The following is a 56,783-nucleotide window of genomic DNA, read 5'->3' as shown; positions in this document are numbered from 1 at the left end:
GTGCCGGAAAACCGCTGACGTTCCAGCCCCATGACTTTCGCAGAATCTTCATCACGGACTCCATCCTTAACGGCCTGCCGCCGCACATCGCCCAGGTGATTGCTGGGCATGAGCACATCGGAACCACGATGGGATACGCCGCCATCTACCCCGCGGATGCCATCGAGGCTCACCGGGCATTCATCGCCCGTCGCCGGGCCTTGAGGCCAGTTGAGGAATACCGAACGGTCACACCGGAGGAGTGGGACGAGTTCCTCGGCCACTTCGAACGACGCAAGTTGGCCTTGGGCGAGTGCTGTCGCGCCTACGGTACCGACTGTGCTCATGAGCACGCTTGTGTCCGCTGCCCAGTTCTGATCGTGCACGCGACGGAAAGGCCGCGACTGGTCGAGATTCGCGAAAACCTGCAAGCCCGGATCCAGGAAGCCGAACGCGAAGGCTGGCTCGGCGAAATTGAGGGGCTGCAGAGCAGTCTCACTCACGCTGAGGAGAAGCTCGCCCAACTTGATGCGCAGATTGCTAGGAAGCAGGAGGCTGTCGATCTGGGGATCCCTGCCTTCCGGGAAATCGTTGCTCGCACTACTACGGTAGACACGCCGCAGGGGCTCTCGTGACCGAGAATATGCGTCCTTAAGGTTACCTGCTACAGCTCTTTCAGGATCTCTCCTGGCAGTGAGCCCCCCGTGCGCCGTTTTCGGCGTCTACTCGACCGGCGCCGCGACCGCATCCGCAACGATCAGCGTCGCCTCGATGGAGAACGGCGCCAATAGGTTTTGGTGCGGCCTCGCCTGACCGTCCTGGGCATCCTGCTCTGGATACGCGGCATCCTGTTGAGGGCGTCGGCCATTAACCCCGCGCGAGAACCCCAGAAAATTTGGGCAAGTCGTGTGAGTAATCGACTCGACCATCGGCTCGATACTTCAACGTCACTTCGCTGCGTGAAGGACATGACGGAATATCGGTCGAGGAATCCTCCTTCAATCGCGCCATGCCGATCGTAGCGCTTTGTAGGATCAGTTCACCCGTGCAGGCCGGATCATAGAAGTACTCACCCACAGTTGCCCCTGGGGCGTCCGACATGGAAATCGTGATGACGACTCGCATCTTGCCTTGCCGCTGAACACCTTCGGAATCAGCGTAACTGGCGGTGGCCAATCCGCTCCACCGACCAACGTAGCGATCCGGCAACAGACCGGAAGGCGCGCCCTCATCGCCACCAATTGTCGTTCCGCCCCCTCCAGTGCTGGTGGAGGTTCCTCCCGCATCACTTCCTCCACTCGTGGACGCGGAGGAAGTTCCTCCATCACTCCCTCCACCGGAAGCGGAGGCAACTCCTCCATCGCTCCCTCCGCCCGAAGTGGAGGACGAACCTCCCCCACCACCACTTGTGGAAGGCTCATCATCACCCCCCACGGGGAAGAGCCAGGCCAAAACACCGACCACCAAGGCGAGGATTCCGAGCACCCCCCCGCCCGCTGCTACTTGCCGCCCTCCGGAAGTCATGGCTCAAAGCATGACACAAGTCCGAGTGTCACTAGTGAACTATCTTAATGATGTTTGACATGTTACTGGTGAGGCGCATGCGTCTTGCTCTCTGCCCAGTCTCGCGCAATTTCGAGTGCTGAAGCGTTTCGTCAGCGATCCATACTCACCGACCACTCGACTGTTTGGTCCAGGCGCTCCAATCAGCGGGGTCTTTTTCATCTTTGGAGATTCTTACCATGGCAACTCCCCTGACCGCCGAACGACTGCTCGCCGCGTTCCGAGGCGAGCATCTCGCCGTAAAGAAGAATGGCGTCTCTGCCTTTAGGTTCATGCCTACGATAGGCATGATGCCGACGTGGCGCAGAGTTGATTGGTAGCGAACCTCGCGAACGAAGCGTCTCCGGTCCGGCTGCCCCTTCGGACATGTCCAAAGAATCAAGTGGGTACTTAATGACGAAGGTCTCGTTAGTGTCAAGCCGCTTAGCCCGCCAGACCGTTCCTTGCCCACCGCCCCGGAGCTGTTCGTGCTTGGTTACGCGAACTCTTCCCATCCCAGTGCCCCTGTCCCCGTACTGAGCCCTGCGCTGGAGTGTAGGAGCTTGCGCGGTGACGGGGGCAACTCCTGAGTCTCTAGTTCGGAGAAGACGTGGAGCACACGTTCCGAATGATCAAACAGACCCTCGGCTGGACCCGGCCGAAACTCCGGACCCCCGAGGCCGGCGACCGCTGGACATGGCTGATCATCGCCGCCCACACCCAGCTGAGGCTCCTCCGCCGGGCCGCCGCCGACATCCGGCGCCCCTGGGAGAAGCCGACCGAGCCCGGTCGGCTCACTCCCGCCCGGGTCCGCCGCGGGTTCCGGAACCTCCGCCCGCATCTCGCCTGCCCGGCCCAAGCACCCAAACCCTCACGACCCGGGCCCGGACGGCCGCTCGGCTCGAAGAACCGGCGGCCAGCCACCCGCGACGACGTGGGCAAGACCGTGAAACGGCCCGAGAGCATCACCGAACGCGACCGACCCAGACCTTAAAAGACAAGCTGACCGTATGCCACGCTCTCGCGCGGATCGGCGGGCGGCGCGAGGACCGGTGCCCCCTGGGGCGGTGGAGGCGGTGAGTACCGGGCGCAGAGGGAGGCCGCCAGCTGTCAGCTCGGGCCAGTCCCTGGAGCGGCGGGCGCTGTTGTGGAGGGTGTGGCGACCCGCTACTCGTCTTGTCGGGCTTCGGCGTACGCGATCCTGAGAGCCGCGATGGGCATGTGCGGGTCGGCGTCCGCTGAGGGGGCAGGCTGACGCGGTGCGCCGCCGCGGGGTCCCACCCGGTCGACGGCGATGCGCATGCGGCGGGCCGTGTCGGCTGCGACCGCCTCACTGAACGGTGCCGGAACCTCGCGGCGGTCCACGACACCCACCATCGTCCCGTGGACGGTCCCCGCCATGGCGTAGGTCTCGGTCTTCCAGCCCAGTTGACGTGCTGCTGCGCGAAGCGTGGCTCGGAGCAGGTCAGCACCACCGAGGTCGTCGGCCTCCGCGTCGGGCATCCGGAGTTCGACGCTGCCGCCGTAGCCGCCGCCGTTCGGAGAGCAGCTGGCGCGAAGAAGTGGGACAAGCACGTCCGTCAGGGCAGAACGTCGAGGGTCCGGGACTGGTGCTGGTGCTGGTGCGGGCATTAGGGGGTTCCTGGGGTGGGGATTAGCCGGGTAGAGGAGACAGAGGCGTCGTCGGGTCTGCGCGCCGTACGGCGATGATGTCGGTCAGTGCCATACCTGCTTGCAGGATCTCGTCCGCCGCCACCCGCAGCCAGGGCTCGCGACGCCGATTCACTCGATCTCGGCAACCGCACGTCCGGTCTGCTGCGCACGATCGCCCGGCGCGTCATCGCCGACCACTTCCGGTTGGCCCGGAACACCCGCGAGAACGCGACTGACTTCGGCGACTGGTTCGAGGCCCGCCGACTGCCCGCCGCGCCCGCTGCTGAGGACCACGCCGTCGAGCGCATCACCGCCCTCGCGATGCTGGCCGACTCCCCGGCCCCGCTGGGGGTGGCGGCGTGACGACTCCCCCCGCCTTCGACCGCGCCTTGGTCCTCCTGGCCCGGCTCCGCTTCGTCCTCACGGTCGCCGGGGTGGCGGTCGTACGCTCACGGCGGGGGTATCGGTCATCGTTCCTCCATCAGGTCAGGCTTCGGCGTGCACGGTGGCGCAGGGTCACAGGCTGGCGGTCACCAGGCGGCGGATCATCTCGGCGCGAGAGGTGCCCTCAGCCTTGGCTCGCTCGTCCAGGGCAGCCAGCACGTCGTCCGGGAGCCGGGTCTCGACCTTGGTGCCCACGGCCGGGCGCCCGCCGAGGTTCGGCCCCGACTCCTCCTCCAGCTCTCCGAACCACTGCTCGACCGCGTCGTCCTCATCGTTGCGGAGCAGCCAGTCCTTCGCGGTGGCGTCGTCCACGAACTCGTACCGGTCCTCCGAGCCCTGCCACTGGGACCAGGTGTTGAGGACCCACCGGCCGCCCTTGGTGCGGTACAGGGCCTGGTGCCCGTACTGGCCGACGGGGTTGACGGACACGTTGTTGTTCCCGTCCCAGCGGGTGCCTTCGTCGTACTTAGTGGCGGAGTTGGGGTCGAACCAGCCAGCGAGCTGGGGACCGTCCTCGTCGTATTCGCTGGTCGGGTAAGCGAAGACGTTGACGCGCGGCATGCTTCCTCCTTCTTCACTGCGGACTTTCCGCATGCGCCAACTATCCCATCAGTTCTAGCATGCGTCAACTAAAATCAAGGTTTTCGCATGCGCCTTCAGGATGGGTGGCGAGTGTCAGCAAACCCGGCGAGCTCCAGCGCGACCTTCAACGCGAGCTGACGTACGACGGGCTGCGGGCCGCCGAGGCGAAGGGCAACAAGGGCGCCGTCGACGAGGAGTTCGCCGTGCATGACGATCACGGTTGTCACGGTGAGTGACCTCTCTGGGAGTTGGAACGAATGGCGCCGGGGTGACTCGGGACCCGCGCGTTCGCCGGGGATTCCGGCGGCGATGTCGCGGTCGGTGTAGGCGATGTTCTGGCAGGTGGTTGGACGGCAGTCGTCCTGATCGGGGGTGCGGGTGGAGTCGTCCTGGCTGCGACGCAGCTGGCAGGGGGCTTTCGCGGCGTCGAAGACGCAGGTCATCGCTCTGCCGGGATAGATCTGCAACTCGGTGTTGGCCAGCAGATCGTGGGCCTGCCCGACGGGTGGTCAGGACACGGCCGGCGAAGCGGGCGTTCGCCCCGTGGACGCGGTGCCGGTAGGTGTAGGCGGCCGGGCCGCTGACGTGCTCGCCCTTGGCCAGTCGTTCTTCGTCCTCGGCGAGTTGTTCCAGGCTGGACAGCCACTGCTCGTAGGCATGATCGTCGGGGAAGCCGGATTCGTAGGTGCCGTAACCGAGTGTGATGGCGACGTTGACGTGCGAGTACTGGATCGCGCAGGCGACCAAGCCCCGCGGGCGGCGGACGATATGCCAGGCCAGGGTCCTTCGAAAGCGGGACGGAGAGATCACGCCGGCCGGATCGTCAGGGATCCGCTCCTGATTCCACCCACGGCTGTCGCAGTAGGCGTTGACCCATGCGATGAACTGGGTGATGTCCTCGCCCATCGCGCTGCCAGTCAGCGCCTGTCCCGGACGGCGGCGGGCCGCCGAACCGCCGACGTTGCGGCGCTCGTCCAGCAGCACCGGGAAGAGGAGGCGACGGTCGTGCAGCCGTTCCAGGACGCTGACCGCTCGGGCGACGAGTTCGATCACGGTCCAGGGGTCGTGCCGTTCTTCGCCTTCGGGGATCTTCGTCCCGTCCTCGTCGGTGGCGCCCTTCCAGCGGCGGCCGTTCATCAACCACAGCCGGGCGGCCTCGTCGTAGGTGATGCAGCCGCGTTCGAGGTTGAGGACTACTGGCGGGAGGGCGCCCGAGAGGTAGGACACCACGATGAAGCAGGCCATGGTCAGCAGCCGGCAGAGGTGTTGGACCTCGTCGTAGGCGATCCGTTCGGTTCTCCAGGGCTGCTGGCCGACGCGGCCCGTGATCGGGGTGTCGAGGAGGATCCGCTCGCAGATCGGCAGGCCCGATTCCTGGACGATCCGGCGGGACGGCCTGCCGATGCCGAAGTAGTTGGCACTGGTGTCCAGCAGGCGGGTGAGATGGCTCCAATTCACCTCCAGGGTTCCGTCGTCGGTGCGGCGGCCGGGCAGTGATCCGCCTTCGTCGGACAGACGGGCGAGGAAGTCCCGCAGTGCCAGTTGGGCCTCGCCCATCTCGTGGCCGGCGCGGGCCGTGCCGGACTTGCCGCGGCTGGTGCCGCCGCTGGCCCAGAGCCGTCATTCCTCGATGGCAGCGGCGATGATGTCGTCGGCGAAGTCCTGGACGAACCGCAGTGCCCACAAAAGCAGCACTTCCATGACCTGCGGGGCGATCCGGGGAGTCTTGTTTCCCGCGTGCCGGCGGTGGGCGCCGAGCAAGTCGATCATGTCGTCCCCGCCCCAGGGCGGCGACGCGGGCAGGCGGGCGTCGGCCGGGATCCGGGTGCGGTAGCTCCAGAGCCGGCGGATCTCGTGCAGCAGGTCTTCCTTGCTGTCGCGGGAGTTCTCGGCGTCGTCGACGAAGTCGAGGTAGCGCTCCAGGTCCTCGCCGGTGACCTCGTCGGGGGAGACGATGCCGTCGGCCAGCAGCCACTTCACGAAGAAGACGATCTTGGGGAAGGCTGCGTTGACGGTCCTGATCGAAGGGCGGGGGCCCTGGCTGTTGCGGAGAAGGACCGGGGTGTCGTGGTTGATCAGCTGCCAGAAGTAGTACTTCAACGGCTGGCGGAACGGGTCGGGGACGGCCAGCCAGTTCAGCGAGATCGCGGTGGCGTGGGCCTCGAAGACCGCGGGGGTCAGGTTTCACCGGTCATCGGCGAACACGGACACCGCGACGGCGCCCGGGGCCAGGTCCCGGCCGGCCAGCACCAGCGTGCCGGCCTCGGGGGCCTCCGGGACGAAGTCTTCCGGGTCGGTGTCGTGAGCGTGCAGGGGGGGAGGTCACCGCAGGTCCATCTCTCGGTTGAGGAAGCGCTGGACGATCTTCTTCTGGTCCTCGGTCGCCGTGTGCCGGGCGTGCTCCACCGGTGCCTGCCCGGCGCGGTCCAGCAGGTCAGCGAGCTGGGTGGACGGCAGAGCGAATCGGTCGGACCACGTCAGCGGGGTCATCAAGCGTCGGCGTTCGTCGAGCGCGTCGTGGACCAGGACCTGGAAGGGCAGGTGGTGCGGGGCGGCTCTCGCGCAGGGGCAGGACAGGCAGAGCATGAACGAGGCCCGGCAGGGCTGGCCGGCTGGAGCGTGCGGGCCGCCGGTGTGGTCGGTGCAGGTCATCGTGTTTCCCCGAGTCTGGGTCGCGTCTGCAGGGATGGCCATGTGTGCGGTGCTGTTCGGGATCGAGGCATGGGTGACCGTCTGGCCTTCACCTGCCCGCGTGGACGGGACCCCTCTGCGGACGCCATTTCGTATCCGGGCTGATGTCGGGGCTGGTTCTGGGCCTTGTGTACGGGTTCGGGGTTGGGATCGCCGGTGGGATCGTGGTCGGACTGACGGTCGGATTGATGGTGGGGCTCTCCGGCAGCGGGATGGTGGGGAGCGGTAGCCCCCGGCGCGTCGTGCGCAACGACCTGGTGTCCGGGGTCCTGTTTGTGCTCGTGTTGGGGCTGGTCATCGGGTTGGTATACGGGTTTGGGGTGGGGCTTGCGGGTGGGATCGTGGCCGGTCTGATGGTCGGGTTGGTGGTGGGACTCTCAGGCAGCTGGATGGGAGGGAGTATTACTGTGCTGGGCTCCCGGCTTGCGTTTGTGGTCGTGACAGGGCTCGCTGGCGGGCTCATTAACGGGCCGGTGTACGGCTTTGGAACTGCGAGCGGATGCGTGGTCGGGCTCATGGTCAACTTTGCGGGCGGACTCGCGGGTCTGCGGTATGTGGCACTGCTGCTGTGCGTGCGCCGACGTTCAACGGTGTGGTTGCCCTGGCGGTTGGGGCGGTTTTTAGACTGGTCTGCGAGGCGGGGCTCGTACGGGTAGCTGGAACGGCTTACCAGTTCCGTCACCGGGAGCTGCAGGAATTTCTTGCCCGAACCACTCCATGATGGAGGGGCCCGGAGGCGCCCGCTGCGGCTACCCTCGCGGGTGATGACCTGATCATGACCCTGTGATCACCCGGTGTTCCCCTCGCCTCACGCCTTAATGAGAGGCCTCGCGATTCATGGCCGCACGGCGCTCATGAATATCCAATCCGCTTTACCAGCGCTGGCTGACCGAACGGCTCGCCACCATCGAGGACCCCGAACGACCCTGCTTCTCCGGCACGTGGGGCAGGGGCCAGCCCGGGCGGGTTCGGGAAGGGCTGACCGCTGCGTAGGGTGTCCGCGAGGGACTGCCGGTCGTGCTCCTCGTCGGAGTTGGCGGCCAGGATGGGCGCGGCGACACGCGCCATGTCGCGGAGCCCGGGCCGGGTGGCGGCTTGCCCGAGGGCGAACAGAGCGGCCCGGGCGATCTCCCGTTCGCCGCGGTGGTAGTCGCCGTCTACCCACGCCGACAGAGCGTCCCCGGCGGCCTTCTCTCGGGCTTCGACGTCCCGGTAGGCGGCCGTCTTGTCGTCCGCGTACCAGCGTTCCTCACCAGCTTTCTGGAGGGCCTCTGACAGGCCCCCGGCGACCCCCGGCCGCTGCACCGCTAGCCAGGGACGTGCCCGATGTCCCCGCTGCCCTATGAGCTGTTTGTAGTCAGCTGAGCTTCGCCTCTGCCCGTAGTCGGCGCCCGGCCGCGCAAACGCCGGGCTCCCGATTCCATCGGGGGTTCCCGGCGTCACGTCTTCTGGGCCCCAGAGGACCCAGCGCGTCCAGTATGCGCCTGCGGCCACCCCATCAACTCTGTCGATCGGCTGGATGGCCGACGCCGAACAGCGCCAGCGGGCGCTGACCGGATGGAACGACCGCAGGGGTGAGCCCAAGGAGCCGGTCGTCGTCGAACCCAGCGACGAGCACGGCGCCCAGATCGGTCTCGGTGGCCTGGAGGTAGATGTTCTGGCTGGCGTGCCCGGCCTCCAGCCACACGTACCGCCGCCCACGACACCCCTGCGGCGGCTGATCGGCGAAATGTTGCGTGGCCGCGTCCATGTCGCCGCTGAGCAGCAGCAGTACCGCCGCCTGTCGCAGCCAGTCGTGGTCAGCCAAGGTGGTCCCGGCGACCCGGTCGCGGTGATCGCCGTCGGCGACCGGAGCCAGCACATGCCGCTCGGCGTCGTACCGGTAAGTCCCTGCAGCCAGACCGTCGACGTTACCCGCCACCATGGTGAGCGTCAGCGGATACAGTGCGTGCGCCGACGGGCACGAGCGGCGCCCACCAGCAGTTCGTCCCTGTGCTGCCCACATCACCACGGCGACCTGGTCGATGCTCAGCGGCCGGGATGCGAAGCTGCGCGTGCTGCGACGCCGTATCAGCAAGGATCCCAGGCTTCCGATCGCAGTCGGAGGTCGAACGGGCTCCAGAGGCACTTCCTGCTGTGTCACCCGACCAGACAAGCACACCCCCAGGACGACAAGGTCTTACCCGAGCTCACACGGTTGCCCGGCGGCCAACTGCGGATGGGGGCCTACCCCAGTTTTCCCCGGTAGTAGCGAGGGATGCGTCCGAGCATCTGGTCAGCTGCGAGCAGGTAGCGGGGGTCTGGCCGGATCATGTATTCGCGCATGCAGGCTTCGGTGTACTTCATTGCGTGCTCGTCGCCGTGCTCGACCGCTCGTTCCGTCAGGTCCTGCACGGTGGGGACGGCGTCGACCAGGCGCAGGCCGGCTTGCTTCTCCCAGCCTGTCGGCCGTTCATGATCTGGCTCGAAGTGGTCCGAGACGACGCACCCGGGCCCCAGGATTCGCCCTGTGACCCGCGCGAGGCGCTTGGCGTCGTACTGGCCGGGCTCGGTGAGGTGCCAGCGGCCAAACTCGCCGGGCTGCCACACCAGTTGCATGGGGCGGTCCAGCTGGACGCCGGTCTGGCCGAGGGTGACGACGAACCCGTCGATGGGGCACAGGTACCGGGCCGCGACTACGGCCGGCCGCAACGCCCTGCAGAGGGACGTCGCAGGTCGGGCAGGTGTGATTGCTGATCTTGTCGCCACGGCGGATCCGGACGTGATGCGTCTCCTCACATCGCGGGCAGCGTCCGTTCACTCCTGTCCCTCCTCTGGGCGCCATACGGCGGGAGCCGATAACGGGCACGCGATCACCGGGAACGGCAGGATCACCCCGCGTCCGGTGAAGGCGATCCCCACGCCGGTGCCACCCCAGAACGGGGAGACATCGACAGGGAGTTCGGAGAACTCTCGTCCTCTCACTGGATTCGCCACGCGGTCGGGAGCTCCACCGTGCGTGAGCCGCGAGCACGCCGTCCGATCTCCGCTACTTTTCGATGCCGTATTGCCAGACGTTTCTGAAGCGCTCGAGCAGCGACTCGTCCAGCTCTCCGTCCCAGACCCCTTCAAGCCACCGCGGGCTGGTGTCGATGCGCTCGCAGAGCACGACGCTCTCGGGCTGCTGGGCCAGGCCGCTGCGGTCGAGTTCGGTGAGTTCTCCGCCCGGGCCGTACTTGCGGTACAGCGCCGTCAGCCGGTCGCGGTTCTGTGCGGCGAAGGCCTCCAGCTGCTGCGGATATCCGGCCTGGTCTTCCGCGCTGACCGACAGGAGGGCGACGGACAGGATCTCGCGTGACATCTCGCGGCTGTAGCCGGTGTAGCCGGTCAGGTTGCGGAAGATGTGTTCGGCCACCGCCAGGACCCAGCTCACCTGTGCCTCGTCCACGCTCTCGACGGCCGTGGGCAAGGTGGTGCCGGCCGGGCGCGGTGGATCCGGCGTGGCGGCCGGCGCCTGGCGGAGGGTTCGGTCGGCGATGTGGGCGAGTCTGCTCGCGACGGCTTGTACCGCGGCGAGCCAGCCTTCCTCGAACTGGTCGCCACGCCCGCGTGGCCCGGGAGTGTCCAGCTCGATGGCCTCGCACTGGGCGGCTTCCACGGCCCCGGCCTGAATCGCCGCGACCATGTGCTGCGCCTCGCCAGCGCTCACTCCCGCAGAGGTGAGCAGCGAGGCCAGACGGAGCTGGGCGTTCGACGCGGTCTCGGTGTGCACGGCGATCGGCGGTAACTTCGGCTGTTCTATGCGGTGGCTCATCAGGTTCTCCTTGCTTCGGATACCCCCGGCTTCAGCCGGGGGAGGAGAAGCATCCTTAGCTGCGCGGCGCGGAGCGCCGCAGTGTCGCCTCGGAATGCTCTCCCTCGGGTTGGGTGGTGTAGGCGTATCCGCCTGCTCGCTGGAGCACGCGGAAGTGTTTGTGTCGTATGCCTTGGACGAGACCGTGGCGGGTGCGGATGTTGAAGCTTCCGGTGGCGCGTACGGCGATACGTCCGGTGTGGGTGCCGGCCTTCTTCCCGGTGGGGACGACGGCGCGGGCGAAGTCTCCGGTCTGGAAGCCGAAGAACGTCTTCTGACGCGGAAGGCGGAGGCGGGGGAAGCCGTGCTTATCGGTGCGGGTGCGGGTGTAGGTGCCGCGCCCGGTGCACGTGACAGCGAGCACCGTGCTCGGGTGCTGGGTAATGGTGTCGAGCATGCCGACGCACAGGGCGTCCAACGTGTGGGTTTTCGGCAGGCCCGTTCGGGTGCGGTTCCACTTCGTCCGCCCACCCGAGGCCGTACGAACGGCGGGGAACACGGCTTCGAGGGCCCGCCAGAGCGCCCACCGGGTGGCGTTAACGGCGGCGGCGTCCCGCAGCGGCGCCTTCGCCTGGGCGAGGATCTTCGCGAGCTGCTTCGGCTTACGCTTGAGGAACTCTTCCGCTGGCCGATTGCTCTTGGCTTCGTTGCATGGCACGCAGGCGAGGGTGAGATTCGAGATGCGGTCGGATCCGCCCCTGCTGCGGGGGTGGATGTGGTCGATGTTCAACGGCACGTTCGTGATGCCGCAGTACGCGCAGGCCCGCCGCCACTTCGCGAGCAGGTATTCGCGGACCTCAGTCCCTGCGAGGGTGCCGTGCTGGTACTCGGCGCCCTCCAGCGGGCGGCCAGCGGCCATGGCGTGCACGTCGAACGCGATCCGCTCGACATGCACCGCCTGAACAGGAGCCCAGCTGGCCAGCCGGAGCGTCCAGGACATGGTGGTCTCCACCCGGTGCCGCAGGCTGGGTGCCAACCAGCCATCAGGCCGACGCCGGTTGAGAAACCGCGGCTTGCGATAGCGCAGGTTCCGGGTGCGCCGGCCCCGCCGGTAGGCGGCCCGCTGCGTGAGCTTGTCCCGTATCTGCCCGCCTCGGTGCTCCACGTCGATCACATACAGGCCACGGCGTTCCCCCTCCTTCGACTCGGCGAACACAGCGATTCCGGTGTGCTTCGAGCCGGGATCGATGCCCAGCTGCACACCGTCCACCTCGCTGCCGTCGATGGTGCGGTCCTTGATGCGGATGACGAACGGGGTGTGCCGGGCAACCACGGCCCGGCCCTTACGGAGCAGCCGCCTTGCCCTCGCGGGCGTGGTGGGCTGCAGCGGCCGGCCGTGCTTGTCGAGCACGAACACGACCGGATGGGTGGTGCGGGCCTCACAGCCCGCAGACTCCCGACCCTTGCGGGCCGGGGTGACGTCGGCAGCGCCAGGTGAAGCGCTACCGGTCTCCCCTCGCACATGTCCCGCGCCGGGTACCGCAGAGCGGTCTTCGAGCCCCGTTTCGTCCCCGATCCGAGGGTTGTCTGCTGACTCGAATTCCAGAGCAAGCTGCTGAGGAAGCACAGCTTGGTGGGTCTCCTGCCCTACGCGGAACGTAGCCAACTTCGGTCACCTCCTTACTGCGAGTTGGCTGGTGCTGGTAACACGCGGCCATCAGCCAGTGCGGCTGAAAGCCCCCTCGTTCATGAGGGGGATCCGGTTACATGCGGGCTCCTTGCGGCTACGGCAGCTGTGGACGGACCGCGCCTCCAACGGGGGCACTTGGGTGGTCTGTCCGGCGGGAGTCGGTTGCGCGCACGCGCCGGACAGGACGCGCCGGGCGCTGGCGGCTAGACGGTGACGGTGTACGAGGTGCCGGGGAAATCCCAGCCCTCGGTGCCCTCACCGATGTCCTCGATAATGACGTATTCGATGAAGGCGTCCTCGAACGATTCGTCGTCGAGTTCGCCCGCGGCCCATTTACGCTCGATCTCCACCCAGTTGCCGCTACGGCCGTCGATCCGCAGCGGCGCGGTAATTCTGCCGGTGTCGTTGAGACCGCCACGGAAACGCTCGTCGTCGCCCGTCTTGACCCATCCAGTGATCTCGAACTGGCCGTCCTTGAAGGACTGAGGAATGGGGTCGGCGGGAATGACAGCCGCGTTTTCGTAGGAGGCGTGGATGATCTCGCGATAGCTGCGCCGGACGTTGTATTCCGGATCGGACAGCCACTTGATCAGGGTTTCAGGCCGGACGGTCAGCCCGGCGCGTTCGAGGGCCTCGTAGCCTCGCCGGGTGTGGGTGAGCTGGCTGAGCTGGGCGTGCCAGTGCTTGGCGTGGTAGGTGGACAGGCGTCGCAGGGGCTGGACGCCTTGGTCGCGGAGCAGCTGGTTGAGGGCTGCGCCGAGGGAGTCTCCCGTGGCCATCAGCGCTCACCTTCCGGGGAGGCGGTCTTGACCTTGACCTCGCCGAATCCGGTCCCGACCTTGTAGGTGTCGGGGGCCTGGCCGTCGGGGGTGAAGAAGACGGCCTCGTCGACGTTGCGCAGGGCGACGAGGGTGTGTCCGGCCTGGACGGCGCGGTGGGCGACGCTCCAGTGCCGTACGGAGGCCTCGGCGACCAGGGCCATGCGCCAGTCGGGGCGCCAGAACGGCGAGTTGACCTTCTCGCCCTTGGGCCACAGCAGGCGCAGCGCGATGGACAGGCGGCGCTTGTACTCGGTATACGGCTCGCCGCCGGCCTGGACGAGTTCGGCGCGGGCGGCGCGGGCCTTTTCGTAGAAGGGCTTGAAGAGGGACTCGTTGGCCTTGCCGGTCCAGGAGTCGTGCACAATGAGCGGCTCGGTGATGAACCCGTTCTTGATGAGGTTCTGCAGCTGGCGCACGTGGGGGGTAGTCACCCAGGCGCGACCCTGTTCGTCGGTCCGCTCGGCGAGGCGGCCCAGCGGGTGCGGCATGTCCGGGTGGTTCCAGGCGGGGACAGTGATGAGGAACGCCCCGGCGCGGTCCTTGCCGACCTCATTCAGGGGCCCGGTGTGCAGGAGCTTGTTCGGCGCGAGCGGTACTGCGGAACAGGCCGAGGGGTAGGAGCCGTTGCGGTCGATGGTGCACAGACGGCCGGTGCGGAACGCCGCCGGAACGATGAGCCGGTCGCGCTTGCCCGCCTTCGTCTTCTCGGTCGTGATGTCGGGGTGGACCCATCGCGGTTCGCCGTCCATGACCTCACGGAAGATCGTCCACGGTTCGCCGTCCCGGTCCTCTTTCCGGATCACCGAGATGGGGTGGTACGTCGACCGCCTCATGCAGTCCTTGAGGATGTTGAGCGCGGGGAAGACCGTGTTGGGCGGTTCTTCTTCGTCGCCCGGCTGTACCCACGCGTCGTCCTCGCCCCCGTCGTCCGGGGTCTGCTCGGTGCCCGCGGTCGGCTGCGCAGCGGCGGCGGCCGGGGGGTGTTCGGTGGTTGCCTGCTGCTCGGTGATGCCGGCGGCCCCGGTCTCGGTGTCGGCGTTCAGCGCAGGGCAGTAGGCGCGCAGCGCGGGGTCGTAGGCGAGCAGCGCGTTGGCCAGGCGGCGGCCCTCGGCGTTGTCCGGCAGCTGCGTCACCGTCGAAAAAGCCTGGACGAGAGACGGCCCGAGGTTCTCCACGGCTGCGTCGTCGCCGTTGCCCACCGCGGTGCGCAGTGCGGCCAGCGCGTGAGTGGCGGAGGCGGGGAGTCCCTGCTGGGCGCCGGACGTGTAGGGAAGCGCCGCTTCCGCAAGTTCCACCGCACGGCCCTCGGGGGCATCGGTGAAGCGGGCGTGGAGCAGGTCGGGCTGCAGATAAGCCGAGCCGATGGTACCGAAGTCCCGCTCGGATACCGTCACCTGGACCTTGGCAGGGTTAGTGGTCGGGTTGAGCGTCATCAGGACGTCGGTGTCCAGGAGACCCAGGAGCGCGGGGTCGTCGCTGTCGACGATGGCCAGAACCGGGACGTTCAGGGTACGCGCGAGGGCTGCCAGGCTCTGGGAAGCGTCCGGCAGGCGGTCGCCGGACAGGGGAAGACGGGCGTTGTGGACGGCCTGGAGCCGGTCCACCACCACGAGAGCCAGGTCCGGGACGTACGGGGCGGTCTCCGCGATGGCCTCGGCGGTCAGATCGCTGCCGTCGTCGATCATCAACGGCGCATGGACCAACTGCTGGGCAACCTGCTCCTCCTGCGGAGTGAGTCGGCCCTGCTTCAGGCGCGGGTAGTCGCCACCGGTCTCCGCAGAGATGATCCGGCGCATGATGTCGGCCTGGTTCAGTCCCGACGCCGCGTACAGCACGCGGTGGTTGTCGACGAGCGCGGTCTGCCGTGCGGCGGCCAGCCCCAGCAGGCTTCCGCCCACGTCAGGACGAGCCGCCACGAGCGTCAGCCGGCCTGGCTGCAGACCACCTGTCGCCGTGTCCAGCCCGGGCAGCCCGAACGTGGGGCCGCCGGCCGGGCCGGAGGCGAGCACGGCGCCGATGGCGTCGCCCAGCGTGGCGAGCCTGCGCCGCGGAGCGTCGCGGGCCGGAGTGTTCTGGCTGTTCACCGCACCTCCCGGGGCGCCGCACCAGTTGCCGCGGCCGTATCGGATGAGAAGGCCTCGGCGGCGGCGCGGTACTTCTCGTGCGCCGACTGCTTGGTCGTGCATAGGGCGCGGGCGATCTCCTCCCAGGAGTAGTCCGCCTTGGCGGCGCGGACGGCCGTCTCTTGCCAGCGCTCGGCGTGATCTCGAAGCAGGGTGGCGGCGTAGACGGCAGCAAGGGGCCGGGTGTCGTCGAGCTCGGCCGGCTCCCGCGGCGGTGAAGCGAGGCCGAGGACCGCTTCCTCCAACTCGTCGAACAGCCTCTGGACGCGAGAGGGGAGAGTCCGCGCCATGCTGACTTCGGCGTGGTGGTACCACTGTCGGCGCAGCGCTTCCTCTGCGGTCTCCAGGGTCGCGAAGTCGGCCTTCTGGCGGGGCCCCCGCCAGCCGCAGAGGCAGATGGCCCGGACGCCCGCGGCGCGAGGCCGACCGTCAGCGCCGTCGTACTTGATGCTCCAAGCCCAGTTCCGGTCCTGGGCGTTAGCTTTCTCCGTGTCCTCCCACGTATCCCGGGGTGCATCTGCCCCGTCCGGCAGGACAGCGACTACGAATCCTTCGTGATCCGATTCGTCGTCCTGATGGATCCAGCCCATGCGCGCCTCCAGGTTCGATGACCGCCTCCCGCGAAGCCGTCAGGGTTCCCTGACTCTAACATGGGTCGTCAGGAAACCCTGACGACATTAACCGGGCGGCGAAACGGCGCAACCCAGGCAAGTATCAAACTGGCGGAAAGCCGGTATTCGGACCCTGCGCTATTCCCCTGTTGGTGCGGTGGTGCGAGCTCCGAAGCAGGGCCCGCCAGTCCATCCGGTTCATAGCGAACAAGGTCGCCCCACTGCCCAACTTTTTGCCCGGTAAGTCACAATCTGGGAAGTGGAGGCGAGAGCAGTCATGGGCTGGATCAACGCGATTAAGGAAGAGACGGCCGTCAAGGAGGCGCAGCACGCCTGGGACGCGGGACGCAACATCCTGGTGTTCAAGTTCATCGAGGCGCACACCAACAGCCTGGTGAGCGGTGCCATTACCGGCATGAATGAGCAGATGGAAGCCATCGAGGAGGTCGGCTGGAAGCTGGATCACATGTCGGTCGCCGAAGGCAACGTCATCGGGGCCATGGGCAGCAAGCGAGGCGAGCGCATGGTCATCATCTGCCTGTACCGGAGGCCCTCACCAGCAGCGTGACCGACCAGACATGCCCCGGCCTGCTGCCCCTACCCCAGGGTGGAAGGTAGTGGCCGGGCCAGTACGAGGCGTGCCGATCCCGGCGCTTCACCACTCACGGCGGCGTTGTATCAGCTGCAGCATTGTGAGTCGACTCCCGCACTGCTGATCCGTGCGGGAGCCCCCACTCCACCTCATCCGGCGCTAGGTCACTGACCAGCGAAAACGGTCATGGCAGCCGCCTGTCGAAAGTTGCATCAGATGCAATTGGTCCTATTCGGCGTCGACTTGTCGCCGACGTACCCGAGCCGGGCGTCGCCCCGGGGCTCCGCCTCCTTCTGGCGGACGCGGTGCGGCTGGTCAGCCGCCCATCCGTTGACGGTGCGGCACTGCTCACCCGATCCGGCCTCGCAGCGCTCGCAGTCGATCAGCAAGACCTTCTCGGCCACCGCGGCGTTCCGCTCGCGGCGGCGCCGCTCGTACGCGGCCTTGGACTCCCACGACAGCAGGATCGAGCGCGGAACCCCCCTTCATCGCCTCGGGGTACGTCGTGGTCTCCTCCTCCCCCAGGTCCGTTCCGTCCTGGACGACAAGGGCATCCAACTGGTTCAGCGAAGGGATGATGGCGGGACCGCCGAAGTCCTCGCGGTCCGTGTCGACCGCGGCCGCGCCCCACGGATCGCCCCGGAACGGAAGCAAGTGCGCAGCACAACCTCACCGCGACGATCCGGGACAGCGTCTGGAGCCGTTCACCGATCCCGCGGGTGCGCTCGGAGAGCTGGCGCAGCTCCTCGATGACGTGGGCAAGTTCGACGGGTGTGGCGGGCCGCTCAGCGGCGCGGGAGAGCTTGCGCATCCTGGCTTCCTCCCCCTCCTGAAGGAAGGAGGGAGATTCAAGGTACCCGCACACCGGATCGTCGCCCTATCCGGCGACCGGCACCGGCGCCGCCCCAGCGAGTTCCCCGTCCACGAGCCGTACGAAGACGACACCACCGTCGGAATCGGACAGCTGGCTCCGCCGTCGCCGCAGCCGGCGCAGCTCGTCGGCTCGTTCCCCGCTGGAGAGGATCACATCCTTCGGTGTTGCACTGCGGCAATCTCATCTAACTTGCGGTAACGCAGGTCAGACACCTCTGCTGCGCAACAAGAGCCGCCCGGACGCATCTCAGCTGCCGTCCCGGCGAAGGTAGACCGGTTACCGCAAGAGAGGCCCGAAGGTGGTGGAGCGCGGCGGGGCTGCTGGTGTTGCCCTTGTTTCGGGTCCTGGTTTCGCGTGAGATGCAAACTGCGTGGCGGTTTCCAGTCGCTTTGTCAACTGGCGGGAGGAGTTGTCAGCGCGCTGCTCTAGGCTCCCTCCATGGCAGTTCACTACACCACGTTCGTCCTCCAGGCCTCGGTATCACTCCCGGACGACACTCCGGTTCTGGTCCTCGGCGCCGACACCGCTGAGGAGATCCCCGGTATTCCGCTCGTCACGTCGTTGCACCGCATCGACAACGCCGTCATGCCGTTCTCGCACGCGGCCATGGTGCTCGGCGAGTTTCCTGTGTCCGATGCCTGGATTGAGGCTGTTCAGGGCTACGACAGCGCGGCGAAGGTCGTCATCATCCGTGAGCCGGTTCCCGCGGGTGCCTCGACCGAGGACGTATTTGTGGCGGAGGGGGTACGCGGGGAGAGCCTGCCACCGTGGGTTGGACCGCTCGTTGCCCAGAAGCTGCACGCTGCCATGCGCGATGTACCGGTCACCTACGGGGAGGATCCGCTGAGCATCGGGATCGTACCGAGCGCTCCTACGAGTTTCCCTGCGTGGGCGCACCGGATCATCACCCCCGCCGCCTAGAACAGCGGTCTCTTCAGCACGGTGAAGAAGGGGCCGCCGGGTCGCGCTGCACAGCGCGTTCGTCTCACACCTGTCTACCGGCCGCACCGGGGCCATCGAATCGCTGGTGCTGCACATGCTGCTGGGTCTCGGCCGCGGCCTGCGGTGGGTGACGAGCGCGTCTGGATCGACTGCCGAACACCGCGCCGTCGTCCGGGACCGGTGCCCGTTTTGCCCGCGCATCGCGCCAGAAGTCATCGATCAGCCGGGCCAGGCGCTCGGTGGCACGTACGGTCCTCGTACGCCATGCCGTACCCCCTGCCGTTGATCGTGACGGCGGACGGTCTCACGTTGCCGGACAGGGCGCGGGCCGACAGGGCGCCGCCGGTCAGTGCTGCGGCGGGAAGTTCGAGCAGGCGTTCCTTCTGGCGGGGTGCCAAGGCCTGGACGCGGCGGCGCTCAGAGATGCCGAGGCCGGCCGGGAGCTGGCTGGCGCGGACCTTGCCGATGCCGGGCAGCGACTCCAGCAGGCGTCGCCCGTGCGTCTTGCCGACAACCGCATCCTCGCGCTGCAGCGTCTCCTTCAGCGAGACCTTCCCGTCCTTCGGTTTGGCCAGGACCTCGCCGCGCTCGCGGCGGACCGCCGCCGCCTTCTTCAGCGCCTCTTCTCAGCCTGCAACTACGGCGACGGCACATGGCTTTTGAGGTTGTAGGTGCCACAGTTCAGCGGCCTCTTGGACGTCGTCGGTCCCTCAGGGCTTCGGCGACAGCCTCAAGCCATTCGACGAGCCGGGCCACTTCTGGGCCGTGCAGGATTACTCCGGCCTCGGCGTGGGCATCGGTGCCGCCCCAGGTCAGGTTTGCTGATCCGATGTAGGCGCTGGTCCGGTCGGCGGCAACGCACTTGAAGTGCATTCCCAGCCCCTCTTCCTCCCAAGAGCATACGCTGAGCGTGCCGCCCGCATCCGCAAGGCGGTCCCGCAGGAGAGCGATGGCGGCGGTGTTGGCGGCGGCGGGGCCTGCAATGGTGGACAGTGCGCGGGTGATGACCACCGTCGTGCCGCCGCGTCGGGCGAGTGCCTCGATCGCCGGTGCAAGCGTCTCAATGAAGCCGGGGTGGAGGTACGGCGCGGCGATGAACAGCCGGTGTTGCGCCGACTGGGCGATTGCCCGCAACACGGGTGCTGTCTCGGTGAACCGGCCGACGGGAATGTCGGCACGTAGGTAGGCGGGTACTGTCACGGCGAGGGCAGCGGTTGTCGCGGCGGCCCGCTCGGCGAGCAGCACCTGGGTCTGCGCGAGCCGCACCACCGCGTCAGGGGTCGGCTTTCCTCCGCTGTCGACCACACCGGCGTGCTCTAGGACCTCGTTGGCGAATTCTGCAGCTGGCGGAGCGCAAGCCGCGAGCGCGGCGATGAGGTCGCCGCCATCGGTGGCTCGGGCCGAGAGGTCATGGCAGGCACCACTCGGGTTCTGTGCTCGTTGCAGTGCGTCGACGAGCGGGTTCAGTGCGGCCAAAATGGGATCCACAGCACCTCCGGCAGGTCTCCTACAACCGCCGTGCTGTCTGTGGCTGGCGGGACTTTGATATCCGGTGGGTTTGAGTCGTCGTCGGCGCCGGGGCCGGTGGCGTCGTGGTCCGGGGCCTGCAGTCGGCCAAAAAGGTAGTTGCGTGAGAGCGTGTTGTTGAATCGGGCGCAGGCGATCTCGGCGACGTGCAGGCAGGCGGCGCACGCGCCTTCGTAGCTGGTGCGGCACGGCGGGTCGAAGATGCAGCGGGTCTCGGCGGTGAGCTCGTCGAGCGCGTCGGCGAGGTCGTAGCGGAAGGTGTGCTCAAGGCCGCCGAGGGTGAACTCACTACGGGTGTTGGCGTAGATGAGGAATGCTCCGTTGGCCGGGAACAGGTATTCGGCCAGGCTGTCGATGTTGAGGCCAGCCCGGACGGCGAGGGCCTTCATCATCCGGTGACTGGCCGAGTGGATGAGACCGAGCACCGCCCGGCTGATCATTTGGGTGGGGGCGGTGAAGACGCCGACGGCGGGTTCCATGGCTGAGATGAGCCAGCGGCGGGCGTCGGTGCGCGGCCTCGGGTCGGGGATGACGTTGCTGGCGACGAGCCAGTCGACGATCGCATCCGGATCGAGGGTGAACAGCAGTCCCTCGGTCGTCGTTCGCTGGCCGTACATCGGATGCTTGCCGCCAGCAGCGGGAAAGAAGTGGAATCGGGTGCCGTTGCCAGCCTGGCTTTCGACACGGGTGTAGCCGGCGACGATGAACGCCATGGGCAGCGCCCGCAGCAGCGTGACATCGGCGAATTTGTACTGGGCCAGCAGCGTGTCATAGCGGGTGTAGCGGGCGGCGAGCGCTGTACCGTCCGCCTCAGCCTTGAGATCGTTGAGGCTCAGCGGCTCGGCCTCTCGTGCCAGGGTCAGTTGCAGGCACTCGTCGCCGAACAGCTCGATCTGATCGTCGGTGAGGTGCAGGCTGTCAATCTCGCCTTCCCAGTTCGCCGTGCCTGCGGCGTTCTCCCCTGCCTTGTCCATGAGTACTTGGAAGAGCGGGTCGTTCTCGGTGATGCCCAGCGCGGCGATCGTGGCGCGGGCTGCATCGGTTGGGCCGGCGGGACTGGCGGCAGCCGTGCGAAGGCCTTCCATGCCCGAGTTGACGATACGGAGGGACTGCCCGATCGCGGCCTTGTGCGTCGCGTCGCTGGTCAGGATCGGGTAGTCGTCGCGATGTGGCGGGTTGAGGACGGTGATGTGCTGCGGGTAGAAATTCGCCTTCTGCGTTGCCCGGACGATTTTCGCGTGTTCCCTTCGGCAGGTGGTGCACTGCCGGTACACGCGGCTGCTGTGGTAGCCGCACTTGAGGCACTTCCACGCCCAGGTGGAGACCTTCAAGCTGGAGGTGCCAAGGAGCGCCATGTCGCCACCGCAGTTGTTGCGGCAACGGGCAGGCCGCAGTTCGGTGAAGTGGCCGCAGTTGTGTGCCTCGACAAACGTGAACTGGACGGTATTCCGCTTGCATTTGCGGCATTGCGGCACCGGCGCGGTGGGGCCGACGACGGTGTAGAAGCCGCAGCCGGGGCAGCGGAAGGAGTTCGGCCACCGTTCGGCACGCAGGTCGCTCGGCGTCTTGAGTGCGTAGAGCGTTCTCTCGATCGTTTCGATCTCAGGGCCGACACCGGTTCCACCGTGTAGCGACTCGGCGAACGGCCGCACCAGCCGGCGCATCTGCAGTTTGATCCATGCGGGTGGTACGTCCAGGTCGGTCGACGCGTACGGGTCGCGGCCGATGACCGTGCCTTTGTCCTTCCACACGAAAGCTTGGCCGGGCAGGTGGCGGAACAACGCCTGGTTGACCTGGCGTGTCATCACGTCGCTGGGCATCTCGGTCCTTCCCGGTCTGGTCAGAGTTCGGCGCGCAGCTCGATGGTGGTACCGATGTCGCGCAGGCTCGTCGGCGGCCGCTGGTCGAGCAGGTCGGGCATGTTTCGGTCCGGGTCAGCGTTGAGTCGCGCTTTCCGGACGGTATCGGTGACAAACTTCTCGATTTCCTCGGCGTGCCTGCGGTGGCGGAGGTTATCCGGCTCGATGCCGAAGCCTGCTTGGAGTTCATCGATCAGGGTCGGTTCGTCGATAACGCCTGCGTTGAGTGCCTCGACAACTGCGTGTGTTTTGCGCAGTTTCTTGCGACGGCGGCCACCGGCGAGCCATTCGCTTTCGTGCTTTTGGTAAAGCCATGCCATCAGTCCCCCAGGCAGGACACGCTGCAGAACCGGGAGGCTTTCCCGGTTGACTGGGACCTTGTGGACGAGCCGGTCGAGATATGAGGCCCACTTCTCGAACCAGCGGAAGACGCTGGTGTCCCGGTCGCGCATCGGATTGATGAGGCAGAGCACGAGGCCGGGCTCGTTGCGGCCCACACGGGCGGAGGCCTGGATGAGCTCTGCCGCCTGGGTGGGCATGCCCATCACTGTCATGATGCCGAGGCGGCTGACGTCGACACCATGGCTGATGGCGCGTGTCGCGGCGAGGACCCGGATCCGCTCATCCGGATCGGCGGGCGGCTCTATCAGGCGCTCAAGATCTTTACGGATGTTGAGGAAGCCGACATCAGATGTGATCCGGCTGGTATTCGCCTCGGTGGCAATAAGATCCGTCTTCTCCGAGATGTCGCGCAGATAGTTGTCTAGTTCATCAATACGCAGCCCGTAGACGGTGTGCACCTCGTACCACTGGGCGGCGGCGTGGGCAACACGTGATGCGTCGGAGGGCGGCAATCCGCATTCGGCGGCGACGGCGGCGGGATCGCTGGCGATGTCCGCCCGGAAGCGGGCGTGCGCGAGGGTGATCTCGCGTGCCGCTGTGACCATGGTGATGCGGCGCGGCAGGATGCCGACGTAGCGGCGCAGGGGTCGGCCTTTCCGCACAGACGCCCAGAACGTCTCCACGGTGGTGGGACCGGCGGCCGGGAACCGGCGCGGATCTTTGCGCCGGTACAGGTGGTCTGCCTGTTCGCGGTAGCCCTCGATGGTGGCGGTCGCTCCGACGATCTGCATGGGTGGGCGACCTAGGCGTTCGGAGATGGCTTCGAACAGCGTCTCGTAATTGCCGTCGAGTGCTCCGAGGCTTTCATCCAGCAGGTGCATCTCATCAGCGATCTCCAGGCGCACGGAGCCGAACCCTGGCGGCACCGGCGCGCGGATGGCCTGACAGCCGAAGATGGCACAGTAGTTCGGGTCTGCGCCGTATCCGTGTTGCGGGCAGCGGGCTGCAGCTTCACCGAGCAGGACCCGGAACTCGGAGTTCTGTCCGAGCTGGGCGAGCTTGTCGACGGTGCCGACCAGCACGCTCGGGGCGGTCCGGTAGATGTTCCTGTCGACCGACCAGACCGGCAGTGTCCCCGCCAGCGGGCAGGCGGGGTTGATGCAGCGGTGCTCCATGAGCTGGGCGGCGTCGTTCCAGGTGACCTCGACCCTGTCCGGTCCACTACAGGCAGGGCAGGTCTCCAGGACGCGGCAAGCATCTGCCGTTTCCTTCCGGCGGGGGTCCGGGCCGCTGTAGTACCGGTCGCCGGGGTGGGGGATCCGCAGGTCGTTTGGAGTGTTGCCGCCGCCGACGAAGTAGCCGACCGCGAACGGGGCGCCGTGTGCTGTCGAGGGGTCGGCGCGACGGACGATCTCGGCGGCGAACACCGCTTGGGCGAATCGCTCGGTCTGCTGCAGGCTCAGCAGCCGGAGCGGGAAGCGGGCCCACACCTGCGCGCCGGCGGTGGTACCAGTCAGCCGGCCATAGAACAGCACTATGGCCATCAGTCCCAGGTACGCCTCGGTTTTGCCGCCGCCGGTCGGGAACCACAGGATGCCGACCTCGCTGCGGTGCGCGGCCAGGTCGGCAACCCCAGGCAGACAGCCCACGATCCAGGCAAGCTGGAACGGCCGCCACTGGCTGTAGCCCTTGGCTGCCGCCACCTGGCCCATGCTGGTGTTCGCGAGTTGGAACGCCTTCAGAAGGTTGTCATCAGCACGCAGTGCCGAGATACCGGCGCGGATCCAGTCGATCTCCTCGTGTGCGGCTACGGCATCAGCGTCAGCCTTCTCTCTGGTCGCCCAGTCCCAGTGCGCTTCGCGGGCCAGCGCGTCGAGGGCTGTGGCGGACCAGTGCTCCTCGACCCAGGACTCGGCAGCGTCGGCAAGTGCGTCCAGAGCGGGTAGCGGGTCGGCGGCCAGGGTTGCGAAGCTGCTGTCGATCGGCGTCCCATCGTCGGTGGCAGTGCGCGGCTCCACCCGATCGGTTGTGGCGACGGCCAGGTGAGCGGTCGTCAGTCTCGTCAGCCCGTCTCCAGCATCGGCGGCGGCCAACGCGCTGTTGTGGCCGAAGCCGGGCACGTGGCGGTTGTAGCGGTAGGAGTCGGAGATCTGCTCGAGTGTGTGCGGGATGATCGGAACGCTTGGAACGGCCGACAGACGCACTTCGTACAGCGCCGGATCGACGTAATCACGGCGGTAGGCCACGGCGTTTGTCGGGTCGGTGTACTGGTGGTCGGACAGCGGGCCGGTGTTGACGACCGTGAGCAGCAGCGTGGTCGTGCCGTCGTCGTGGGGGGTCAGTTCGATGTCGAGCGCCGCCCGCCACTCAGGTAGCGCCACATCGCGAGTCGGAGCGAGGTTGTCACGGCAGTAGGCGGTCCAGGTCGCCTCGTCACTCAGATCAGTCGCCCGCGGGTTGTGTGCGCGGGGGAGGCCGGTGCGCAGAGGACGGTGTGGCTCGGCGCCGGGCGGCAGGTGTGTGACCGCGGTACGGATTGCGGCGGCCAGGACGTCGCTGCCGTGCCGAGTGGCTGCTGCCGCGGTGTCGTCGAGGGAGACGGTTAGTGCGACGGGGCCGACGTCGATCTTTGTCCAGGCGGCCGCGAGCTTGAACCCGGTGTCTCCAGCCCGGTCGCTGCCAGTCACCGTAGGGCCAGCGCTCATCGCATCGGCAGGCCCAGGGTTCTCCTCGTCGGTGGGAGCGTCGCCGTCCGCGCTCGGTGCGGTGGCGGTCTGGTGGGCTCTTTCTCGCTGCTCGTCGAGGGTGGGGTGCAGCGCCAGCCAGACGGCCAAGTTCACCTCGACGTCGAGCTGCGCCGGCAGGTGTGCAAGCCGGACGGCGAATCCTTGCGCTGACGGCGTGAACCGAGCAGCGAGATCGCCGCGACCGCTGCTAAGGGCCTCGATGATCTCGGCCTCTGGGTGGAGCATGCCCAGCCAGAATCGGGACCGGCGCTCGTCGCCGTACCACCGCGTGCGGGCGGAGATGGCAGCGCCGGTGGCAGCGTCGCTGACCCGGCGGGTCAGCGCCTCGAGCATGGCATCGTGCACCAGCTCGTCCGGCAGGCGGGGGGCGTGGGCGGCAGCAGCGGAATTGACGGGCTCGGTCGTCATAGCCTCTCCAGGCTTGGGATGGGACTGGATGGCTCGGGGCCGGCGCTGTCGATGAGCGCGCGTGCACTGTTCCGGGCGAGGAGCATGCCGGTACGGCTGTACGGAACCTGGACGAGGCCGGGGAGGACGTCCGTGATCCGGTGGATGCTGACTGCGTCCAGGACGTCGGTGACGTGCAGGCCGATTTCGGAGTCGAGCAGGCCTTCGCGATCTTCGAGCCGGTCATCGTCGACAAGGGCTCCCAGGCTCCGGCCGACCTTCCGATGGATGACACGCATCGTGTTCAGTGCCGTGCCGATGGCGTCGGCGCGCTGGGCCAGGTCGCTGTCGCCGACCGCGCGGGCGAACCGCGCGATGTCTGCTGCCTCGGCTGGGCCTGTCACGTCGCCGCGGATCCAGTTGCCGATGGTGGCGCAGGTAGTGATTCGCGTGCCGTACATGCGATGCAGGATTTCGTCGTGGGTGAGGTCCGAGCAGTGGCCAGCGTGCTGGGCGCGCTCGTGCCAGTAGTCGATGAGGCCGACGAGGGGGGCGTACTTCGGCAGCTCGGCGAGCCGTTCGGTGACGACCGCGAACAGGTCGCGGCGCGCGCTCTCCCGGACGAGAGCTATGACGTCCCCCCTGCGCAGCGCCTTTGCAGGCACTGCCTGCGTCAGGCTGCCTTCATGCCGACGGCGAAGGTGCATGTTGGGCTCGCAGAACAGCACACCGCCCTGGAGGACAAGGGTGACCGCCGGCACGGTGGCAACTGCAGTGGCCGCGCTGGTCTCGGCGCGGGCCGGCGGCTCGGTGTCGATGCCGCGACGGACTGCCCGCGTGCCGATCAGCTTTGCGACGTCGTGGGTGAACGGGTCCCACAGGTCGAACGGCGGTTTCTGGGCCGGAGCGGGCATCGAGGACCACGGCCCGGCTTCGACACGCACGGGCGGCAGCGTGGGACCCAGCCTCATCCTGTGGGTGTCGACGCCGAGCACAGGGGCGCTGTATCGCAGCGCATCGACAGCCCGGTCCCTCAGCGCGCGGCGTGTGCCGGTGACCTGGTCGACAGCGCGGCGTGTCTCCCAGGGCCCGGCTGCAAGGACGGTAAGCGAGTGCGCCGGCGGGGCGCCGAGAAGCGTTGCGTAAGCTCGCGGTAGCGGACCGCAAACAAGCAGTGTGCCCTCAACCCCCGTCCGGCCAGTGACCGCGTTACGGGCGGTGACGACGGTAACCTGCTGCTCCCACCCGTAGGGCACCTCAGCGTGCTCATCAAGGGTGCTGGCCGTCGCGGCGGCCGCGGCCCGGTTCTTGACGACGACGCTGCCGCGCCCGCCGGCGTCGACCACAGTGCGGACCCAGCGGGCGGCGGCGTCGACGCGCGGGTTCGCCTCTGCGGCGGCACACACGGCGGCCGCCACGTCATGGGAAAGATCGAGCCACAGTTGGCGTTCGGCCGCGCCGACGTAGCGCGCGTGTGCGGCGGCGCGGGCTGCCGCGTCCGCGATCGGTGACGCGCCCCACGTTCGGGCGGCGGCCCGGTCATAGGCGGCCGGGGACGCGGGAAGCATGACAAGTGTCGTGGCGACGCCCCACACCCATCGCAGCGCGTCAGCCGCGATCGGGTTCGCCGCAGTGTCATCGGAAGCACGGGCGAGTCGGCGGTAGAGCGCTGCGAGCGCGCTGTCGAGGGCACTGGCATCAGCCGGGCCGGTCACGGTCACCGAGCAATGAGCTGCGCGGAGCAATGTCTCCTCGCTGGCAGCCAAGTACCGTGGCACTCTCGTGACGCCGCCCGAGTTATGGCCCAGGCTAGCGAGCCGACCGGAATCCCAAGCCCACACCACCCCGCCATGGTCGCTGAGCTCGGCGAGCGCCGGGTCGGCCGCGTCGGCGGTCAGATACAGCAGTGGCACACCCGCGGGCATCCGGCGCAGCAGGTCGGCCGTCTGATCGCTGTTGGCAGCAGTCGCCTCCACCACAATGCCGTGCAGGCTGCCAGCGAGCCCCGATAGACGGGCGACGTCGCCGGTGACGACGAGCCGCCCGGTCCCGGTACCGCCGCCGACGGCACGCAGCGTGCCGATGTCGGTGACTCTTGCGCGGGGAATCCGGGATGCGAGCTGTTCGCGGTCGAAGTACAGGTCGTCGTAGAAGACCCGCTGCGCGAGCTGGCGGGTCGCCAGGGCGACGCGGGCATCGAGGCTGCGCGTGGCAAGGATCCGGCCGATGAGAGCCGCGCCAGCAAGGATCATCGGGGTCAGCGTTCCTGGAAGAGGCAGGACCAGAGAGAGCGGCCGCCCCCTGGCGCATGCGGCGTCGGCAACGGTGAGCAGCTCTCGGTCAAATGCAGTGGGCGTGTATGGCACAGCACCACCCCCGGCTGCAGTGCGTAGTGAGCCGCGCTCGACAACGGCAGCCAACCCAAGCTCACGCGTGCCAGAAATGCTCATTTATAAGAATTTTAAGCCTTTGCCGTACCTATATACGGTCGCATTGAACCTGCGAACCACGAACTCACCAGTACTCAGACCCGCACAGAGACATGGCTCCGTTGGCGGCGAAGATCAGCGGGCGCAGCACGCCTCGTAGCGTCGCGGATCATCGGATGGTGCTGTGGCGCTTGTTCCTTCTCCAACCGATGCTGGCCCAGCACCTGGCCCAGCACACTGGTGTGCTGCCCGGACTGGGGGCCGCTGCCCGAGGGGACCGTCTTCGAGCCGAAGTACCTCGGCACTGGGACCAGGATCTGGCCCCTGGCGAAGGCGGGGATAGAGAGGTGGGCGATGGAGCGGACAATGCGGGCCCGGACCAGCTGGTGGTCGGTCCCTGTCATGCCGCCCCCTTGATCGCCGACCCCATTCACCCTCTCCAGGCCGGTATCGGGCGTCACTTCTGTTTGCCTCGCTGCTGCGAGCACGCAGCCCTGGGCTACAGGGCGTCGTAGTCAAGGCTCCGGGTGAGGTGCTCGGTACGGGCGAGGAAGATCTGGCCGGGATCCCTCGCGGTGAGCGGCCGGGTGCGTTCGATGATCGTGAAGCCGAGCATGCTCTCGATTCGATTCGCAGGAGCGGGTGTCTGATATCGGCCGCAGGCACCCTGCGTTCGCCATGGACCTTGCCCATGCTCCGTACCGCCATACTCCGGACCGTACGGAGCACCCTGCGTACCCCGCCCTGAGAAGATCACAAGAGATCGGCACCCGGCAGTTACGGTCCGGAGTCAGTGTGCACTGAAGCTCGGAATTGCGCATTCACTGCGCATCGAGCCGGCCCCAGCCCCCGGACCCTTCACCCCCACAGGCCACCGCGAGCCGTTGGCCGGGTCCCGGGTCCACAGGTATTGCCGGTCCGGCTCGATGGTCATGCCGAAGTCGTACACTTCTGGCTTGCCGGCGGCCAGCCAGATGTCCCACGCCTGCTCGAGCTCGTCGGCAAGGCGGCGCGGGCCGCCCTGGTAGGCGGTGGACCTGCCGTCGCCCAGCGCGGAGATCGTCGCCCAAGAGGCGGCGCCGTCGTGGAGCCAGACGTTCAGGCCGTCCGCGTCCACAGCCGTGGTGACCTGCACGTCGGGCAGGGCAACGCGCAGCGCGAACCGCAAATGCCAGTCGTCGCGCAGCGGCTCCGTGGCCCGGACAAACGGCCGCTCGTCACCAGCCGGGCCCGTTCCGCGCACCTGGCCGAAGTTTTGCCCAGGCTCGGTGCCGCGTGCGGGCATGAACTGAGCGAGGCCCTGTACCCATCCGGTCGCGGACCCACCATCCTCGGCCACCGTGAGTGCCACGTGCCCCAGTCGGCCCCAGGGGGTGACGATCCGGCCGCCCGGACGCGTCTGAGCCACCCACGCCCACGGGATGTACTCGACCGCATAGGTGGAGATCAGCCGGTCGTAGGGTGCGCCCTCGGGCCAGCCTGATGCACCGTCGCTGACCTTCACCGCGACGCCGGCGCTCACCGCATCCAGCCGCGCGCTGGCCTGTACGGCAAGCTCGGGGTCCACTTCGACGCTGGTCACCTGTGCTGGCCCCGCACGACGAGCAAGGAGGGCGGCGTTCCAACCGGTGCCGGTCCCCAGTTCCAGCACGCGCTGACCCGGCTCCGGGAGGAGGGAGTCAAGCATGTCCACCACCACGGCCTGGCACGACAAACTGGAGGAAGGCCGGCCGTCAGTGACCTGAGTGACAGCCGCTGCGTCGGGATCGGCGTACACCTCGGCCGCCCACCGCTCGGCATCGCTGTCACGGTCCACGGGCACGTACGCGTGACTGTCCCACGACCACAAACGGTCCGGGGCGAACACGTGCCGGGGCAGAGCATCGACCGCCTGGCGAATCCACGGGGACCGGGCGGGCCAGGCGCCACGGCGCTCCATCCCCGCCGCCAGACGCCCACGATGCTCACTGAACTGAGTCACTGCGCCTACTTCTTGTGCTTGCCGTCTGAGGGGGGCGGGGGTGGTACCTGTCCGGAATTCCCGGGCGGAGGATCGCCCTCCGAGGGGTCTGGCGGCGGTTTCTCATGGTTGCCCACGGTGCTCCCTTTGGCGTCGGTCCGGACGTCCATGGTGACGCACTATCAGGCGCATTGGTAGAGCGCCAAGTCAGCTGCCAAAACGGCCGTTTCGGTGATGGGTAAAGCCCTGCTCTCCAGTGGACAGCACCGGCATTCCGCGGCGGGACGGATCGAGTTGGTTCGAGGACGACTTCGCGATGTCCGCGCCGGTGAGGTACCGCTCGACCGCCGCGGCGTGGGGTTGCCGACCCGGATCATTAAGCAGATCCTCCCGTGCCTCGACAAGCCCCGGATCATCCACTTCTCCGACGCGACACCGGAGATGATCGCCACACTCCAACTCGAACGCGATCGCATGACCGAACGCATCAAGTGCCTGACCTGCAACAGGGACGCCGTGGCCGAATACCTCGGCGTAGTACGCGGCAACAACCATCCAGCCGCCGCCTCGGAAGCATCTACAACGTCATGACCGGCAACGGCTAGCGGTCGGCATCGACATCGGGCCGTCCGGCGATGCGGTCTTCGAGGTCGGCGACGTGCCGGTCTTGGAAGCGGAGGTTGGAGCGGGCGGCTTTCAGCCGCTCGTCCAGGGTGCGGTTATCAGTGGTGAGCTGGCGGACCAGTTGCTTGAGGGTCGGGTTCTCGGTGGTGATCCGTTGGATGGCCTCCTCTTCGGTCCATTCAGCCTGCAAGTCACGCAACCAGCCGAGGAGTTCGCCGAGGAGCAGGGCTGGGCCGGGCGGGTTCGTGAAACGGCTGCCCGCTGCGTACCGCGTCCGCGAGCGACAGCTGGTCGCCTTCCTTCTCGGAGTTGACGTCCAGGACGGGCGCAGAGACGCCCGCCAGCTCGCGGAGCCCAGGCCGGGTAGCGGCTTGCCCGAGGGCGAACACAGCGGCCCGGGCGATCTCCCGTTCCCTGCGGTGGTTCTGGGCCGCCGGGGAACCGTCCCGGGGTGCGGACTACTTTCCTACGGCGAACCGGAGAAGGCTGTCCTGGTCAGCCTGTCTGACCGTGCCGCGCTCGTTGACGACCTCCAGTTTCCAGGAGGAGCCGACCCGGTACGCCTTCGCGACGGCGACAGCGTTGCCGGAGCCGAGCAGCGACGGCCAGATGTCGGCGACTTGCGCCATAGTGCCGTCAGAGCTGTCGTAGACCTTGAAAGAGACGTTCGCGGCCTTCTTGAGGTCGCTCCCCTTTTTGTAGGCGACGCAGACGAACACGATGCTGGTCACCTGTGGCGGGACCTTGTCGAAGGTGACTTCGAGCAGCTCGTCATCGCCGTCCCCGCGTCCGGTCTGGTTGTCGCCCGTCGAGGTGACAGCGCCGTTCTGCAGCGGGTCGGTCACGTCCAGGCCGGCGAAACGGACCGGGTCCTGGCCGCTCATGAGGATGGCGAACGCGTCAAGATCGGTGCCGCGTGCCTTCTTCAGCGCGCCCATGAGGCCGCCACTACCGCCTGTGGTGGTGTCCCACGAAGCACCGATGCCCATCCTCGTAACGCCGTCCAGGTCAGCGGCGCCGTCATCCTTCGTCAGGGTGACGACGGTGGGACTGCTGGGAGTGGTGGGAGTTGTCATGACGTGTGCCTTTCGGAAGGAGGAGGTTGCGAGCGCCCCGGACGTGATGCGAACCCGCACCCCACCCGGTGCCCGGAGCGGATTCCTTCACCTTGATCACGGCTGTCCCTGTTTCCTATTGCGATGAGAAGAGCTCGAATCGGCGACAAGGGCAGGCGCCGGTGTTCACGGCCCGGTTGTCAGGACCGTAGGAAGGCCATGGGTTAGCGCCGGAACCCAGCGGCAGAAGTCTGCGGTACCGCGTGAGCAACTGGTCCTGGTCGACCGTAGGAGAGCGAGGGAGCCGCAGACGGTTCGGCCCCTGTACGGTCCCGCGTCCCGACACAACGATCACGGCGGCAGTCCGCACGGCGGACCGGAGCTGCCGGATGGCTTCCCGGATCCGTTCACGTTCTTCCGGCAGGGCAGCGGCCAGTGGGGCGCGTAGGGCATCCCGCTCCGGCTCCAGGCGATCGGTCTCGGGGAGTCGCCCGGGGTTCCGGGATCCATCAGTAGGCGTACGGCGGCCTCATGAGGCGCCGGCACCCCCCACGCGGAAGCGAGTCGTCGGGTGTCGACTCCGATCACTACCAACCGTGTTCGGCCATGCCTGCCTTCGTCCACTCCAGCAGGAGGCGCACGCCCTCTTCGGCGCGGGAGCTGTCACGACCGCCGTCGGTGGCGAACCAGCGCAGCAATGCGCCGGCGGCCGGCTTTTCGGCATCGCATGAGGAGCACATCTGGAGATGGATCGGCCGCCCGGCGGCATCGTCCTGCGTCATGATGTGGCTGGCGATCAGCTCCCCGCCGCACCGTGAACACGAGGCAGGCTGCCGGTGAGTTCGACGCGGTGCATCCGCACCACCTCGCTCGGCACGTGCGCCCACCAAACCGCGGTGACCTGCCGCGTCAACCGCTTGCACCACATCAACGAGGCTGCGAATGCCGAGCCGACTCGCGAGGCTTCGAGTAGTGGCAGACCGCTATGCCGTGGCGGCCTGCCACTGTGCGGCTCGCTCGTCGAGTTTCCTGGCGTCTGTCGCGTTTCGGCCGCGGAACACAGCAAGCTGGCTGCGGATGTCTCCAACGGCGGTACGGACCCGCGCTGAGGCCATGCCGCCCATGTGGTCGAGAGCTGTGGACCACGTCCCGCAGGCGGTGTCGATGTGTCCGCGGGCGAGTTGCGTTTGTCCGAGGTCGGCCAGCGTCAGCGCGTAGATGCGGGGGAAACGCTTCGGGTCCCAGCACTGGGCAGAGCGCTGGTATTGCTCGGCGGCGGCCGTCATGTCGCCGAGCTGGGTCAGTGCCTTGGCGGTCTGGTTCGACGCGCGGGCTTCGGCGGAGCCGCCCATGACGGCCCACATCGGGGGCTCCCCGGTGCGCACGATGCTCATCAGGTGCTCGGCCTTGCTGATGGCACCCAGGGCGCGGCGGCCGTCCCCCTCGGCTGCGTGAGCCCGAGCCAGCGTGAGCCAGAACAAGGTTTCCGTCCCAGCGTCCACCTGTCCGCGAACGCGTTTCAGCGCGGCTTCCGCGAGATCGACGCAGTGAGCGTGGTGGCCAAGGTCGAATGCTTGGTGGGCCATGATGCGCAGGATGTATCCGGCATGCGCTCGAGGGTCGGATTCTTGGGTCATCTGGAAGGCGTGGAGGTAGTAACGCTGTGCCAGACCATCCCGCCCTGCATCGTGGGCCTTCCAGCCGGCCAAGTACGCCAGTTCCGCCGCGGCGCTGAACATCCCCCGGCGGACAGCGTCGTTCGCGAAAGTTCCGTTGAGGTACGTGGCCACGTCCGTGCTGAGGTACTCCACCACCGCGGAACGTCCGTTGTTGCCGCCCAACCGCTCATCAGCGCGAGAGAACACGCTGGTCACTTCCCGGACCGTGTCGACGTCTGCCTGACCACTCGCCCGCCCAGCTCCTGCGGCCTCTGCTCGCTGTGTCGCCTCGGCTGCGCCGGCCGCAAGAGGCAGCGTCAGAGCACCGACTGAGTAGACCGTTGTGCTCAGGAAACGTCTGCGATCCACGTCTGCCCGTCCTAGATGCGCCAGGGACGCCACGGGATCCTGCGCGAGGCTGAGGCTCGTGTCGGCGTCTTCCGTCGACGGTAACCCGATCTCCGCCAGGGTGACGAGTCTCCCCAGCTTCCTCGATAGGGCTTCTGTCACGTAGGCGGCGGTAGAGGGCTGTGGCGGGGTGCCTTTGACCCACTGCGTCACGGCTGCGGAGTTCGTACGGAGTGAGCGGTCGCCGTTCTCTGCGGCAATGGTGCGCACGCGGCGGGCCAGCAACTCGTAGCTCAGTCCCGATTCCCGCAGCACCGCGCGGAGTGCTTCGTTCGGCTGCTTTGGCTGCGAAGTGGGCACAGCCGCCACCTTCCCCCGATGAGGCGTTAAGTGCGTTAAGTGCTCTGCCCCTTGCAGAGCAGTAGTGACCGCAGGCTATCGGAAGTTGACTGGCTGTAGATCCCGGCGGGAGGCATCAGCCTCTGCCTCTCGCCACCCATGCCTTACCTCGAGTCACGAGGAGCCTGGCCTTGACTATTCGAACCGAAGCCTCCCCCAGCGGGGTTCCCGAGCCCACCGGGGAAACGGCTGACCTCGGCCCGATCGACGTCACGGCCATCGCCTCAACGCTCGATCGGGCGCTGGTGATGCGGGGCCCCCTTCCTCCGTACGACCTCCTTGTCGATCTGAACAAGAAGCTGTGCGCCCATCTCGACGCGCTTCTCCCGGCCGTGCAGCAGGTGACCGACCAACTGCACGAGGGGAGCTCCGCGCGTGCGACGCGGGCGTCCGCCGTGCTCCATGCGCGGCAGCGGATGAGAGCAGACCTTGGGCCCGGGCTCGTATCAGCTGATGACCATGTGCGCGGTCTAGCCCAGTGCTGCCGCGCCGTTTTGGACTACTACCGCGAGGACCACAGGTGACTATCCCCAAGGAGCGTCCGCGGCTTCCCGTCCGGACGCCCGGCGCCCCACGGCCGGCTGTCCCCCTGCGTGTATTCGTCTCGGCCCCGGACCTGCCGCCCAGCGAGCAGCTCGCCGGGTACGACGCCGAACGGGCACGGGAGACGATCCGGGCGGCCCTGGACGGGCTGACGATCGAAGAGGTGCCTCAGATCCTCGAGGACCTGCTCGACTGCACCCGCACGCTGCTGCCGTATGCAGAGGCACGGCGCGGCCAACTCGCCGCGGAGAGCGCGGAGCGGGCGGACTGCGAGCGGGACACCACCAGCGGAAGGACCGCGCTCTCCTGGCCGGCAGGCAAGACCGAGGCCTACGACCGGGCCCGCATCTTGGCCTTGGCCAACACCGCCGGCCGTCTCCTCACCCACGCCGAACACCTGCGGGCGCAGGGATGAGGCCGCCTCGCCGGCTGGAGCTGCCGCATCTGGAGAAGGAGCTCTTGCAACTCGCGAGCGACAGCCAGCAGATCCGGCGCCGAGAACCCGTGACCGTCGGCGAGCTCCGAGCCCGCGAGATCGTCGACATCCGCAACACGCAGGCTCTGGGCCGCATCGTTGACGAGCATGGATGGCCCGGTCACCGTCTCGTCGGCGTCAACGGAGCCGCCGCGGCATGGCTCATCGCTCACCACTCCGACCACGACCTGGCGTTCCAGCTCCGCGCGCTCGGGCTCTTGGAAAGGGCCGTTCAGCGTGGTGACGCGACGCTGCAGCAGCTCGCCTACCTGACTGACCGAACACGTCTACGAACGGGTATCCCGCAAATATTCGGTACGCAGTACGTGCTCCGCCACGGTGCATGCGTCCTCTGGGACGTGGAGCAGCCCGAGGGCCTCGAGCGGCGTCGCCGTGATGCCGGCCTGCCGCCCATGGCCGAGTACGCATCCTTGCTCCGCAGCGGCACCGTCCGGACCATCGGCGGTGACGCGTGAGCCCGGAGACCCGCGCGTGCCTGTTCGCGGCCGCGCTGCTGCTCACTACGGCGGGAATCTCCGCCCACCGGGCAGGGCAGCCGGCGACCGTGCTGGAGCGGCCTCGGAGCTTCCGTAGCTGCCTCGGTTTCGGCGTCCCCGTGCTGACGCTGCTTTCACTGATGTTCTTCTTCGATGACCTGCCCGGCGGGCTGCGGCCGCAGATTCACCCATAGACCGTCGCCGCGCCGCGGGAACACCCCCGAGCCCGCCGCGCGGCGGCTTCGACTCCGGTCACATCCGTGCCCGGTCGGATCGACGAAAGGCAGACGCAATGCCACCGGAGGAGAACCCCGCAAGGACGGACCTCTACAAGCGCGAGATCACCGGCCCGTTCGTCGCACTGTGCGGCGGCGGCACCGACAACGACGGGTCCATGGAGAGCTGCATTACCGTCGCCGAGCTGGCAGGCGGTGGGTACGCCCTGCGCGGCAACAAGCCCGAAGACAAGGGGCGCGAGCTGCGCATGAGCCGGGACGAGATGACCGGCTTCGCCCGGGAGTGGCTGCGCCAGCACGGCGGCTGAGGTAGGCCGCAGATCTGACGGGGCGCTCTGGGGCACAGGGCGCCCCGTCTTCCCAGCACTGTCCCTCGTTACAGGAGGTGCCACCGTGTCGCTAGAGACGCTGATCGACAACCCCGACACAGTCCTCGCCCGTTGGCCGAGTGAACCTCTGCGCTTCCACCGTGAGCCCGCAGCCTTCCACCACCTGCTGACTCTGCCGGAGGTGGAGGAGTTAGTGGACGCGGAATGCCTGCCCATGAGGAACGTCGTTCTCCTCAAGGACGGCGAGGTCGCTGAGAAGTACACCTACGCTGACGGCGACATGCCGCGGCGCGGAGCCGTCCGGGCGCACCTGAACGGCGGCGGCAGCATCTCGCTCCGGGAGCTCGAGCGGATGAAGCCCTCGATCGCGGGGCTTTACCGTGCTCTCCACGCCCAGTCCGGCTACCAGGTCCACGTCAACGCGTACCTGACGCCCGCGGGGGCCCAGGGGTTGAAGTACCACTACGACCCGTACGTGACTCTGATTCTCCAGCTCTCAGGCCGCAAGACGTGGCCCGTGCACCGGCCGTTCGTTCAGAACCCAGTGCAGGAGTTCGAGTCGTTCCACCTGGTCGGGTTCACCCCCGAGCAGAGGCACTATCTAGCGAATACGCCGCCGGTGGCGGAGTTCACGCTCGCGCCGGGAGATGTGCTGTGGCTCCCCCGGGGCTGGCCGCACTCGCCCTACACGGTGGGCGATGAGCCGTCGCTGCACCTGACGGTCGCCTTCAAGGAACGCACTTTCCACTGGCTGGCCGCGCAGCTCGTAGACGACGTACTGGCGCAGGCCCTCGTCGATCCGCAGATGCGGGAGGCGCTGGCGCCACGCGAGGTCACGGAGGACACAGAGCCCGCTGTCCGGCTGATGCGTGAATATCTGATCGGCGCGTTGCTGCACATGGACGTGCCCGCAGCCGCCAAGTACGCGCAGGCAGCGGCGCTTCGCTAGTCCTGGAGCTGCGCGCCCCCGTGGGGCCGGCCCGACGGTCGGGCCGGCCCTCTGCGTGCCTATGCCGTGCCCTGCCAGGCTTCCGGTCCGAAGCTGCCCTTGATGTCGGACGCGATGCTGTCGGCGTTGACGTGGTCGGCCAGGGCGTAGACCGTCGTCTTCTCAAAGCCCCGCACGCGAAGGTGGACCGGGGAGTCGCCCGGGTGAGCGTGGAGGATCCGCTTCAATTCGGCGATGGCTGGCTCGGTGACGCGGTGGTGGGGGATCGCCAGTTGCACGGGCGGCCTGCCTCCCCGCTCCGCTGCGGACACGTCGATCACCGCAAGCTCGCGGCCGTGAATGTTGAGGCTGCCGTCGCGGTCTTCGATCCTGCCTCGTACCGCGATGACGCTGTCCTCGATGAGCGCGTGCTGAACGAGCTGGTAGACAGCAGGGAAGAAGAGGACCTCGATCGAACCGTCGCGGTCAGCGAGGTTGACGATCGCCCACGCGTTTCCCTGCTTGGTGATCTTCCGGGTGATGCCGGTGATCAGCCCGGCGAGCTTGACGTCACCGCTGGTGCGACCGGAACCGAGCAGTTCGGCGATAGAGCTGTCGCGGTTGCTGTCCAGGATGCGCTCGGCCCCGTCGAGAGGGTGAGCGGAGACGTACAGACCGAGCATTTCCCGTTCGATGGACAGGAGCTGCTTACGGGGCCACTCGGTCTCATCGATCCGCAAGTCCAGGCCGAACACGGGGCCCTGGCCGTCCTCGGGTGCCATCTCGGCGAAGAGGTCGTCTTGGCCGAAGGAGGCAGCCCTCTTCACGGGAATGACGGCGTCCACGGCGTCCTCGTGGACGGCTGCAAGGCCCTTGCGGGTGTGGCCGAGGGAGTCGAACGCCCCGCCCCTGATGAGGGAGTCCACGGCCCGCTTGTTCAAGGCCGGGATGTCGACCCTGTGGAGAAAGTCAGCAAAGTCGCTGTACTTGCCGCCGGTCTTGCGGCCGGCGATGACGGACTCGATGACGTTCTCGCCGACATTGCGCACCGATTTCAGGCCGAAGCGGACGTCTTCGCCGACGGCGGTGAACTCGGAGACACTCTCATTGACGTCCGGCGGCAGCACCCGCACCCCGAGCTTGCGGGCATCGGCCAGGTAGATCGCGGCCTTGTCCTTGTCGTCGCCCACGGACGTGAGCAGCGCGGCCATGTACTCGGCCGGGTAGTTCGCCTTGAGGTACGCCGTCCACAGGCTGACCAGGCCGTATCCGGCGGTGTGGGACTTGTTGAACGCGTAGCCCGAGAACGGCAGCATGACGTCCCACAGGGCCTTGATGGCTTCCTCCGAGTAGCCGTTGCCCTTCATCCCGCCGTGGAACTTCTCCCATTCAGCGGCCAGCACCTCGGGCTTCTTCTTACCCATCGCGCGGCGGAGCAGGTCGGCGCCGCCGAGGCTGTACCCGGCGAGCTGCCGGGCAATGGCCATGATCTGCTCTTGGTAGACGAGCAGGTGAAAGGTGTTGCCGAGGATCGGCTCCAGAGCGTCCCTGAGCTCGGGGTGGATCGGTTCGATCGCCTGCCGGCCGTTCTTGCGGTGCGCGTAGTTGGTGTGCGCGTTCGCGGCCATCGGGCCGGGCCGGTACAGGGCGAGGGCTGCGGCGATGTCCTCGAACCGGGAGGGCTCCATCAGCTTGAGCAGGGCGCGCATGCCGCCGCCGTCCAGCTGGAAGACGCCGAAGGTGTCGCCGCGGGAGAGCAGTTCATACGTGGGCTTGTCGTCCAGGGGGATGCTGGCGGTGGACAGCTCCACGCCCCGGTTTACCCGAACGTTGGCGATGGCCTGATCGATGACTCCCAGGTTCCTCAAGCCCAGGAAGTCCATCTTGACCAGACCCATGTCCTCGCAACTGGGGTAGTCGAAGCCGGTGATCCTCACGCCGTCGTCGGCGCGCATGTGCAGCGGAATGCGGTCGGTCAGTCTCGTCTTGGACAGGATCACCGCGGCCGCGTGAACGCCGGTCCCCCGGATGAGGCCCTCCACCCCCATGGCGGCGTCGACGACCTTCTTGACGTCCGGTTCGTTTTCGTACATCTGCCGGACCTCGCCTGCCTCGCCGTAGCGCGGGTGGTCCTTGTCGAAGATGCCGGAGAGGGGGATGGACTTGCCCATGATGTCGCCGGGCAACGCCTTGGTGATGCGCTCACCGTGCGCGTACGGGTAGCCGTGGATGCGGGAGGAGTCCTTGATCGCGTTCTTGGCTTTGATCTTTCCGAACGTGGTGACCATGGCGGTGTATTCGTCGCCGTATTTCGCGGTGACGTAGCGGACCATTTGGTCCCGCTTACGGTCATCGAAGTCGAGGTCTACATCCGGGGGGTTGATGCGCTCGGGGTTGAGGAATCGCTCGAAAAGCAGGCCGTGCTCGAGCGGGCACAGCTCGGTGATACGGGTGGCGTAGGCGACGATCGAACCGGTTGCCGACCCTCGGCCCGGGCCGACAGGGATCTTGTTGTCGCGGGCGTACTTGCAGATGTCCGCCACGACGAGGAAGTAGGAGGAGAAGCCCATCGGCCCGATGACCTTCATTTCGGTCTCGAACCGTTCCATCACGTGTTCGGGGACCGGAGCCCCGTAGCGCATCTCCAAGCCCTTGAGGACGTCCTTGCGCAGCCACGACTCCTGCGTCTCCCCCTCGGGGACATCGGGGAACTGCGGCATCTCGTCTTCGTGGTCGAAAACCTCGTCATAGGACTCGATGCGCTCCGCGATGAGGAGCGTGTTGTCGCAGGCTTCGGGGAGCTCCGCGAACAGCGACCGCATCTCCGCGGCGGTCTTCAAGTAGTAGCCGGTCCCGGAGAATTTCAGCCGGTCGGGGTTGTCCTTGTTCTTGCCGGTCCCGATGCACAGCAGACTGTCGTGCGCGTCGGCCTCGTCCTCGTGGATGTAGTGCGCATCGTTGGTGGCCAGCAGCGGGATGCCGAGATCCTTGGACAGGCGCAGCAAGTCGCCGCGGACCCGGCGCTCGATGTCGATGCCGTGGTCCATCAGCTCGACGAAGTAGTTGCCCTTGCCGAAGATGTCTTGGTAGGCGCCCGCTGCTTTGAGAGCCTCGTCGTACTGGCCCAGTAACAAGCGTGTCTGAACCTCGCCGGAGGGGCAGCCCGTCGTCGCGATGATCCCGTCGGCGTGCTCGGCGATCAGCTCACGGTCCATGCGGGCGGTGCCCTTGGGGAACTGCCCGGTGTAGCTCGCCTCGGTGGTGAGCCTGAACATGTTCCGCAGGCCCCGGGTGTCCCGGGCCCACATGGTCATGTGGGTGTACTTGCCGCCGCCAGAGACGTCCTTCGCGCCAGTGCCGCCGCCGCGCTGCCCGCCGGCACCGAAGAACTCCGGCTTACGGCTGCGCCGGGAGCCAGGCGCCACGTACGCCTCGATCCCGATGATCGGTTTGACGCCGTCGAAGCCCTTAGCCACCTGCTGGAATTCGTACGCGCCAAACATGTTGCCGTGATCGGACATGGCAACGGCCGGCATCTCCTGGCGCGCCACCTCGGTGAACATCGGCTTCAACCGCTGCGCACCATCGAGCATCGAATACTCGGTGTGATTGTGCAGGTGAACAAAGGAATCGGTCACCGGAAAGGCACCTCCGAGGCGGGGCGTGGGATTGCACGCTAGCCTATCCCTCAGCACTCACAGGTGACCCGGTGTAACAGATCACGCAGCGCCCCGTTCAAAAGAGCGAGAGGGCAACGACCTTGTGCCAAGTCCGCGTAGCACCGGTAGGCATGACACATAACCACGTCACCCAGGAGCCGTCCGTCGCGGCCCGTGCCGCCTCCTGACAGGTAAGTCTGGTGTGCCGCGCCCTGGGGCGCTTGCCCACCTGACGCGAGAGCCAACTGGCGGCGTGCTTCACTCGCTCGGCGCGCTGTTTTTCGCGGTGTCGTGGACACCGCGGTCCTGGCCACGCTGGTCTCCTCCCGCACCGCGACGCTCCTTGGGCAGCACGAGAACAAGACGTCCGCGCTCACCGGCAGCTACCAGCTCGCTTACGGCGCTGGCGCGCTCTTCGTCGCCGTGGGGGTGCCGGTGTCGCTCTTCGTGCTGCGGCAGCCCACGCCACCCACCGCCCCGGTGCCGCAGGAGGAGCCGACCGACGCCACGTCCGCTCCCGCGAGCTGAGCCGGCCACGGCGCCCCGGCGTAGGGGTAACTTCCCGGACGACTGCTCCGGTCGCTGGTTTAAATCCTGTCGTCCAGACGGTGTTTTCGCAGGTCAGAGGCAATTTCCGATCATCGGGAGGGGCCTTTGTCGTATGAATGTTTGCTCCCATGTGGAAGCCCTCTGGGAGCGCTCGTGCTCCCATGCTCCCAAGGTGTCAATCGCGCCGATTCGTCTGTCACCCGATCCGGTCGAGGCTGGTCGTACCCACGGCGCTGACCTGGTCATTCGTGCCACGGTAGCCGTGGAGGGGCGGATGCGGTTGGTGCCGCTCCCCGCCGATAGTCGTGGGTGAGCCGCGTTGCGAAGCCCACGATGCCTCGTACTGAAGCTCGCCACGGCAGGTCAACCGCACGACAGGCCGCTGTTCCGGGACTCATGCTGACCTTGTCGTATCCCTGGCATGGCGTGATCCGCTCGCCGTAGCATCCGTTGGAGAGAGCGCGTGCCCCACCAAGTTCCCCTGGACGCCCCCGATGTGATCGACGGTGTGGTCGATCATCTGCTGCACGTCAGCTACAACGAGCGCACGATGCTCCGGCTGGCCACGGCGAGCGGCGACGAGGACGGCATCACCGCACACGGCAAGGCACTCTTCGGCACGCGACCCGGGGAGAGCCTGCGGCTGCGCGGAGCATGGGTCCATCACCCACGCTACGGAAAGCAGTTCAAGGCCGAGCAGTGCGAACGGACGATGCCGGCCGACGAGAGGGCCATCCGCCTCTACCTCGCCTCGGGCATGATCCGCGGCATCGGCCCCGTCCTCGCCGCCGCGATCGTGGACACCTTCCGCACGCAGACCCTGAAGATCATCGACACCGAACCGCAGCGGCTGATGCAGGTGCACGGGATCGGCGAGATCAGGCTGAGGCGGATCACAGCGGCCTGGCAGGAGCAGAAGGCCATCGCCGAGATCATGGTGTTCCTGCAGGGCCTGGACATCACCCCGGCACTCGCGGTGAAGATCTACACCGCGTACGCCGACACCGACGACGACCCGATGCGCATCGTACGCCGCACCCCCTACCAGCTGTGCCGGGACGTGCACGGCGTCGGCTTCGTCAACGCCGACAAGATCGCACTGGCAGTCGGCATCCCCAAGCACAGCGCCGCCCGCCTCCAGGCCGCCTTGCTGCACGAACTCGACCAGGCCGGCGGAAGCGGCCACTGCCACCTGCCGGTGCGAGTACTGATCGCCCGCACCCGCCAACTGCTCGCCGACAGCGACCCGGCCACCGCGGAGATCCTTGACGACGCGGTGCTGCGTCACGCGCTGGAAACGCTGCGCGGCCAGGGCGAGATGGTCACCGAGACGCTTCCGCTGCCTGTACCCGACGGCACCGACGCGGCGGCGGACATGGAGATCGCCATGCTGCCGCACCGGCACCGGGATGAGACCCAACTCGCCTTCCATGTACGGCGCCTCCTCCGATCCCCATCCTCTTCGCTGACCGACCTCGCGCCGTGGGCAGAGCGGCTGGCCGAGCTCACCACTCAGGAGACGGCCGGCCTGACCGACGAACAGCACCAGGCGATTCTCACCTCCCTAACTCGCCCCCTCTCCGTCCTGACGGGAGGCCCGGGATGCGGCAAGACTCACGCCCTGCGTACCCTGGTCGAAATCGCCGACGAGGCCGGTGCGATCGTCGCGCTGGCCGCGCCTACTGGGAAGGCCGCGAAGCGCCTGGAGGAGACCTGCGGCCAGGCGGCAATGACCGTGCACCGGCTTATCCGGCCCCCCGACGGCGACTCCCTTTTCGACCACGCCAGCGTCCTGGAGAGCGCCGATCTCGTGGTGATCGACGAAGCCTCGATGCTCGATCTCGCCCTGGCCCGCCGCCTCTTTGCCGCCGTCCGCGAGGGCTGCCATCTGCTACTCGTCGGCGACATCGACCAGCTGCCCAGCGTCGCCCCCGGCCGGGTCCTGCGCGACCTGCTCGACGTCGAGGACATCCCGCGTACCCGGCTCACCAAGGTCTTCCGCCAGCACGACGACAGCGCCGCAATCGTCATCAATGCTCATCGCATCCTGCGCGGCGAACTCCCCAGGGACGATCCCAAGGCGTTCTGGAACTGGCCCGTGCCCACCGCCGAGGCCATCGCCCAACGCGTGGTGGACCTCGTTACCGACCGCATGCCGAAACGCTTCGGTGTCAGCCCGCAGGATATTCAGGTCCTGTGCCCGGGCAAGAAGAACATCGCCGGCATGACCGACCTCAACCTGCGCCTCCAGGACAGCCTCAACCCGCCCGCCGACGACAAGCCCCAGCACTACCACGGCGGGACCGCCTTCCGCCTCGGCGACCGCGTCCAGCAGATCCGCAACAACCCCCACCGCGGCGAGAGCGGCGTCTTCAACGGCACCAGCGGCACCATCACCGCGGTCGACACCGAGACCCACCATCTCACTGTCACCTTCCACGACGGCGAGGCAGCCATCTACCCCTTCACCGACCTCGACGAACTGGTCCACGCCTACGCCCTGACCGCCCACCGCTCACAGGGCAGCGAATACCCGTACGTCATCGTCCCTATGATCAGTGCCGCCGGGATGATGCTCCTCCAGCGCAATCTGCTCTACACCGCCGTGACCCGCGCCCGCGAAGGCGTCATGCTCATCGGCCAGAGTGAAGCCGTCGAGCGCGCGATCGCCAACACCCGCACCCAGCGCCGCAACACCGCCCTCACCCACCGGATCGTCCACCTGGCCGACGGCGTTCCAGCGCCCCGCACCCAGCCGCCGACCGGTCAGCTCACCTGGAGCTGACGGCGGCGGGCATACGGTGCGCCGACTGGTGGGCAGTGGAGCCCACGGCCTGCGACGTGGCGGCGCGGAACACCGGCCGGGCACCGACCGCGGGGGCCGCCTCCCGGGATACCGAGCTCACGGACGCGATGCTGTGCGCCAACGGGCCGGTCACGTGTCAGGGCGCGGGTGTGACGTCGGCGGTGCCGGGACAGACAGCCGCAAGGGTCCACAGGGCGTCGCTCGGCCTGGTCGACGTCCAGGTCCCAGCGGGCCTTGGTGGTCACCCAGTCGCCCAGGTACGACGGCGCATGCGTCTCGGCGTGGGCCGGGGACGGCGGCACTGGGGCGGGTAGCGACGGGCGGAGGGCACTGGCGTCCGCGGCCGGGCTCTGCTGAGCCCGTCGCTCCTGGGTGCGTTATCGCGTGGTTCCGTCTCCGCGGCCGCTGTCCGGTTGCTGGGGCGGCGGGAAGTGCTGGTCGAGGATCCGGGCCCATTCGTCGAGGACGACGAAGCGCCCCGGTCGATCGGCCTGGGTCTGGACGAGCTGGAGCAGGGCAGCGACGAATGGCGCCGCGGCCGGGTCGTCAGCAATGCCGGCGGCAGCGGCGCGAAGACGCTCGTGAGCCGCGGGAAATGCCTCCCGTGCCCACGCCTCTTGTTCCTCGACGCGCCGGGCACCGTCCTCGAGGAGGATGCGGTCCACAGTGTGCTGGGGGCAGTCCGGCAGATGCCAGGTTTCCGTGAGTCCTGTTGTGCCGACGGTCATGACGCGGGTGTTGTCGTAGCCGGGCCCGGCGTGGCAGTCGGGGCACTCGGCGCGGCGCGGCTCCGGCCGGTGAGCGTCGGGGTCGGTCACGCGCTGGTTCCTTCGCTTGGGTCGGTCGGCCTGGGGAGTGCTGGTCCCGGGGGACGGATTTCGACGGTACGCCTCCGGGCACAGTAGGAGACAGACCCCCGGCGCGGCCCGCCACAGTAGGCAGAAGTGCACCGGCTTCCCGCGCATTGAGGTGCTAGCGTCAATGCGTGTGTTCGCGCCGTATATCCGGACCAGTTGAGCCTGAGTTGATCCGCGAGCTTTCCACTCCTGAACTTGCTCTTGTGCTGCTCCAGTCCCTTGCCCGCGGCAGCCGCGAGATCAACTCCAACCACCTGATCCGCTCCACTGAGCAGGCATACGGTCACGAAAGTGACTGTGCCCAGCTCCTGAACCGGCTCTCCGACGCCTGGGCGGGACGGATATCGGGACCTGTGCGTCCCGGACGACACCGGACGGCCGTTACGCAAGGAAATAGCCGGGCTGATCTACGCCTTCGACGCGGTCGCGGCCGCTCGCCGCACGCGCGAGGATCACCTCAAGGTGGCCGACAACGTGCTCGAAGTTCTCACCCGTCGCGGAGTTTCAGGCGAGGTGCAATTGACCGAGCGCCCGCCCCTGGTCGGCCTGCGCCTCAAGAAGAGCGGCCAGTTCAGGATCCCTGGTGAAGACAGGCCGTCCCAGTACGCCGGCACCGCCACGGGCGCGAGGCGCACCTCGGTGCCCTGGGTACGCGCGGCGTCGAAGAGGGTCTGCACGACGATCACGATCTGCGCGACGGCGCTGGGCTCAATTCCGCGCAGGCGTCCCGCAGCACTTCTTATATTTTCGGCCTGATTCGCACCAGCATGGACCGTTTCGTGGCGGCGGCCAGAACAGTGTCTCGTGGTCGAACTCACTGTCGCGCCACCGCATGTACCGGACGCGGGTCTCCGGGTCGTCTGGATCGTGGCCGGTGCGCTTGGCGTACACGTCGTAGTCGGCGAGGGTGCCGGTGACCATGCGGACGTGGACGGCGCCGCCGGTGCTGTACTCACGCCCCTTGCGCTGGAGGCTGGCCGCGTAGGTGTCGTAGTCGGTGCCGTACTCGACAGCCGTCTCCGGCCAACGCTGGCGGACCTGCGGCAAGTCCCCGCGTGTCCAGCGCAGCACCAGACCGTCGACGGGACCGTCGGCAGCGTCCTGAAGCTGGTCGAAGACCTCCAGTGCCTCTGCGTCGGCCTGGGCTTCGACGGCCTGGTCCAACTCATCGGGCTCGAGGCCAAGTTGCTCTCGGACGAGACTGCGGTTGAGGAGGAGATCGTGCCGGTGCTCGGCTGCGGTCTCGTCATCTTCACCGACTTCACCGGCTCGGGCCAGGGCCGCTTCGCACCAGACCAGAGCCGCTTCCGGCTGCGGGCTACTCGCTTCGGACAGCACTTCGACTATCTCGTTGTAGATCCGCAGGTCCGGAGGAGAGGAGCGGTCCAGTTCGGCACGCAGTGCGTCCCGCGCTGCGTCGCCTTCCTCGGCCCGGCCCAGCTCATACAAAATCTCGATCAGGCCGACCTGGGCATCGCGGGCCTGGTCGCCGCCTCGTTCACGGGCGTCGCGGAACAGCTCGAATGCTTCCTCGGGGGCGCCCTTTCGGGCCCGGCCCCATCCGGCCTGGGTCAGGGCACGTGGCACGTCGGGGTCGCTGTCGTGCTCGCGTGCCCACTGCTCACACTCGTCCGCGGTCGCCTCACGGCCGAGCTGGGCCAGGAACGTCTCGTACGGCGACTGGTCGGCGCCGGGCGAGGGAGTGGCGGTCATACGGGCGACGGTAGCGGCCCGGACGGCTGTCGTCTGTCGAATGCCCGGGTCTTCACCCTGCCGAGGCCGCCGGGGGCACGCGCTCGTGGCGTGAACGGATTAGCTGACCGGTTCTGCCGGGGCGTGGGCCGCATGCCAGGCGTCCCAGATCTCGCTGCGGAGACGGCCACGCAGTGGCACGTCCATGCCCGGCTCCGGGCCCACTGGCGTACCTCTGCCACCGGCGGTGTGGCTGTCGCGCAGGCGGCGGGATCATCGTCACCGGCGAAACAGCTCCGGTGGTCAACCCGTCGGCCGCAGACCCGATCATGAGCGAGATCCTGCAGGTCCTCCCCTCCGGCAGTGAGAGCCTGCTCCGCAAGCAACTGACGAACCTCTCTCCCGTGGTGGGGCTGCGCCGTTCGATCTTTACCGCCCACCGCCCGTACACCGGCCAAAGCGCCCGCGCCCACATTGAACTCCACCACGACGGATCCTTCGCCGGCGCATTGAACGCCACTTCCCCCGCCCCCACTCAGAAACGAGCCCGCCCTGTTGCCCCAGCTCTCTTTGGAAAGCGCCGTGCGCGACCTCGTGACCGCGGCCGCCTTGAACGCCGGTCTCCGGGGCGCCGACGGCCCTCTCCAGTTCCGTGCGCAGATCATCAGCAACAGCCCCGTGGCCCTGGCCGAACGGGACGGCCCGTATGACGAACAGGTCGACGGCAGCATCGTGCTCGACGGCAGCATCCCGACGCTGGCCGCCGCCTTCGTCACGACCGAGGCCCCCGTAAACGATCTTGTCGCCCTCCCGCACCGCCGCGCCGAGGCCGCGAACCGGCTACTGCTGGACCTCACCCACCAGTTCGCCGTCGCCGACCTGATCAATCCGTAAGGGAGCCATCCGTAACGGAGCCAGCGGCGGGCGCCTCGAGTCCCGGCAGCACGGCCATCATCGTTACCATCGAGGACATCCTTGAGGAGACTGTCGGCGATTCCTGGCTCTGGCGACGAACCCGATGCTCCTCCAGGGCCCTGCGCCGATACGAGCGCGCCTCCGGGGTGAACTCGGCGTCCGGGTGCGTGTCGAGGTTGGCGGTGGTGACCACGACCCAAGCGGGCACCTCGTGATCGTGATGCCGCTCCAGGGCATCGAGCGCCTCGCGCATCCGGAGGCGTTCGGCGCCATCAGCAGCGCGGCGCGCGGTGTGCAGAGCGTTGGCGATGGTGGCGGAGCCGACCGCGAGGAAGTCCCGGTACGCCTGTCCGCCGGTCTGGAGGCGGGCGGCGGTGAGGGTCGGCGGCGGGCAGGCGGCGAACGTCGAGCGGGGAAGCACGCGAATTGTCTGCGGTGCCGGTGCGGTGCTCTGGCGCCCGGCGGGAGAGACCGTACGGAGTGGGCGGCTGCACACCGCGTTTCCCGGGCCGGAGGGTCGTCCCGGCCCGGGCGCTTGGGTCTACTCCGCGGCGGGGGTGAACAGGGCGTCGCCCAGGAGGGAAGAGCGCACGATCACGGCGCCCGTGGGCTCGGCCCAGAAGGCGCTGATGGTCCTCGCGCCGTAGAGGTGGCTGACGATCTGGCGCAGGCGCTCGCGGTTGACGGGTGCTCCATCGCAGGTGTCGATGTAGAGGGGGGCATCGATGCGATGGAGGTTTCCGGGGGTGAGCCGGTGAAGGACGGGGGCAGTGATGTACGTCGGCCGGCCGTAGCGACGGATGTTGTCGCTGGCCCACCAGGCGCGCATGACGTCGTCGTCGGCGGTGATGCCTTCCGGCTCGCCGGGGACGGTCCATCTTCCGGCGTAGCGCTCCCAGACGATGTTGGTCGCGCACACGAGGGTGTCACCGTCGCTGAAGGCCGGAGGTGCAAGGAGCCGGGAGCGGGCTGCGCGAGCGTGCTCGAAGTAGGCGGCGATTGCCACGCGGTGGCCTTGCGGGGAAGGTGCGTGCGCAGTGGGGGTGGTACAGGGGTGGGCAGGGGGACTGATAGTGCTGGTGGCCACGGAGGGTGCCTTTCAAGTCCCGGCGGCTATCTGCATGCCGGTTGGTGGCGACGTGCTGAGGTCGGCGGCGTTGTGCCGCGGGGTGGGGATGGCAGGGCCGACCTGTGCGGAGCACGCGTGCGGAGTGAGTGGGCATGAGAGGTGCGGCTGTGGGGGCGGCCCGGGGCTGCCCCCACGGAGCGCGCGGACCCGGGGTGATGTGGGTAGACCCATCCCGGATGTGCGGCAGTCAGACCCCTGGTGGCACCGGCTGGGATGGGGTCGTGACCTGCAGGGGAACGGTGCTATCCGGTGGGGCAACGTCCTCGAAGCCCACAGTCCCGACCGCCAGACGCGCGGCTCGGCCGGCCTCGTCCTCGACTCGCAGTACGTCCCCGGCCGAGATCGGCCGCACGTGGTCGGGCCACCATTGCCTGCGGTCGTCTGGCCGTTGCCAGGCCCCCACCCAGACGGCGGCGTCTGCCGCGCTGCGGTCCTCCGCCTCCTCGAAACGCAAGCGGAGCACCTGTCCGGCGCTGGTGGTCACCTCCGCCATCGGGCAGCCGATGAAGGACTCCTCGACAGCTGGAGGCGAGTTCTGGCCGACATGCAGCAGGACGGTCACGGTGAAGCACTGCAGTGGGCCGGCAGCAGCGGATGGGGTCTCGGGAGTAGGCATGGCAAAGCCCTTTCAAGGCAGGCAGGAAGGAGCGGAGATACGTGGCAGCGGGGAAGCCGGCAGGTCAGGTCACGGGAAGGCGGCCGGAGAGACCTGCTCGGTTACGGTGTGAAAAACGTACTCAACGCTGCTTCAATGGCCGCAAGTCCCAATATCAATGGATACACAGCGAATTGAGGCGGGCGTGGCGCCAGCGGCCCGGCAGGCGCTGAGGGAGCACGGGGAAGATGTTCGTGCGGCCAAGGAGAAGGGACGCGGTCCCAGAGCGTGGCCAGGTGCCTCACAGCTCGGGACAGCCCGGGGGGACTTGCTCGGCTGTGATCTCCGCTCGACCTTGCCGCGAGTGCCCGCGATGGATCGGGCTGCGGAGCGGCCCGGTGGGTGCGGTCGAGGTGAGGACCGCAGGGGGCCAGCCGCCCATTCCACCCTTGGGCGGAGCAAAACCCCCGCCGCCCGTACCCGCGCTCACACGAGCCGTCCGAGATGGCCGACGGCAAGGTTATGAAGCTTCGACGCACGCTCCACCAGAGCGGCGTCGTGGAGATGATCGAGGCACAGTTTGAAGGGCTCCCGGGCCCGCCCGGCTACCCCGTCCGTCTGGTTCTGCTTGGTCTGGTCTGCGCAAGCTACGAGAGGACCAGCAGCAACCTCGACGACGCCTTCGAGATCATGACGTTCGGCACCAGCGAGCGGCTGCGCGCCCACCTCTCATTCCAACCTGCGACATCGAGGACCAGGATGCGGTCAACGCGCTTTACAACCGCTTCCACCGCGCCTGGACCCGCATGAACCGGCTGCTGGACGCTGCACCGCACCAGCGCCGCAGTCGGCTTCCCAGGGCGGCAGGTCGCAAAGTGGCCGCTCAGTGGAACGGTGAACACGGGCAGCCTGCGCTCCGCCGTCTGGAAGAGCTCGCCAACCGGCTGGTCACCGCCCCGGTCCGCATCGCCTTCGTGAAAGGTCTGATGCGTCACTGGCGCGGAGACACTGCGATCGACACCACCTGCGTGCCAACTTGGGCCCGTCCCCAGACACGCAAGCGCTCCGCTCTGGAGGCGAGCGCCAACTGGCATTACAAGGGAGGTGGCGACCGGGAGTTCGGCTACAGCGCCACGCTCGCCATCGCTGCCCACGCCGATCCGGACCGAGCCGGCCGTTACCCACAGCTGATCCTCGGCATGGTGCTGCACACGCCCGAGAAGGACATGGGCCGCCACGCCCACTACGTCAGCGCTGTGCTGGCGCAGCTCACCGAGCTCCGTGGCTTCACGGCGGCCGACCGTGCTTACACCAAGCTCCTCCCCGAGAACTTCCACCGGCCGATGCGAGCCCTCGGCTACATGCCCGTGCTCGACTTCACTGAGCCCCAGGTCACCTCCGCCAAGGCGGAAGGCCACCACCAGGGCGCGATCACGAAAGTCGGCCGACTCTTCTGCCCCTCACGCCACGCCGCTTGCTCGACCTGTACTCGCAGATCCGCAGCGCAAAGAACGAGCGTGAACGCATCCCACTTCGAGAGCGGCTGCAGGAGATCGAGGCCTACGCACTCACCCGTAAGGACACACTCGACGATCGCGGCACCGAGCGGTTCGCCTGCCCCATCGCCAAGCTCAACTGCCCTCGGGCACAGGAGCGTGAGGGCCGTGGCACACCACCGAACAAGGGGCCCGTACCGGTCGGCATCAACCTCGATGCCCGCAGGGAGCGCGCCGCGCACCCCGCCAGCTGGCCCACCGTAGAGCCCCCGACCATTCCTCTCGGCGAACGCCCCAAGTGTTGCCGCCAGTCCTCCGTCACCGTGCAGGCGCACGTCATGCCCCGCACACGGCAGGAGCTGCCCTGGCAGACACCTTCCTGGGCCTTGGCCTACCAGACGTTGCGCGCCCACATCGAAGGTGGGAACGGGCGGCTGAAATCCGTCGACTCCGCCCTGCACGCCCGCGAGAGGCGTCAGCCCCGTGGCCGCGTCGCCCAAACCCTCCTGTCCGCCATCACCGTCATGGTCCACAACATCAAGGAGCTCGAGCAGTACCCGGCCGCCAGCAAGCAGAGCGCGATCACCGGCCTCGACCTCGAGCCGAACGATGTCCTTCTGCCCTACCCGACGATCAGCTTGACGGTCGCGCCCCGCCCTCAGGTGCTGAGCCGTAGCCCCTGAGCGGGCACGTTCCGGGCAATTGAAGATCGACACGTCGCGAGACCGCAGGAGTCTGCGAGGATCGCGCCGCTCATAGCCGTCTCCAAAGGAACACACCACGAAAAGCGGCTACACAAGTGGCCACCTGTTTCGTGAGTGTGCACTTCGACAGTCAGGAGCGCATGCGCATGACCGGAGGGCGAGGCCGTAGTAGGCCGCCGCGGGAGCTGGCTCGGGACCCGGAGAATTGGCCCGAGGCGACGTTCGTTGACCAGCCCCAGGCCAGGGTGGTGCAGGCGGTCGCACAAGCTCTGACCAGGCAAATGACCCTTCAGGGGCTGGGTCTGCGACGCGTCGCCGCTCTCAGTGGCGTCAACCGTCAGGCGGTCGCGAATCTCCTCGCCGGCAGTAGCTGGCCGGACGTGGCGACGTTGAGCCGTCTGGAGGACGGGCTCGGCGTGGGTCTCTACCCGGGTGTCAATGATCCGGGATCGATGCATTGCTGAACCTCCGGAACCCGCACGTCATCTGTACGGGCAGGACGGATTGGGCTCAGCACGCCACAGGTGGCCCGACGGTGGGCTACCCTCAAAAACGGCATGCAGAAGCCCCTAACCGGACTCACATGCTCGGTGCCGCCGAGACTGATCCCTTGGCGGCACCACCAATTCACCGTCCAGCGCCGTGCTGATCCTTCACGGCAACGGACGTGCTGCTAGGCGCTGCTACTTATCGATCCACCTCCGCCCCGGTGTACAGGCCCGGTCCGACCTGCTTCAGGCATCCCTTATTCACCAGGCGGTTGAGCCGGTGACGCATCCGCTCGATCTCTGCTCGAGGCGCACTCTTGTCGACGAGGGGGATGACTACGTCCTTGGGGCTCATCGGTCGATCTGCCGAGCCCACCAGAGTGACTACCTTCCGGTTCAGCTCGCTAAGTCGACCAGAGAGCTTCGAACCCTGCTGCGTGTCCGTCCTGCGCCGCTGCTGTGTACCCGGCTGCCCGCCGGGGGCCGACTCTGCATCCGACTCGGTGGCTTCTGAAGCGCCATTCGTGGAGGACTGTGCATGAACCCCGTCGCGGCCTTCGGCGGATCCCCCACTCGCAGTCGGCTTCCCAGGAGGCGCCTCTTCGAGAAGCTGCGCTGCAGTACGCCGCGTGATTGCAAGTGCTGCCAGCCGCTCCTCGGTCTCGGCGATCTCAGCGCGCAGCCGGGCAACCAACTCCCGAGCAGCGTGTTCCTCCGCGTCGAGACGATGGAAGAGCATCTCTCTCATTGCTGACTCACCATCAAATCCCCTACGGCTAGTCGCTGTTGCGCGAGCAAGAGCACTCGGAGGGCTGCGACGCCGTGCTCCCGCAATACGGGCTAGTTGAAGGAGGATATTCCCGTCTCCCGGGAAGAATGGGGATTCATTCCTCCGTTTCTTGTTTCCCTCCGGGGGCGACTCGCAAGATGGGCAGCCAATCGCCCTGATGGGGCCCATCTCAGCGTCTGGGGTCGCCGTGATTCCGAACAGCATTCAATCCACTGAGCGCCCCAGCGAACGCCTCATCTCCGGTCGCGAGGGCCCACGGCGGAAGAGCGACCCGGAAACTCGCAAAACATCGATCGATGGACAACAACCGCTCTCCCAGCATTGAACTCATCGATCATTTCAGGCAGCGGTGATTTCGCCAGGCTGCTGAGGCAGATGAACAGCCTCCTGTCACAGTTGCCGCGAGCTGAAGCCGTGTCCCCGGTCGAGGCTCAACGCCTGCTGGTCCTCTTGGGTATTTGGGGCTCATCCGTAGCCCGGCACTACCAAGAAGGCTTTCCGAAAACAGCCGCCGCACGCCCCTCCTACGGCATGACGTTCCTCCGGGTAGGTTCGAGCGAAGCCGCCTTCCAGGACTACTTCCATGATCTCGCGTCCCGTTCAGGGCCGGACACCCCGATCGCGACGCCTATGCCTCGTTGGTCAGGTGGAATACTGACACCTGCGGGCTTACTGGGATGGCGCCTGCGTTTCCGAACTGCCCGGCGTGTTCAACGACGGGCGGGTGAGGACCTACACCGGAAATATTGGCGAGGTGTTGATCCTCGAGCTCTTCAAGAGGTGCGAGACCCTGGAGTGAGCTGCTAATACGGCACTTGAACCCTTGTGGACGGGGCGCATGAACCCTGAGTCCCATGAGGCCGTGGAGCGATTCACTCTCGCTACGCACATGCTCGCCGGCGTAAGGCGTCTTTTTCTGGACTTTCCCGCGGGGGACGTACGAGGGAAGATGACCGTCGATCACTTCGTCAAGGTTTTCGCCAGTTCGCCGTGCACTGGGCAGCGAGAGACGTTCCTCCAAGCGGTCCGCAGGATGTCGAATTCGTCAAACGCGACTTCATGACGGGAATCGGTTCGGCGCACTACTGCGATCATGTCCGGAGGATATTTCCGGGACTTCTGGGTTCCGAGCGTGAGCAACTGTCAGAGGCCATGACTCTCCCGTCACTCCCCCAAACGGTCCTGGGGACATTCGGCCTCACCGAAGCGGAGCTGGCCGAGATGTCAGACCGTGAACTGGCCCTCAGCATCAGCCAGCCTCCAGTGATCGCGGCGTGCTACTACCTGCTGTGCGCCAGCGCGAAAGCTTCGGCGGCGCATCTGGCTGTGGCGAAAAGTTCCTGTTCAAGCCCGTACGGCAACAGGAATACATGACCGAGGCGGCCGTTCCCAACAGTAATGGGATCACCGGCTTGGCCGAATCAGCGCTCGACCGTCTCCAAGCCGTCCGCCAGGCGCACCCGATGCGACCGCTCAATCAACTGGCTACGTCAGAGGTCCTCTCGCTGTCGCAGGTCACGGCCGATCCGCGCATGACCACGTCGCAAGCACATCGGCTTCTCGGGCTTGAGGCGTCCGCCGTCCATGCATAGCCAGGTATCGGCGCCACGGACGATTTCGTCTCCGGGCCTGGCTGGCAATTTGAACGGATTTCGAGCGGCGCGGCCGCATCTGCTGTTCGGCCCGTTGCCAGAGGAGTTGACGCGGCAGGTCAGCGGGTCTTGAGTGGGAGGCTCACGTCTTGAGCAAAGGGGCACTCCATGGCTTTGGTTGAGGAATCCGACAAGCTGCCGCAGTGCTCACGCTGTCGCGGCGACCTGATCACCAGCGCCGTGACGCCGAAGGACGACGCCTATGGACGGCCGATCCATCTAGAGTTGTGCGCCGCCTGCGACGCGGAGAAGCCCGCCGCCAAGGCGCTGCTGCGGTTTCTCGCCGAAACCGGCGGCCGTGACGAGACCCGGGCGGAAGAGTGCGCGCGGCTGCTGATGCAGTGGACGAAGGAAGGCATGGCCGCCCACGGCTGGTACTGGCAGGAGACGCCCCCCGGCCAGCACTGAGCGTCGGCCGACGGGTGTCGCGCGTACGTGCGGATGCACGGCGGGCGTTATCACACCCTGCTGCCTGAACAGATGGTCGAGCTGGCTGAGGATGTCGGGAGCGGTGCACAGGCCGGAGGCGTCGCCTGCGACGAGGTGAGAGGTCCACAGCAGTGGCCCCGCTTTGATCGCTTCCGACTCGTGTGCCAGGGGCTTGGCGCCGGTGCTGACGACCTCCTTCGTCCAGCCGTGGCCGGGGATGAGTGACTGGCTCATCTGTTCCATGTGCACGGTCCCTGTCCCGGTGGTGCAGGTTGGTGCCGAGCACCGCCTCGAGGCAGGCGCCACAATGAGCTCGGTGCCGGGGAACTGGTCGATCGCGATCCGGGCTTGATGCAGACTAGGCCGTGTCTCCCAACTCCGGTGGGCACGAGGGACGTCGCCGATGCTCGTAGACTCATGACGTGGCATTCATGAGCACCCCGCACTGCTGCTTCCTGTGACCGGAAGACGATGAGGGCGATGCCGGACGGCGTCGCCCTCCTTGGCGTGCCTTCCGTGTGAACCGCGTTTCCCATGCTGCTCCTGTCCTCGCTGAGGCAGTGACGCTCTGAGCGCGCGTGCAGGCACGGTCTCTTCCCTTCACCCTTGCCAGGAGTGCCTCGTGCTCAAGTCGCTTCCCCCTGCCCTCGAACTGTTCCTCGACCTGCTGCGCTGCCCAACGTGCCGCGCACGTCACCTGCATCCCGGCCGCGGCGCACTGCGCTGCCCGGCGGGTCACACCTTCGACATCGCGCGCCACGGCTACGCCGGTCTGCTGACGGGCACCCGCGCCACCAGCGGCGACGATGCAGCCATGGTCCAGGCCCGGCACCGATTCCTGTCCACCGGCACCTACGCGCCCGTCCGCAACGCCGCGGCCCGCCTGGCCGCCGATGCCGTGTCCGATCAGGCCGCGGTTGTGGACGTGGGATGCGGCACGGGCTACTACCTGGCCGGCGTACTCGACCAGCTGCCCGGCGCCCGTGGTCTGGGCCTGGACACATCGGTGCGCGCGCTGCGCTCGGCAGCCCGTGCCCACGACCGAGCCGCCGCGGTGGCCTGGGACGTCTTCCGTCCCTTCCCGCTGGCCGACGCGGTGGCCGATGTCGTGCTGGACGTCTTCGCCCCGCGCAACCCGGCCGAGTTTCACCGCGTACTACGCCCCACCGGCCGGCTGATCGTGGTCCGTCCCACCGGGCGGCACCTGGCCGAGCTGCGCGGCCGGCTGCCCGCAATGGTCACGATCGACCCGGCCAAGGAACAGCGCCTACACCGGGCGCTGGACCCCTTCTTCAAGGCCGCCGTCACCGAACAGGTGGAGTACCACGCGACCCTGAGCAGGCCGGATGCCCTGGACCTGGTGGCGATGACGCCAAGCGCACGCCACATGAGCCGCGCAGACCTGAACGATGACGGCCTTCTGCCCGATCAAGTAACCGTCTCCGTGCTGGCCACCGCCTACCAGCCCCGGTGACCACGAGCGGGCGCATGCGCCTGCTGACCGACGAGCAGTGGGCACGCCTGGCGACCTGCCTTCCCCACAACGCTGGGAAGGCAGGTCGTCCGTTCGCCGACCACCGTCGCATCATCGAAGGGATCATCTTCCGGTACCGCACCGGCATCCCCTGGAGAGACCTGCCCCGCCAAGAGTTTGGTCCCTGGCAGACGGTATGGAAACGCCATCGCAGGTGGGCTGCTGACGGCACCTGGGACACGGTTCTGGCGCAGCTGACCGCCCAGGCGGACTCGACCGACGGCATCGACTGGACGGTCTCGGTCGACTCGACAATCAACCGGGCCCACCAGCACGCCACGAACACAACCCGGCTGGAGAAAGACACAGGTGCCGCCACCTGCCGCAGCGAGGGCAAAGATCCTGCGACCAGGGGCGAGCCGGCGGGCCACGCCATAGGCCGGTCCCGAGGGGGCCTGACAACCAAGATCCATCACGCCGTAGACGGCAACGGCCGCCCGCTGGCCGTCGTCGTCACCCCGGGCCAGGTCCACGACGCGCAGATCCTCTCCCTCTTACTGAGCGACATCCGCGTCCCACGACTCGGTCGCGGCAGGCCGCGCACCACACCAAAGGTGCTGCTCGCAGACAAGGCGTACTCCTCCAAGCAGATCCGTGCAGACCTCGCGGCCCGCGGCATCCGTGCTGTGATCCCCGAGCGCGCCGATCAGCAGGCCAATCGGAAGAGAAAGGGCCGCAGCGGCGGACGACCCCGCACTCTCGACGCCGAGACCTACAAGCGCAGGAACACCGTTGAAAGGAGCAAGCCGTAATGCCCACATAGATGTGCCCGAGGAGGGGAACAGCCCTGTCATAGGGGTTGATGGCCTGCTCAACACTGCTGCCTTTG

At 67.5% G+C, this 56,783-nt stretch carries 54 protein-coding genes and 4 pseudogenes (1 of these 58 running past the window's edge); 23 read left to right on the top strand and 35 right to left on the bottom strand.

Translation table 11 applies throughout. The features are described 5' to 3' along the window. Nucleotides 1-614, top strand: the 3' portion of a protein-coding gene (locus tag ABZW18_RS21360; RefSeq protein WP_356189616.1) for a site-specific integrase. Its footprint begins 1,294 nt before the window's first position; 614 of the gene's 1,908 nt are visible here — the last part of the coding sequence; the start codon falls outside the window, past its left edge; its stop codon occupies nt 612-614. A gap of 87 nt (nt 615-701) precedes the next feature. Here the strand turns inward: ABZW18_RS21360 and ABZW18_RS21355 are convergent, their stop codons facing one another. Beyond that, complete coding sequence (locus ABZW18_RS21355; protein WP_356189615.1) at nt 702-908, bottom strand: hypothetical protein; 207 nt, start codon at nt 906-908, stop codon at nt 702-704. A 1,210-nt stretch (nt 909-2,118) separates the two neighbouring features. Between ABZW18_RS21355 and ABZW18_RS21350 the strand changes: the two are divergent. Continuing rightward, a pseudogene (locus tag ABZW18_RS21350) lies at nt 2,119-2,515 on the top strand (transposase); the annotation flags it as partial. Nucleotides 2,516-2,688: 173 nt separating this feature from the next. Here the strand turns inward: ABZW18_RS21350 and ABZW18_RS21345 are convergent. Next, nucleotides 2,689-3,096, bottom strand: a complete 408-nt coding sequence (locus ABZW18_RS21345; protein WP_356189613.1) for a hypothetical protein — start codon at nt 3,094-3,096, stop codon at nt 2,689-2,691. 144 nt (nt 3,097-3,240) lie between these two features. On the opposite strand from ABZW18_RS21345, the gene ABZW18_RS21340 reads away from it, so the two are divergent. Next, nucleotides 3,241-3,537: a hypothetical protein gene (locus ABZW18_RS21340; protein ID WP_356189611.1), complete on the top strand. Its 297-nt coding sequence runs from the start codon at nt 3,241-3,243 to the stop codon at nt 3,535-3,537. Between the two features lie 153 nt (nt 3,538-3,690). Here the strand turns inward: ABZW18_RS21340 and ABZW18_RS21335 are convergent, their stop codons facing one another. From ABZW18_RS21335 to ABZW18_RS21280, 12 genes are all read right to left on the bottom strand, one after another. Beyond that, complete coding sequence (locus ABZW18_RS21335) at nt 3,691-4,179, bottom strand: CopG family transcriptional regulator (RefSeq protein ID WP_356189609.1); 489 nt, start codon at nt 4,177-4,179, stop codon at nt 3,691-3,693. Nucleotides 4,180-4,293: 114 nt separating this feature from the next. Further along, a complete protein-coding gene (locus ABZW18_RS21330) occupies nt 4,294-5,757 on the bottom strand; it encodes a hypothetical protein (RefSeq protein WP_356189622.1) in 1,464 nt (487 codons plus the stop codon). 63 nt (nt 5,758-5,820) lie between these two features. Further along, nucleotides 5,821-6,300, bottom strand: a complete 480-nt coding sequence (locus ABZW18_RS21325; RefSeq protein WP_356189607.1) for a hypothetical protein — start codon at nt 6,298-6,300, stop codon at nt 5,821-5,823. A gap of 222 nt (nt 6,301-6,522) precedes the next feature. Next, the gene (locus ABZW18_RS21320; protein WP_356189605.1) at nt 6,523-6,852 is read right to left on the bottom strand and encodes a hypothetical protein; all 330 of its coding nucleotides are present in this window, start codon (nt 6,850-6,852) and stop codon (nt 6,523-6,525) included. Nucleotides 6,853-7,743: 891 nt separating this feature from the next. Continuing rightward, nucleotides 7,744-8,196, bottom strand: coding sequence for a hypothetical protein (locus ABZW18_RS21315; RefSeq protein WP_356189603.1), 453 nt, complete (start codon nt 8,194-8,196; stop codon nt 7,744-7,746). 193 nt (nt 8,197-8,389) lie between these two features. After that, the gene (locus tag ABZW18_RS21310; RefSeq protein ID WP_356189602.1) at nt 8,390-8,968 is read right to left on the bottom strand and encodes a SagB/ThcOx family dehydrogenase; all 579 of its coding nucleotides are present in this window, start codon (nt 8,966-8,968) and stop codon (nt 8,390-8,392) included. A 149-nt stretch (nt 8,969-9,117) separates the two neighbouring features. Further along, the gene (locus tag ABZW18_RS21305) at nt 9,118-9,582 is read right to left on the bottom strand and encodes a hypothetical protein (RefSeq protein ID WP_356189600.1); all 465 of its coding nucleotides are present in this window, start codon (nt 9,580-9,582) and stop codon (nt 9,118-9,120) included. A 337-nt stretch (nt 9,583-9,919) separates the two neighbouring features. Beyond that, nucleotides 9,920-10,684 (bottom strand): hypothetical protein, encoded by a 765-nt coding sequence (locus tag ABZW18_RS21300; RefSeq protein WP_356189598.1) that lies wholly within the window; start codon nt 10,682-10,684, stop codon nt 9,920-9,922. Between the two features lie 55 nt (nt 10,685-10,739). Continuing rightward, nucleotides 10,740-12,080 (bottom strand): RNA-guided endonuclease IscB, encoded by a 1,341-nt coding sequence (gene iscB, locus ABZW18_RS21295; protein WP_356189596.1) that lies wholly within the window; start codon nt 12,078-12,080, stop codon nt 10,740-10,742. Nucleotides 12,081-12,556: 476 nt separating this feature from the next. Continuing rightward, nucleotides 12,557-13,132: a hypothetical protein gene (locus ABZW18_RS21290; protein ID WP_356189594.1), complete on the bottom strand. Its 576-nt coding sequence runs from the start codon at nt 13,130-13,132 to the stop codon at nt 12,557-12,559. Then, entirely contained in the window at nt 13,132-15,258 is a 2,127-nt protein-coding gene (locus ABZW18_RS21285; RefSeq protein ID WP_356189592.1) for a DnaB-like helicase C-terminal domain-containing protein, read from the bottom strand. The genes ABZW18_RS21290 and ABZW18_RS21285 overlap by 1 nt, the downstream gene beginning before the upstream one ends. Then, complete coding sequence (locus tag ABZW18_RS21280) at nt 15,255-15,887, bottom strand: hypothetical protein (protein ID WP_356189590.1); 633 nt, start codon at nt 15,885-15,887, stop codon at nt 15,255-15,257. Before ABZW18_RS21280 ends, ABZW18_RS21285 begins: the two co-directional genes overlap by 4 nt. Before the next feature lie 298 nt (nt 15,888-16,185). Here ABZW18_RS21280 and ABZW18_RS21275 point away from each other — a divergent pair, with 298 nt between their 5' ends. After that, nucleotides 16,186-16,476: a hypothetical protein gene (locus tag ABZW18_RS21275; protein WP_356189588.1), complete on the top strand. Its 291-nt coding sequence runs from the start codon at nt 16,186-16,188 to the stop codon at nt 16,474-16,476. A gap of 236 nt (nt 16,477-16,712) precedes the next feature. Here ABZW18_RS21275 and ABZW18_RS21270 read toward each other — a convergent pair whose 3' ends face one another. Beyond that, the gene (locus tag ABZW18_RS21270; RefSeq protein ID WP_356189586.1) at nt 16,713-16,904 is read right to left on the bottom strand and encodes a hypothetical protein; all 192 of its coding nucleotides are present in this window, start codon (nt 16,902-16,904) and stop codon (nt 16,713-16,715) included. 473 nt (nt 16,905-17,377) lie between these two features. Beyond that, entirely contained in the window at nt 17,378-17,527 is a 150-nt protein-coding gene (locus tag ABZW18_RS21265) for a hypothetical protein (protein ID WP_356189584.1), read from the bottom strand. Between the two features lie 285 nt (nt 17,528-17,812). On the opposite strand from ABZW18_RS21265, the gene ABZW18_RS21260 reads away from it, so the two are divergent. After that, nucleotides 17,813-18,295 carry a hypothetical protein gene (locus ABZW18_RS21260; protein ID WP_356189583.1) on the top strand — a complete coding sequence of 161 codons (483 nt, stop codon included), beginning with the start codon at nt 17,813-17,815 and terminating at the stop codon, nt 18,293-18,295. 416 nt (nt 18,296-18,711) lie between these two features. Here ABZW18_RS21260 and mihF read toward each other — a convergent pair. The 7 genes and pseudogenes from mihF to ABZW18_RS21225 all read right to left on the bottom strand — a co-directional run. Beyond that, nucleotides 18,712-18,933, bottom strand: a pseudogene (gene mihF / locus ABZW18_RS21255) (integration host factor, actinobacterial type); the annotation flags it as partial. Nucleotides 18,934-18,997: 64 nt separating this feature from the next. Then, nucleotides 18,998-19,792: a phospholipase D family protein gene (locus ABZW18_RS21250; RefSeq protein WP_356189582.1), complete on the bottom strand. Its 795-nt coding sequence runs from the start codon at nt 19,790-19,792 to the stop codon at nt 18,998-19,000. After that, on the bottom strand, nt 19,780-21,663 hold the full coding sequence (locus ABZW18_RS21245; protein ID WP_356189580.1) for a hypothetical protein: 1,884 nt from the start codon (nt 21,661-21,663) through the stop codon (nt 19,780-19,782). The genes ABZW18_RS21250 and ABZW18_RS21245 overlap by 13 nt, the downstream gene beginning before the upstream one ends. Before the next feature lie 20 nt (nt 21,664-21,683). Then, nucleotides 21,684-25,199 (bottom strand): helicase-related protein, encoded by a 3,516-nt coding sequence (locus ABZW18_RS21240; protein ID WP_356189578.1) that lies wholly within the window; start codon nt 25,197-25,199, stop codon nt 21,684-21,686. Continuing rightward, on the bottom strand, nt 25,196-27,430 hold the full coding sequence (locus tag ABZW18_RS21235; protein ID WP_356189576.1) for a hypothetical protein: 2,235 nt from the start codon (nt 27,428-27,430) through the stop codon (nt 25,196-25,198). Before ABZW18_RS21235 ends, ABZW18_RS21240 begins: the two co-directional genes overlap by 4 nt. Before the next feature lie 272 nt (nt 27,431-27,702). Then, complete coding sequence (locus tag ABZW18_RS21230; RefSeq protein ID WP_356189574.1) at nt 27,703-28,011, bottom strand: hypothetical protein; 309 nt, start codon at nt 28,009-28,011, stop codon at nt 27,703-27,705. A 386-nt stretch (nt 28,012-28,397) separates the two neighbouring features. After that, the gene (locus ABZW18_RS21225) at nt 28,398-29,474 is read right to left on the bottom strand and encodes a methyltransferase domain-containing protein (RefSeq protein WP_356189572.1); all 1,077 of its coding nucleotides are present in this window, start codon (nt 29,472-29,474) and stop codon (nt 28,398-28,400) included. Between the two features lie 450 nt (nt 29,475-29,924). On the opposite strand from ABZW18_RS21225, the pseudogene ABZW18_RS21220 reads away from it, so the two are divergent. Then, nucleotides 29,925-30,158 (top strand): annotated as a pseudogene (locus ABZW18_RS21220) (MerR family transcriptional regulator); the annotation flags it as partial. Nucleotides 30,159-30,168: 10 nt separating this feature from the next. Here ABZW18_RS21220 and ABZW18_RS21215 read toward each other — a convergent pair. The 4 genes from ABZW18_RS21215 to ABZW18_RS21200 form a co-directional block, all read right to left on the bottom strand. Beyond that, nucleotides 30,169-30,390, bottom strand: coding sequence for a hypothetical protein (locus ABZW18_RS21215; RefSeq protein WP_356189570.1), 222 nt, complete (start codon nt 30,388-30,390; stop codon nt 30,169-30,171). 259 nt (nt 30,391-30,649) lie between these two features. Further along, the gene (locus ABZW18_RS21210) at nt 30,650-31,267 is read right to left on the bottom strand and encodes a TerD family protein (RefSeq protein WP_356189569.1); all 618 of its coding nucleotides are present in this window, start codon (nt 31,265-31,267) and stop codon (nt 30,650-30,652) included. Nucleotides 31,268-31,833: 566 nt separating this feature from the next. After that, nucleotides 31,834-32,133, bottom strand: a complete 300-nt coding sequence (locus ABZW18_RS21205; protein WP_356189567.1) for a DUF6300 family protein — start codon at nt 32,131-32,133, stop codon at nt 31,834-31,836. Between the two features lie 96 nt (nt 32,134-32,229). After that, nucleotides 32,230-33,612 carry a hypothetical protein gene (locus ABZW18_RS21200; protein WP_356189565.1) on the bottom strand — a complete coding sequence of 461 codons (1,383 nt, stop codon included), beginning with the start codon at nt 33,610-33,612 and terminating at the stop codon, nt 32,230-32,232. Nucleotides 33,613-33,782: 170 nt separating this feature from the next. On the opposite strand from ABZW18_RS21200, the gene ABZW18_RS21195 reads away from it, so the two are divergent. From ABZW18_RS21195 to ABZW18_RS21170, 6 genes are all read left to right on the top strand, one after another. Continuing rightward, nucleotides 33,783-34,175 carry a DUF6415 family natural product biosynthesis protein gene (locus ABZW18_RS21195; protein WP_356189563.1) on the top strand — a complete coding sequence of 131 codons (393 nt, stop codon included), beginning with the start codon at nt 33,783-33,785 and terminating at the stop codon, nt 34,173-34,175. Next, complete coding sequence (locus ABZW18_RS21190) at nt 34,172-34,609, top strand: hypothetical protein (protein WP_356189561.1); 438 nt, start codon at nt 34,172-34,174, stop codon at nt 34,607-34,609. Before ABZW18_RS21195 ends, ABZW18_RS21190 begins: the two co-directional genes overlap by 4 nt. Further along, a complete protein-coding gene (locus tag ABZW18_RS21185) occupies nt 34,606-35,145 on the top strand; it encodes a DUF6624 domain-containing protein (protein ID WP_356189559.1) in 540 nt (179 codons plus the stop codon). The genes ABZW18_RS21190 and ABZW18_RS21185 overlap by 4 nt, the downstream gene beginning before the upstream one ends. Continuing rightward, nucleotides 35,142-35,360, top strand: coding sequence for a hypothetical protein (locus ABZW18_RS21180; protein ID WP_356189557.1), 219 nt, complete (start codon nt 35,142-35,144; stop codon nt 35,358-35,360). Before ABZW18_RS21185 ends, ABZW18_RS21180 begins: the two co-directional genes overlap by 4 nt. A 98-nt stretch (nt 35,361-35,458) precedes the next feature. After that, nucleotides 35,459-35,710 (top strand): DUF397 domain-containing protein, encoded by a 252-nt coding sequence (locus ABZW18_RS21175; RefSeq protein ID WP_356189555.1) that lies wholly within the window; start codon nt 35,459-35,461, stop codon nt 35,708-35,710. Between the two features lie 85 nt (nt 35,711-35,795). Next, the gene (locus tag ABZW18_RS21170) at nt 35,796-36,680 is read left to right on the top strand and encodes a cupin domain-containing protein (protein ID WP_356189553.1); all 885 of its coding nucleotides are present in this window, start codon (nt 35,796-35,798) and stop codon (nt 36,678-36,680) included. Nucleotides 36,681-36,739: 59 nt separating this feature from the next. Here the strand turns inward: ABZW18_RS21170 and dnaE are convergent, their stop codons facing one another. Then, nucleotides 36,740-40,297: a DNA polymerase III subunit alpha gene (gene dnaE, locus ABZW18_RS21165; protein WP_356189551.1), complete on the bottom strand. Its 3,558-nt coding sequence runs from the start codon at nt 40,295-40,297 to the stop codon at nt 36,740-36,742. Between the two features lie 312 nt (nt 40,298-40,609). Here dnaE and ABZW18_RS21160 point away from each other — a divergent pair, with 312 nt between their 5' ends. Continuing rightward, complete coding sequence (locus ABZW18_RS21160) at nt 40,610-40,846, top strand: hypothetical protein (protein ID WP_356189549.1); 237 nt, start codon at nt 40,610-40,612, stop codon at nt 40,844-40,846. A 484-nt stretch (nt 40,847-41,330) separates the two neighbouring features. Then, on the top strand, nt 41,331-43,652 hold the full coding sequence (locus tag ABZW18_RS21155; RefSeq protein WP_356189547.1) for an ATP-dependent RecD-like DNA helicase: 2,322 nt from the start codon (nt 41,331-41,333) through the stop codon (nt 43,650-43,652). Here ABZW18_RS21155 and ABZW18_RS21150 read toward each other — a convergent pair. Further along, nucleotides 43,639-43,773: a hypothetical protein gene (locus ABZW18_RS21150; RefSeq protein ID WP_356189545.1), complete on the bottom strand. Its 135-nt coding sequence runs from the start codon at nt 43,771-43,773 to the stop codon at nt 43,639-43,641. The genes ABZW18_RS21155 and ABZW18_RS21150 overlap by 14 nt on opposite strands. 277 nt (nt 43,774-44,050) lie before the next feature. Then, nucleotides 44,051-44,491, bottom strand: coding sequence for a hypothetical protein (locus ABZW18_RS21145; protein WP_356189543.1), 441 nt, complete (start codon nt 44,489-44,491; stop codon nt 44,051-44,053). Nucleotides 44,492-44,992: 501 nt separating this feature from the next. Between ABZW18_RS21145 and ABZW18_RS21140 the strand changes: the two genes are divergently transcribed. Then, on the top strand, nt 44,993-45,286 hold the full coding sequence (locus ABZW18_RS21140) for a hypothetical protein (protein ID WP_356189541.1): 294 nt from the start codon (nt 44,993-44,995) through the stop codon (nt 45,284-45,286). On the opposite strand, the gene ABZW18_RS21135 is transcribed toward ABZW18_RS21140, so the two are convergent. Then, the gene (locus tag ABZW18_RS21135) at nt 45,239-46,243 is read right to left on the bottom strand and encodes an SEC-C domain-containing protein (RefSeq protein WP_356189539.1); all 1,005 of its coding nucleotides are present in this window, start codon (nt 46,241-46,243) and stop codon (nt 45,239-45,241) included. The two genes, ABZW18_RS21140 and ABZW18_RS21135, sit on opposite strands and share 48 nt — an antisense overlap. A 561-nt stretch (nt 46,244-46,804) precedes the next feature. On the opposite strand from ABZW18_RS21135, the gene ABZW18_RS21130 reads away from it, so the two are divergent. After that, nucleotides 46,805-47,116, top strand: coding sequence for a hypothetical protein (locus ABZW18_RS21130; protein ID WP_356189537.1), 312 nt, complete (start codon nt 46,805-46,807; stop codon nt 47,114-47,116). Here ABZW18_RS21130 and ABZW18_RS21125 read toward each other — a convergent pair. The 3 genes from ABZW18_RS21125 to ABZW18_RS21115 form a co-directional block, all read right to left on the bottom strand. Beyond that, nucleotides 47,106-47,558, bottom strand: coding sequence for a hypothetical protein (locus ABZW18_RS21125; RefSeq protein ID WP_356189536.1), 453 nt, complete (start codon nt 47,556-47,558; stop codon nt 47,106-47,108). The two genes, ABZW18_RS21130 and ABZW18_RS21125, sit on opposite strands and share 11 nt — an antisense overlap. 120 nt (nt 47,559-47,678) lie before the next feature. Next, a complete protein-coding gene (locus tag ABZW18_RS21120; RefSeq protein WP_356189534.1) occupies nt 47,679-48,143 on the bottom strand; it encodes a hypothetical protein in 465 nt (154 codons plus the stop codon). A 310-nt stretch (nt 48,144-48,453) separates the two neighbouring features. Next, entirely contained in the window at nt 48,454-48,882 is a 429-nt protein-coding gene (locus ABZW18_RS21115; RefSeq protein ID WP_356189532.1) for a hypothetical protein, read from the bottom strand. 483 nt (nt 48,883-49,365) lie between these two features. On the opposite strand from ABZW18_RS21115, the gene ABZW18_RS21110 reads away from it, so the two are divergent. From ABZW18_RS21110 to ABZW18_RS21100, 3 genes are all read left to right on the top strand, one after another. Next, complete coding sequence (locus ABZW18_RS21110; RefSeq protein ID WP_356189530.1) at nt 49,366-49,671, top strand: hypothetical protein; 306 nt, start codon at nt 49,366-49,368, stop codon at nt 49,669-49,671. A gap of 664 nt (nt 49,672-50,335) precedes the next feature. Next, the gene (locus ABZW18_RS21105; protein ID WP_356189529.1) at nt 50,336-51,040 is read left to right on the top strand and encodes a hypothetical protein; all 705 of its coding nucleotides are present in this window, start codon (nt 50,336-50,338) and stop codon (nt 51,038-51,040) included. A gap of 167 nt (nt 51,041-51,207) precedes the next feature. Then, nucleotides 51,208-51,525 carry a helix-turn-helix transcriptional regulator gene (locus ABZW18_RS21100; protein WP_356189527.1) on the top strand — a complete coding sequence of 106 codons (318 nt, stop codon included), beginning with the start codon at nt 51,208-51,210 and terminating at the stop codon, nt 51,523-51,525. A 223-nt stretch (nt 51,526-51,748) separates the two neighbouring features. Here ABZW18_RS21100 and ABZW18_RS21095 read toward each other — a convergent pair whose 3' ends face one another. Further along, a complete protein-coding gene (locus ABZW18_RS21095; RefSeq protein WP_356189525.1) occupies nt 51,749-52,297 on the bottom strand; it encodes a hypothetical protein in 549 nt (182 codons plus the stop codon). 1,331 nt (nt 52,298-53,628) lie between these two features. Here ABZW18_RS21095 and ABZW18_RS21090 point away from each other — a divergent pair. The 4 genes and pseudogenes from ABZW18_RS21090 to ABZW18_RS21075 form a co-directional block, all read left to right on the top strand. Further along, a complete protein-coding gene (locus ABZW18_RS21090; RefSeq protein WP_356189523.1) occupies nt 53,629-53,931 on the top strand; it encodes a hypothetical protein in 303 nt (100 codons plus the stop codon). A gap of 168 nt (nt 53,932-54,099) precedes the next feature. After that, on the top strand, nt 54,100-54,399 hold the full coding sequence (locus tag ABZW18_RS21085) for a DUF6300 family protein (RefSeq protein WP_356189521.1): 300 nt from the start codon (nt 54,100-54,102) through the stop codon (nt 54,397-54,399). Between the two features lie 643 nt (nt 54,400-55,042). After that, nucleotides 55,043-55,894, top strand: coding sequence for a methyltransferase domain-containing protein (locus ABZW18_RS21080; protein WP_356189519.1), 852 nt, complete (start codon nt 55,043-55,045; stop codon nt 55,892-55,894). After that, nucleotides 55,891-56,697 (top strand): annotated as a pseudogene (locus ABZW18_RS21075) (IS5 family transposase); the annotation flags it as partial. The gene ABZW18_RS21080 and the pseudogene ABZW18_RS21075, both read left to right, overlap by 4 nt. Nucleotides 56,698-56,783 lie beyond the last annotated feature (86 nt).

Source organism: Streptomyces sp. NPDC004647 (genome assembly GCF_040609575.1).
In the GTDB taxonomy this organism is placed as follows: domain Bacteria; phylum Actinomycetota; class Actinomycetes; order Streptomycetales; family Streptomycetaceae; genus Streptomyces.
This window is presented reverse-complemented; position numbering and strand designations above follow the sequence as displayed.

What these genes read in the sequence shown, in the direction of transcription:
- ABZW18_RS21355 (WP_356189615.1), bottom strand. Translation starts at nt 908, where the DNA reads ATGGTCGAGTCGATTACTCACACGACTTGCCCAAATTTTCTGGGGTTC.
- ABZW18_RS21335 (WP_356189609.1), bottom strand. Translation starts at nt 4,179, where the DNA reads ATGCCGCGCGTCAACGTCTTCGCTTACCCGACCAGCGAATACGACGAG.
- ABZW18_RS21330 (WP_356189622.1), bottom strand. Translation starts at nt 5,757, where the DNA reads ATGGGCGAGGCCCAACTGGCACTGCGGGACTTCCTCGCCCGTCTGTCC.
- ABZW18_RS21320 (WP_356189605.1), bottom strand. Translation starts at nt 6,852, where the DNA reads ATGACCTGCACCGACCACACCGGCGGCCCGCACGCTCCAGCCGGCCAG.
- ABZW18_RS21300 (WP_356189598.1), bottom strand. Translation starts at nt 10,684, where the DNA reads ATGAGCCACCGCATAGAACAGCCGAAGTTACCGCCGATCGCCGTGCAC.
- ABZW18_RS21290 (WP_356189594.1), bottom strand. Translation starts at nt 13,132, where the DNA reads ATGGCCACGGGAGACTCCCTCGGCGCAGCCCTCAACCAGCTGCTCCGC.
- ABZW18_RS21280 (WP_356189590.1), bottom strand. Translation starts at nt 15,887, where the DNA reads ATGGGCTGGATCCATCAGGACGACGAATCGGATCACGAAGGATTCGTA.
- ABZW18_RS21275 (WP_356189588.1), top strand. Translation starts at nt 16,186, where the DNA reads ATGGGCTGGATCAACGCGATTAAGGAAGAGACGGCCGTCAAGGAGGCG.
- ABZW18_RS21260 (WP_356189583.1), top strand. Translation starts at nt 17,813, where the DNA reads ATGGCAGTTCACTACACCACGTTCGTCCTCCAGGCCTCGGTATCACTC.
- ABZW18_RS21245 (WP_356189580.1), bottom strand. Translation starts at nt 21,663, where the DNA reads ATGCCCAGCGACGTGATGACACGCCAGGTCAACCAGGCGTTGTTCCGC.
- ABZW18_RS21240 (WP_356189578.1), bottom strand. Translation starts at nt 25,199, where the DNA reads ATGACGACCGAGCCCGTCAATTCCGCTGCTGCCGCCCACGCCCCCCGC.
- ABZW18_RS21235 (WP_356189576.1), bottom strand. Translation starts at nt 27,430, where the DNA reads ATGATCCTTGCTGGCGCGGCTCTCATCGGCCGGATCCTTGCCACGCGC.
- ABZW18_RS21230 (WP_356189574.1), bottom strand. Translation starts at nt 28,011, where the DNA reads ATGACAGGGACCGACCACCAGCTGGTCCGGGCCCGCATTGTCCGCTCC.
- ABZW18_RS21210 (WP_356189569.1), bottom strand. Translation starts at nt 31,267, where the DNA reads ATGACAACTCCCACCACTCCCAGCAGTCCCACCGTCGTCACCCTGACG.
- ABZW18_RS21185 (WP_356189559.1), top strand. Translation starts at nt 34,606, where the DNA reads ATGAGGCCGCCTCGCCGGCTGGAGCTGCCGCATCTGGAGAAGGAGCTC.
- ABZW18_RS21175 (WP_356189555.1), top strand. Translation starts at nt 35,459, where the DNA reads ATGCCACCGGAGGAGAACCCCGCAAGGACGGACCTCTACAAGCGCGAG.
- ABZW18_RS21135 (WP_356189539.1), bottom strand. Translation starts at nt 46,243, where the DNA reads ATGACCGCCACTCCCTCGCCCGGCGCCGACCAGTCGCCGTACGAGACG.
- ABZW18_RS21115 (WP_356189532.1), bottom strand. Translation starts at nt 48,882, where the DNA reads ATGCCTACTCCCGAGACCCCATCCGCTGCTGCCGGCCCACTGCAGTGC.
- ABZW18_RS21110 (WP_356189530.1), top strand. Translation starts at nt 49,366, where the DNA reads ATGGCCGACGGCAAGGTTATGAAGCTTCGACGCACGCTCCACCAGAGC.
- ABZW18_RS21100 (WP_356189527.1), top strand. Translation starts at nt 51,208, where the DNA reads ATGACCGGAGGGCGAGGCCGTAGTAGGCCGCCGCGGGAGCTGGCTCGG.
- ABZW18_RS21095 (WP_356189525.1), bottom strand. Translation starts at nt 52,297, where the DNA reads ATGAGAGAGATGCTCTTCCATCGTCTCGACGCGGAGGAACACGCTGCT.
- ABZW18_RS21085 (WP_356189521.1), top strand. Translation starts at nt 54,100, where the DNA reads ATGGCTTTGGTTGAGGAATCCGACAAGCTGCCGCAGTGCTCACGCTGT.